57 protein-coding genes (2 of these 57 cut by a window edge) are annotated in these 56,409 nt (G+C 59.3%); 18 read left to right on the top strand and 39 right to left on the bottom strand.

The window, feature by feature from the left end:
* From AAY24_RS10240 to paaF, 8 genes are all read right to left on the bottom strand, one after another.
* On the bottom strand, positions 1–694 hold the 5' portion of the coding sequence (locus tag AAY24_RS10240; RefSeq protein WP_046859596.1) for a branched-chain amino acid ABC transporter permease. Its footprint begins 299 nt before the window's first position; the window shows 694 of its 993 coding nt (coding positions 1–694); the start codon lies at positions 692–694; the stop codon falls past the left edge of the window.
* A 2-nt stretch (positions 695–696) separates the two neighbouring features.
* Positions 697–1,578: a branched-chain amino acid ABC transporter permease gene (locus AAY24_RS10235; RefSeq protein WP_046859595.1), complete on the bottom strand. Its 882-nt coding sequence runs from the start codon at positions 1,576–1,578 to the stop codon at positions 697–699.
* A 161-nt stretch (positions 1,579–1,739) separates the two neighbouring features.
* Complete coding sequence (locus AAY24_RS10230) at positions 1,740–2,885, bottom strand: ABC transporter substrate-binding protein (protein WP_046859606.1); 1,146 nt, start codon at positions 2,883–2,885, stop codon at positions 1,740–1,742.
* A 115-nt stretch (positions 2,886–3,000) separates the two neighbouring features.
* On the bottom strand, positions 3,001–4,350 hold the full coding sequence (gene paaK, locus AAY24_RS10225; protein ID WP_046859605.1) for a phenylacetate--CoA ligase PaaK: 1,350 nt from the start codon (positions 4,348–4,350) through the stop codon (positions 3,001–3,003).
* 148 nt (positions 4,351–4,498) lie between these two features.
* Entirely contained in the window at positions 4,499–5,710 is a 1,212-nt protein-coding gene (gene pcaF / locus AAY24_RS10220; protein ID WP_046861196.1) for a 3-oxoadipyl-CoA thiolase, read from the bottom strand.
* Positions 5,711–5,747: 37 nt separating this feature from the next.
* Positions 5,748–7,265: a 3-hydroxyacyl-CoA dehydrogenase PaaH gene (paaH, locus tag AAY24_RS10215; protein ID WP_046859604.1), complete on the bottom strand. Its 1,518-nt coding sequence runs from the start codon at positions 7,263–7,265 to the stop codon at positions 5,748–5,750.
* A gap of 5 nt (positions 7,266–7,270) precedes the next feature.
* Positions 7,271–8,062, bottom strand: coding sequence for a 2-(1,2-epoxy-1,2-dihydrophenyl)acetyl-CoA isomerase PaaG (paaG, locus tag AAY24_RS10210; RefSeq protein ID WP_046859603.1), 792 nt, complete (start codon positions 8,060–8,062; stop codon positions 7,271–7,273).
* An 11-nt stretch (positions 8,063–8,073) separates the two neighbouring features.
* A complete protein-coding gene (gene paaF / locus AAY24_RS10205) occupies positions 8,074–8,853 on the bottom strand; it encodes a 2,3-dehydroadipyl-CoA hydratase PaaF (RefSeq protein WP_046859602.1) in 780 nt (259 codons plus the stop codon).
* A gap of 353 nt (positions 8,854–9,206) precedes the next feature.
* On the opposite strand from paaF, the gene paaZ reads away from it, so the two are divergent.
* The 3 genes from paaZ to AAY24_RS10190 all read left to right on the top strand — a co-directional run bounded on the left by paaZ (position 9,207) and on the right by AAY24_RS10190 (position 13,591).
* Positions 9,207–11,228 carry a phenylacetic acid degradation bifunctional protein PaaZ gene (paaZ, locus tag AAY24_RS10200; protein ID WP_046859601.1) on the top strand — a complete coding sequence of 674 codons (2,022 nt, stop codon included), beginning with the start codon at positions 9,207–9,209 and terminating at the stop codon, positions 11,226–11,228.
* A 230-nt stretch (positions 11,229–11,458) separates the two neighbouring features.
* Positions 11,459–12,484, top strand: coding sequence for a ferritin family protein (locus AAY24_RS10195; protein WP_046859600.1), 1,026 nt, complete (start codon positions 11,459–11,461; stop codon positions 12,482–12,484).
* 60 nt (positions 12,485–12,544) lie between these two features.
* On the top strand, positions 12,545–13,591 hold the full coding sequence (locus AAY24_RS10190; protein WP_046859599.1) for a 2Fe-2S iron-sulfur cluster-binding protein: 1,047 nt from the start codon (positions 12,545–12,547) through the stop codon (positions 13,589–13,591).
* A 108-nt stretch (positions 13,592–13,699) separates the two neighbouring features.
* On the opposite strand, the gene paaX is transcribed toward AAY24_RS10190, so the two are convergent.
* The 11 genes from paaX to ftsY all read right to left on the bottom strand — a co-directional run bounded on the left by paaX (position 13,700) and on the right by ftsY (position 24,248).
* Complete coding sequence (paaX, locus tag AAY24_RS10185) at positions 13,700–14,647, bottom strand: phenylacetic acid degradation operon negative regulatory protein PaaX (RefSeq protein WP_052761173.1); 948 nt, start codon at positions 14,645–14,647, stop codon at positions 13,700–13,702.
* 85 nt (positions 14,648–14,732) lie between these two features.
* Positions 14,733–15,440: a CBS domain-containing protein gene (locus AAY24_RS10180; RefSeq protein ID WP_052761172.1), complete on the bottom strand. Its 708-nt coding sequence runs from the start codon at positions 15,438–15,440 to the stop codon at positions 14,733–14,735.
* Positions 15,441–15,446: 6 nt separating this feature from the next.
* Positions 15,447–16,169 (bottom strand): ABC transporter ATP-binding protein, encoded by a 723-nt coding sequence (locus AAY24_RS10175; RefSeq protein ID WP_046859598.1) that lies wholly within the window; start codon positions 16,167–16,169, stop codon positions 15,447–15,449.
* Positions 16,159–16,932: an ABC transporter ATP-binding protein gene (locus AAY24_RS10170; RefSeq protein WP_046859597.1), complete on the bottom strand. Its 774-nt coding sequence runs from the start codon at positions 16,930–16,932 to the stop codon at positions 16,159–16,161. The genes AAY24_RS10175 and AAY24_RS10170 overlap by 11 nt, the downstream gene beginning before the upstream one ends.
* Positions 16,919–17,911, bottom strand: a complete 993-nt coding sequence (locus tag AAY24_RS10165; protein WP_046859596.1) for a branched-chain amino acid ABC transporter permease — start codon at positions 17,909–17,911, stop codon at positions 16,919–16,921. Before AAY24_RS10165 ends, AAY24_RS10170 begins: the two co-directional genes overlap by 14 nt.
* Before the next feature lie 2 nt (positions 17,912–17,913).
* Positions 17,914–18,795, bottom strand: a complete 882-nt coding sequence (locus tag AAY24_RS10160) for a branched-chain amino acid ABC transporter permease (RefSeq protein WP_046859595.1) — start codon at positions 18,793–18,795, stop codon at positions 17,914–17,916.
* Positions 18,796–18,956: 161 nt separating this feature from the next.
* Positions 18,957–20,102, bottom strand: a complete 1,146-nt coding sequence (locus tag AAY24_RS10155; protein ID WP_046859594.1) for an ABC transporter substrate-binding protein — start codon at positions 20,100–20,102, stop codon at positions 18,957–18,959.
* A gap of 497 nt (positions 20,103–20,599) precedes the next feature.
* Positions 20,600–21,448 carry an RNA polymerase sigma factor RpoH gene (gene rpoH / locus AAY24_RS10150; protein WP_046859593.1) on the bottom strand — a complete coding sequence of 283 codons (849 nt, stop codon included), beginning with the start codon at positions 21,446–21,448 and terminating at the stop codon, positions 20,600–20,602.
* Positions 21,449–21,583: 135 nt separating this feature from the next.
* Complete coding sequence (gene ftsX, locus AAY24_RS10145; protein WP_046859592.1) at positions 21,584–22,555, bottom strand: permease-like cell division protein FtsX; 972 nt, start codon at positions 22,553–22,555, stop codon at positions 21,584–21,586.
* Positions 22,555–23,232, bottom strand: a complete 678-nt coding sequence (gene ftsE, locus AAY24_RS10140) for a cell division ATP-binding protein FtsE (RefSeq protein WP_046859591.1) — start codon at positions 23,230–23,232, stop codon at positions 22,555–22,557. Before ftsE ends, ftsX begins: the two co-directional genes overlap by 1 nt.
* Positions 23,233–23,252: 20 nt before the next feature.
* A complete protein-coding gene (gene ftsY, locus AAY24_RS10135) occupies positions 23,253–24,248 on the bottom strand; it encodes a signal recognition particle-docking protein FtsY (RefSeq protein WP_046859590.1) in 996 nt (331 codons plus the stop codon).
* Positions 24,249–24,450: 202 nt separating this feature from the next.
* On the opposite strand from ftsY, the gene AAY24_RS10130 reads away from it, so the two are divergent.
* The 5 genes from AAY24_RS10130 (at position 24,451) to AAY24_RS10110 (ending at position 28,729) form a co-directional block, all read left to right on the top strand.
* The gene (locus tag AAY24_RS10130; protein WP_046859589.1) at positions 24,451–25,833 is read left to right on the top strand and encodes a M16 family metallopeptidase; all 1,383 of its coding nucleotides are present in this window, start codon (positions 24,451–24,453) and stop codon (positions 25,831–25,833) included.
* Positions 25,823–27,142, top strand: coding sequence for a M16 family metallopeptidase (locus AAY24_RS10125; RefSeq protein ID WP_046859588.1), 1,320 nt, complete (start codon positions 25,823–25,825; stop codon positions 27,140–27,142). The genes AAY24_RS10130 and AAY24_RS10125 overlap by 11 nt, the downstream gene beginning before the upstream one ends.
* Positions 27,143–27,147: 5 nt before the next feature.
* A complete protein-coding gene (gene rsmD / locus AAY24_RS10120; RefSeq protein WP_046859587.1) occupies positions 27,148–27,720 on the top strand; it encodes a 16S rRNA (guanine(966)-N(2))-methyltransferase RsmD in 573 nt (190 codons plus the stop codon).
* A gap of 239 nt (positions 27,721–27,959) precedes the next feature.
* Complete coding sequence (coaD, locus tag AAY24_RS10115; protein ID WP_046859586.1) at positions 27,960–28,439, top strand: pantetheine-phosphate adenylyltransferase; 480 nt, start codon at positions 27,960–27,962, stop codon at positions 28,437–28,439.
* A 44-nt stretch (positions 28,440–28,483) separates the two neighbouring features.
* Positions 28,484–28,729 (top strand): YfhL family 4Fe-4S dicluster ferredoxin, encoded by a 246-nt coding sequence (locus AAY24_RS10110; RefSeq protein WP_046859585.1) that lies wholly within the window; start codon positions 28,484–28,486, stop codon positions 28,727–28,729.
* 138 nt (positions 28,730–28,867) lie between these two features.
* Here the strand turns inward: AAY24_RS10110 and AAY24_RS10105 are convergent, their stop codons facing one another.
* Entirely contained in the window at positions 28,868–29,713 is an 846-nt protein-coding gene (locus AAY24_RS10105) for a 2-oxoacid:ferredoxin oxidoreductase subunit beta (RefSeq protein WP_046859584.1), read from the bottom strand.
* A 1-nt stretch (position 29,714) separates the two neighbouring features.
* A complete protein-coding gene (locus AAY24_RS10100) occupies positions 29,715–31,448 on the bottom strand; it encodes a 2-oxoacid:acceptor oxidoreductase subunit alpha (protein ID WP_046859583.1) in 1,734 nt (577 codons plus the stop codon).
* A gap of 251 nt (positions 31,449–31,699) precedes the next feature.
* Between AAY24_RS10100 and AAY24_RS10095 the strand changes: the two genes are divergently transcribed.
* The gene (locus AAY24_RS10095) at positions 31,700–32,512 is read left to right on the top strand and encodes a PhoH family protein (protein WP_046859582.1); all 813 of its coding nucleotides are present in this window, start codon (positions 31,700–31,702) and stop codon (positions 32,510–32,512) included.
* A gap of 60 nt (positions 32,513–32,572) precedes the next feature.
* On the opposite strand, the gene AAY24_RS10090 is transcribed toward AAY24_RS10095, so the two are convergent.
* On the bottom strand, positions 32,573–33,385 hold the full coding sequence (locus AAY24_RS10090; RefSeq protein WP_046859581.1) for an NAD-dependent protein deacetylase: 813 nt from the start codon (positions 33,383–33,385) through the stop codon (positions 32,573–32,575).
* A gap of 101 nt (positions 33,386–33,486) precedes the next feature.
* On the opposite strand from AAY24_RS10090, the gene AAY24_RS10085 reads away from it, so the two are divergent.
* The 4 genes from AAY24_RS10085 (at position 33,487) to AAY24_RS10070 (ending at position 35,879) form a co-directional block, all read left to right on the top strand.
* Complete coding sequence (locus AAY24_RS10085; RefSeq protein ID WP_046859580.1) at positions 33,487–34,182, top strand: hypothetical protein; 696 nt, start codon at positions 33,487–33,489, stop codon at positions 34,180–34,182.
* Between the two features lie 205 nt (positions 34,183–34,387).
* Complete coding sequence (locus AAY24_RS10080; protein ID WP_046859579.1) at positions 34,388–34,627, top strand: hypothetical protein; 240 nt, start codon at positions 34,388–34,390, stop codon at positions 34,625–34,627.
* A 27-nt stretch (positions 34,628–34,654) separates the two neighbouring features.
* Positions 34,655–34,894 carry a hypothetical protein gene (locus tag AAY24_RS19205; protein WP_046859578.1) on the top strand — a complete coding sequence of 80 codons (240 nt, stop codon included), beginning with the start codon at positions 34,655–34,657 and terminating at the stop codon, positions 34,892–34,894.
* A 91-nt stretch (positions 34,895–34,985) separates the two neighbouring features.
* On the top strand, positions 34,986–35,879 hold the full coding sequence (locus AAY24_RS10070) for a CPBP family intramembrane glutamic endopeptidase (RefSeq protein ID WP_046859577.1): 894 nt from the start codon (positions 34,986–34,988) through the stop codon (positions 35,877–35,879).
* Between the two features lie 45 nt (positions 35,880–35,924).
* Here AAY24_RS10070 and AAY24_RS18770 read toward each other — a convergent pair whose 3' ends face one another.
* From AAY24_RS18770 to AAY24_RS10050, 4 genes are all read right to left on the bottom strand, one after another.
* Positions 35,925–36,371 carry a c-type cytochrome gene (locus tag AAY24_RS18770; RefSeq protein ID WP_199930338.1) on the bottom strand — a complete coding sequence of 149 codons (447 nt, stop codon included), beginning with the start codon at positions 36,369–36,371 and terminating at the stop codon, positions 35,925–35,927.
* A gap of 193 nt (positions 36,372–36,564) precedes the next feature.
* Positions 36,565–37,917 (bottom strand): NADP-specific glutamate dehydrogenase, encoded by a 1,353-nt coding sequence (gdhA, locus tag AAY24_RS10060; RefSeq protein ID WP_046859576.1) that lies wholly within the window; start codon positions 37,915–37,917, stop codon positions 36,565–36,567.
* 441 nt (positions 37,918–38,358) lie between these two features.
* Positions 38,359–39,189, bottom strand: a complete 831-nt coding sequence (locus AAY24_RS10055; RefSeq protein WP_052761171.1) for an NF038132 family protein — start codon at positions 39,187–39,189, stop codon at positions 38,359–38,361.
* Between the two features lie 360 nt (positions 39,190–39,549).
* Positions 39,550–40,527 (bottom strand): alpha/beta hydrolase, encoded by a 978-nt coding sequence (locus AAY24_RS10050; protein WP_046859575.1) that lies wholly within the window; start codon positions 40,525–40,527, stop codon positions 39,550–39,552.
* Between the two features lie 357 nt (positions 40,528–40,884).
* Between AAY24_RS10050 and AAY24_RS18515 the strand changes: the two genes are divergently transcribed.
* Entirely contained in the window at positions 40,885–41,415 is a 531-nt protein-coding gene (locus AAY24_RS18515) for a DUF4405 domain-containing protein (RefSeq protein ID WP_052761170.1), read from the top strand.
* Positions 41,416–41,518: 103 nt separating this feature from the next.
* Here AAY24_RS18515 and argE read toward each other — a convergent pair whose 3' ends face one another.
* The 9 genes from argE to AAY24_RS10000 all read right to left on the bottom strand — a co-directional run bounded on the left by argE (position 41,519) and on the right by AAY24_RS10000 (position 49,638).
* Positions 41,519–42,670, bottom strand: a complete 1,152-nt coding sequence (gene argE / locus AAY24_RS10040; RefSeq protein ID WP_046859574.1) for an acetylornithine deacetylase — start codon at positions 42,668–42,670, stop codon at positions 41,519–41,521.
* A 226-nt stretch (positions 42,671–42,896) separates the two neighbouring features.
* Positions 42,897–43,304: a RidA family protein gene (locus AAY24_RS10035; protein WP_046859573.1), complete on the bottom strand. Its 408-nt coding sequence runs from the start codon at positions 43,302–43,304 to the stop codon at positions 42,897–42,899.
* A gap of 25 nt (positions 43,305–43,329) precedes the next feature.
* Positions 43,330–44,070, bottom strand: coding sequence for an amino acid ABC transporter ATP-binding protein (locus AAY24_RS10030; RefSeq protein ID WP_046859572.1), 741 nt, complete (start codon positions 44,068–44,070; stop codon positions 43,330–43,332).
* A complete protein-coding gene (locus AAY24_RS10025; RefSeq protein ID WP_046859571.1) occupies positions 44,067–44,723 on the bottom strand; it encodes an amino acid ABC transporter permease in 657 nt (218 codons plus the stop codon). The genes AAY24_RS10030 and AAY24_RS10025 overlap by 4 nt, the downstream gene beginning before the upstream one ends.
* A gap of 9 nt (positions 44,724–44,732) precedes the next feature.
* Positions 44,733–45,392 (bottom strand): amino acid ABC transporter permease, encoded by a 660-nt coding sequence (locus AAY24_RS10020; RefSeq protein WP_046859570.1) that lies wholly within the window; start codon positions 45,390–45,392, stop codon positions 44,733–44,735.
* Positions 45,382–46,752: an MmgE/PrpD family protein gene (locus AAY24_RS10015; RefSeq protein ID WP_046859569.1), complete on the bottom strand. Its 1,371-nt coding sequence runs from the start codon at positions 46,750–46,752 to the stop codon at positions 45,382–45,384. The genes AAY24_RS10020 and AAY24_RS10015 overlap by 11 nt, the downstream gene beginning before the upstream one ends.
* Before the next feature lie 168 nt (positions 46,753–46,920).
* Entirely contained in the window at positions 46,921–47,709 is a 789-nt protein-coding gene (locus tag AAY24_RS10010; protein ID WP_046859568.1) for a transporter substrate-binding domain-containing protein, read from the bottom strand.
* Between the two features lie 45 nt (positions 47,710–47,754).
* Positions 47,755–48,738 carry an agmatinase gene (locus AAY24_RS10005; protein WP_046859567.1) on the bottom strand — a complete coding sequence of 328 codons (984 nt, stop codon included), beginning with the start codon at positions 48,736–48,738 and terminating at the stop codon, positions 47,755–47,757.
* Positions 48,739–48,765: 27 nt separating this feature from the next.
* Positions 48,766–49,638, bottom strand: coding sequence for a MurR/RpiR family transcriptional regulator (locus AAY24_RS10000; protein WP_046859566.1), 873 nt, complete (start codon positions 49,636–49,638; stop codon positions 48,766–48,768).
* 563 nt (positions 49,639–50,201) lie between these two features.
* Here AAY24_RS10000 and AAY24_RS09995 point away from each other — a divergent pair.
* Positions 50,202–50,426, top strand: coding sequence for a hypothetical protein (locus tag AAY24_RS09995; RefSeq protein WP_046859565.1), 225 nt, complete (start codon positions 50,202–50,204; stop codon positions 50,424–50,426).
* A gap of 10 nt (positions 50,427–50,436) precedes the next feature.
* On the opposite strand, the gene AAY24_RS09990 is transcribed toward AAY24_RS09995, so the two are convergent.
* Together AAY24_RS09990 and AAY24_RS09985 are read right to left on the bottom strand one after the other, a co-directional pair.
* Positions 50,437–51,714, bottom strand: a complete 1,278-nt coding sequence (locus AAY24_RS09990) for a peptidoglycan-binding protein (RefSeq protein WP_046859564.1) — start codon at positions 51,712–51,714, stop codon at positions 50,437–50,439.
* A gap of 7 nt (positions 51,715–51,721) precedes the next feature.
* Positions 51,722–52,579 (bottom strand): flagellar motor protein MotA, encoded by an 858-nt coding sequence (locus AAY24_RS09985; protein WP_234422155.1) that lies wholly within the window; start codon positions 52,577–52,579, stop codon positions 51,722–51,724.
* Between the two features lie 207 nt (positions 52,580–52,786).
* Between AAY24_RS09985 and AAY24_RS09980 the strand changes: the two genes are divergently transcribed.
* Positions 52,787–53,974, top strand: a complete 1,188-nt coding sequence (locus AAY24_RS09980; RefSeq protein WP_046859563.1) for an acyl-CoA dehydrogenase — start codon at positions 52,787–52,789, stop codon at positions 53,972–53,974.
* 28 nt (positions 53,975–54,002) lie between these two features.
* Here the strand turns inward: AAY24_RS09980 and mobA are convergent, their stop codons facing one another.
* Entirely contained in the window at positions 54,003–54,611 is a 609-nt protein-coding gene (gene mobA / locus AAY24_RS09975; protein WP_046859562.1) for a molybdenum cofactor guanylyltransferase MobA, read from the bottom strand.
* The gene (locus AAY24_RS09970) at positions 54,608–55,480 is read right to left on the bottom strand and encodes a formate dehydrogenase accessory sulfurtransferase FdhD (RefSeq protein ID WP_046859561.1); all 873 of its coding nucleotides are present in this window, start codon (positions 55,478–55,480) and stop codon (positions 54,608–54,610) included. The genes mobA and AAY24_RS09970 overlap by 4 nt, the downstream gene beginning before the upstream one ends.
* 219 nt (positions 55,481–55,699) lie before the next feature.
* On the opposite strand from AAY24_RS09970, the gene AAY24_RS09965 reads away from it, so the two are divergent.
* The gene (locus tag AAY24_RS09965; protein ID WP_046859560.1) at positions 55,700–55,948 is read left to right on the top strand and encodes a YfhL family 4Fe-4S dicluster ferredoxin; all 249 of its coding nucleotides are present in this window, start codon (positions 55,700–55,702) and stop codon (positions 55,946–55,948) included.
* 113 nt (positions 55,949–56,061) lie between these two features.
* On the top strand, positions 56,062–56,409 hold the 5' portion of the coding sequence (locus AAY24_RS09960) for a hypothetical protein (RefSeq protein ID WP_046859559.1). It continues 93 nt past the right edge of the window; 348 of the gene's 441 nt are visible here — the first part of the coding sequence; it begins with the start codon at positions 56,062–56,064; the stop codon falls past the right edge of the window.

Here is a 56,409-nt window from a genome sequence, read left to right as displayed (position 1 = left end):
GACTGACAAAGGCCTGCTGGTGGGCGAACACGCTGCCGGCCAGGGCGGCGATCAGGGCGGCGAGCACGAACACGCCGGTCTTGGTGGCGGCGGTGTTGATACCCATCATCTCGGCCGCCACCTCGGAGCCGTGCAGGGCGCGCAGGGCGCGGCCGCTGCGGGAATCGATGATGTTCAGCGCCAGCCACACCACCAGCAGCAGCAACCCGCCAATCACCATATACCAGCGCTCGTCACTGTCCACCGTCCAGCCGAACAGGGAGAGGGTGGGGATACCCCCCAGGCCATCCGGCCCGCCGGTGAGCCAGCCGAGCTGGACAATAAAGATGTGCACGATAATGCCCAGGCCCAGGGTGGCCATGGCCAGGTAGTGGCCCTTGAGCTTGAGGATCGGGCGCGCCACGATGTAGGCCAGGGTGCCGGTGAAGGCGAGGCCGACCAGCAGGCTCGGCCAGGGGTTCCAGCCGTAGCGGGTGGTCAGAATGGCCGAGCTGTAGGCGCCGATGCCGAAGAAGGCGGCATGGCCCAGGGAGATCTGGCCGGCATAGCCCATCAGCAGGTTGAGGCTGACGGCGAGGATGGCGTGCAGCCCGGCCGAGACGCCGACCACGGTGACAAAATAGTTATCGGGAAAAATGATCGGCAGCACCACGATGGCCACCGCCAGAAGAAACAATCCGCTCAGGCGCTTCATGGTTATACCCGCTCCACGGACGCTTTGCCGAACAGGCCGCTGGGGCGGAAGAACAGCACCAGCAGCAGGATGATAAAGCCGATCGCATCCTTGTAACCGGACGAGATAAGGCCGGCGGAGAGGGACTCGATCAGGCCCAGCAGCAGGCCACCGGCGACCGCCCCCATGGGGTTGCCCATACCGCCGAGGATGGCGGCGGAGAAGCCCTTCAGGCCGAGCATGACACCGGTGTCATAGGAGGCGAAGGTGATCGGTGCCACCAGGATCCCGGCCATGGCGCCGAGGGCGGCGGAGAGGCCGTAGGCGACCAGCAGCATGATGCTGACGTTGATCCCCACCAGGTGGGCGGCGGTCTTGTTGCAGGAGCAGGCGAGGATCGCCTTGCCCAGGGTGGTGTGGGTGAAGAAGTGCTGGGCACCGAACACCAGCACGGCGGCACCGCCCATGACCCAGAGACTCTGGGGCAGCACGGTGGCGTTGCCGACCTGGATCGGTGCATCACCGGAGAACGGCGGCAGGGCGAACAGATCCTTGCCCCACACCAGCAGGGCCACGCCGCGCAGGAAGATGGAGGCGCCGATGGTGATGATGATGGTGGTGACCACCGAGGCGCCCCGGGCCGGGGCGATGGCGAAGCGCTGCAGCGCCATACCCACCAGGGTGGTGATCAGTACCGCACCGAGGGCGGCGGCCCACAGGGGCAGACCGCTGTCGCCGGCAGAGAGCGCCACCGCGCTCATGGCACCGATCATGACGAACTCCCCCTGGGAGAAGTTCACCACATCCGAGGCGTTATAGATAATGGCAAAACCGAGTCCCACCAGGGCATAGGTGGAGCCGACGGTGATGCCGGTAAGCAGAAACTGGAGGATCTGATCGAACATCCGAGAAATCCTGTGTCGGGGAAGCTGTCCAGCCGTACCGCTGCCGGTTGACAGGGCGGTGAGGTGGCGCTACTCCCGGGTTTTTGAACGGGTTGCGTGTCGGGCCCATCCGCCACGGGCGGACGGTGGACGGCCCGGTCACACCGGGCCGCCCGCCGGACTCAGTTGACGATGGTCCAGTCGCCGTTTTTGATCTCCAGCATCTGGAAGGCGTCCAGCCCCAGACCCAGGTGGTCGGTGGGACTCATGGTGAACACGCCGCCGGTGCCGGGGAAGTTGGTGGTCTTCTCGATCTCGTCACGCACCTTGGCCTTGTCGGTGGAGTCGGCGCGATCGATCGCCTCCAGGGCGATCATGAGGCCGTCATAGGCGTGGCCGCCGAAGGTGGAGACATCACCGTACTTGCCCTCGTAGAGGTTCTTGTAACCGAGCAGTACCGGCCGCTGGGGATCGCTCTGGGGCAGCTTCTCGGCCACCAGCAGTGCAGCGGCGGGCAGGCGTACGCCCTCGGCCGCGTCACCGGCCAGCTCGATGAACTTCTTGGAGGCGACGCCGTGGGACTGGTAGAGCGGCAGGGTGATGCCGAGCTGACGCACGTTCTTGGTGACAATCGCCGGACCGGAACCGAAGCCGAAGTTGAGGATCGCCTGGGCGTCGGTGTCGCGGATCTTGGTGAGCTGGGCGGTCATATCGGTATCCTTGGCGCCGTACTGCTCGTCGGCGACGATCTCGATATCATAGTTGGGTGCCATGGCCAGGCTCTGGGCACGGCCGGACTTGCCAAAACCGCCGTTGCCGCTGATCAGGGCCACCTTGGTGATGCCGCGCTTCTGCATATCCTCGTAGATCTTCTGGGCGGCCATGCGGTCGGTGTGGGGGGTCTTGAAGGTCCACTTCTGTACCGGGTCGATGATCTTGATGGAGCCGGCCAGGGAGATAAAGGGGATCTTGGCGCGCTCGACCAGCGGCATCACCGAGAGGCTGGAGCCGGAGGTGGAACCGCCCACGATGACATCCACCTTGTCCTTCTGGATCAGGCGCTTGGCGAAGTTGACCGCCTCCTTGGCATTACCGCCGGTGTCGTAGTGCACCAGCTCCACCGGGCGACCATCCACACCACCCTTGGCGTTGATGTTCTCGATATACATCTGCAGGGTCTTCAGCTCCGGATCGCCCAGAAACGATGCCGGCCCGGTCACCGACAGAAAAGTACCAATACGGATCGGCTCCGCCGCCGAAGCCTGCCCGGCCCCCAGGGTCAGTAGTGCGCCGATGGCCAGGGTGGATGCCAGTTTTGTTGATTTCATTATCCTCTCTCCTCGATTTCACTCGCTTTGCTGTGCACAGATTGCAGATACATGGTCTGCAACATTTATTAACCCCCGGCCGGTGGCCGCATCAAGCGGGAGGCCGGGGTCGGGTTCATGCGGCTCCGCTGGAGACCTTGTTGGCCGTCTCCATCAGAACGTCATCTTTGGGGCGATTATCAACCACCCGTTGTGCCTTGCCCTGTGAGCGGTCCACCTGGCCCGGTTCACAGACCGTGACCTGGGTACTGATGCCCACATAGGATTTGATTTTATGCCACAGGGTCTTGGCTAGCGTATCACGTTGTTGGCGATCCAGGCCCGCATCGGGCTTCTGCTCGACAAAAACTTTCAGCTTATCCAGGTGGCCGTCCCGATACAGTTCCAGCTGATAATGGGCGGTCAACTGCGGCATGGTGAGAATGATCTCCTCGATCTGGGTCGGGAACACATTCACCCCCCGGATGATCATCATGTCGTCAGAGCGGCCGGTGATCTTGTCCATGCGGCGCATGGTGCGGGCGGTGCCGGGCAGCAGCCGGGTCAGATCCCGGGTACGATAACGGATCATCGGCAGTGCCTCCTTGGTCAGGGAGGTGAATACCAGTTCGCCCGGTTCACCGTCCGGTAGCACTTCGCCGCTCTCCGGGTCGATAATCTCCGGGTAGAACAGGTCTTCCCAGATGGTCAGGCCATCCTTGGTCTCGGCGCACTCCTGGGCCACCCCGGGACCGATCACTTCGGAGAGGCCGTAGATATCCACCGCATCGATGCCCATACGCTCTTCCATCTCCTGGCGCATGGCGTTGGTCCAGGGCTCTGCGCCGAAGATGCCGATCTCCAGGGAGCTGGATTTCGGGTCGAGTCCCTGGCGCTCCATCTCGTCGATGATATTGAGGAAGTAGGAGGGGGTGACCATGATGATGCGGGGTTCAAAGTCACTGATCAGCTGCACCTGTTTCTCGGTCTGGCCACCGGACATGGGGATAACGGTACAGCCGAGCCGTTCGGCACCGTAATGGGCGCCCAGTCCACCGGTAAAGAGTCCGTAACCGTAGGCGATATGGCAGGTGTCACCGGGTCGGCCCCCGGCGGCGCGGATGGAGCGGGCCACCGCGTTGCCCCAGGTGTCGATATCATTCTGGGTATAGCCGACCACGGTCGCCTTGCCGGTGGTGCCGCTGGAGGCATGCACCCGCACTACCTTCTGTTTCGGTACCGCGAACATGTTGAACGGGTAGTTGTCCCGCAGGTCCTGCTTGTGGGTGAACGGAAAACGACTCAGGTCGGAGAGATTCTGCAGGTCATCCGGATGTACGCCGGCCTGATCAAAACGCGCCTTGTAAAAGGGCGAGTTGTCGTAGGCGTGCTTCAGGGACCACTTCAGTCGCTCCAGTTGGAGGCTTCGTAACTCATCCAGGCTGGCTTTTTCAATCGGTTCCAGTGCGGCCCGTGGGTCGTTCATAATCACACTCCTCTCATCTCTGTCATGACCGGGTGTTGTTGGTGTTATTCAGGTCGCTGGCGGCGCCTGCCCGGATAATGTTGTTTTTAAATCGGTCTGCTTTTGTTAAGGGTTTCGCCGCGTCGGCTGGCTGTCGCACTGCGTCGCTTCAGTCCTCAACCCGTTCAATGATCAGGGCGATGCCCTGGCCGACGCCGATACACATGGTGCAGAGGGCGTAACGTCCACCGGTCTGCTGCAGCTGGTACATCGCGGTGGTGACCAGCCGTGCCCCGCTCATGCCGAGGGGGTGTCCCAGAGCGATGGCACCGCCGTTCGGATTGACGTGAGGGGCGTCGTCCGCCACCCTCAGGTCCCGTAGCACCGCCAGTCCCTGGGCGGCGAACGCCTCGTTCAGTTCAATCACGTCCATCTGTTCAATGGTCAGACCGGTCATCTGCAGCAGCTTGCGGGTAGCGGGTGCCGGGCCGAAGCCCATGATGCGGGGTTCCACCCCCACCGCCGTGGCCGCCACCACCCGTGCCCTGGGCGTGAGGCCGAATCGCTCTGCCGCTTGCCTGGAGCCCAGTAACAGGGCGCAGGCGCCGTCATTGACACCGGAGGCGTTACCGGCGGTTACGGAGCCGCCCTGGCGGAACGGGGTGGGCAGACTGGCCAGTTTCTCCAGCCGGGTATCAGGACGCGGATGTTCGTCCTCGGTCACCACAATCGGGTCGCCTTTACGCTGTGGGATGGTGACCGGCACGATCTCCTGTGCCAGGCGGCCACTGGCTTGGGCGGCCCCGGTACGCTGCTGGCTGCGCAGGGCAAAGGCGTCCTGATCCTGGCGCGAAATATTGAACTGTTCGGCCACGTTTTCCGCGGTCTCCGGCATGGAGTCGATGCCGAACTGCTGTTTCATCAGCCGGTTGACGAAGCGCCAGCCGATCGTGGTGTCATAGATCTCCGCCTTGCGGGAGAAGGCACTGTCCGCCTTGGGCATGACGAACGGTGCCCGGGACATGGACTCGACACCGCCGGCAATCATCAGTTGCGCTTCGCCGGTCTTGATGGCGCGGGCCGCCATGCTCACCGCATCCATCCCGGAGCCGCACAGACGGTTGACCGTGGTGCCGGGCACGTTGACCGGCAGTCCCGCCAGCAGGGCGGACATGCGGGCCACATTGCGGTTGTCCTCACCCGCCTGGTTGGCGCAGCCGAAAATCACGTCCTCCACCTGGTTCCAGTCCACGGCAGGATTGCGCTCCATCAGTGCCCGCAGGGGGATGGCCCCCAGGTCGTCGGCACGCACGCTGGAGAGGGCGCCACCAAAGCGGCCGATGGGGGTACGGATGGCATCAAAGATATAGGCGTCGTTCATGTTCATTCTCTATGTCTGGTTTGTCGGTCAGTCCGCTTCAGGGATAGAAGGTGTTGCTACCTTCGACCTTGCGGCGCAACAGCTGTGAGACCCGGTAACGATCCAGGCCATAGGCCTGTTGCAGATTCTCCAACACCGCCAACACCTGGGGCAGGCCGATCCGTTCTGCCCAGGTCAGCGGGCCGAGCGGGTAGTTGACGCCGTTCTGCATGGCGCTGTCGGCACCGGCGGCGTCACACACCTGCTGGAACACCGCATCCGCCGCTTCGTTGGCGAGCATGCAGACGGTACGCATCACCACCATGCCGGGGATATCGGCCATTACCGAGACCGGGTTGCCCAGCGCCTGGAACAGCCCGGTGGCCTGTTGCAGGGCCTCGGCAGAGGCGTTGTCGGCCGGGGCCAGGGCGAAGCGTTTCGCCTGGGTGTAATCCAGTGCCAGGTCGAACAGGATGGTGTCCGGCAGATGATCGGTAGCGGCCCGGCGGGTGGCCGAGCGGCCATCGGTGAGGGCGATGCGGGTATGGCCGATACGGATCCAGCCGTTACCTTCGGTGCGCTTGATGCGGATGCCCGCCTGCTTCCAGCGTTCCACCAGTGGCTCAGCGATACCCAGTTTGCCGGTCACCTCGATGGTGGCGGGCATCGGTGCTGATGGTGCGTCACTCGGTGCTGCCGGTGCCGCTCCCTCCCGGTAGTCGTAGAAGCCCTGGCCGCTCTTGCGCCCGTAGAGGCCCCCGTCCACCAGCTCTTTCTGGATCAGGGAGGGGAGAAAACGGGGATCATAATAGAAGCCGGCGTAGACCGTGTTGGTGACGGCGTAGTTGACGTCATGACCGATCAGATCCATCAGTTCGAACGGTCCCATGCGGAATCCGCCCGCTTCGCGCATGATGGCATCCAGGGTAGCGACATCAGCGGCCCCCTCTTCCAGCAGACGCAGCCCTTCGGCATAAAAGGGCCGGGCCACCCGGTTGACGATGAAGCCGGGAGTGGATTTGGCAAACACCGGTCGCTTGCCCCATTGGGCGGCGGTGTCGAACACGGTCCGGGCCGCCGTCGGGCTGGTGGTTACGCCGGAGACCACCTCCACCAGTTTCATGACCGGAGCCGGATTGAAAAAGTGCATACCCACCAGGTTGCCGGGTCGTGCCAGCCCGGCGGCGATGGCGGTCACTGACAGCGACGAAGTATTGGTGGCGAGAATGGTCCGGGCATCGCACAGGGCTTCCAGCTGGGCGAACAGCTCCTGTTTGACCTGCAGATTTTCGACAATCGCCTCCACCACCAGGGCGGCGCCGGCCAGCTCCTCCAGGCGAGTGGCGGGTGTGATGTTGGCCAGCAGGGCACTGCGCCGGGCGTCGTCCATCTTGCCCCGGGCAACCCGTTTTTTCAGACCGGCGTCGATCTGCTCGATACCCCGCTCGACCGCCTGCGGGTTGGCATCAAACAGCAGCGTGGGGTGGCCGGCAGCCGCAGCGATCTGGGCGATGCCGGCGCCCATGGTGCCGGCACCGATGACGGCGATGGTCTGGTCGGGGGTGAGGGCGGTCATGGCTGTCACTCTCCCTTGAATTCCGGTTTGCGCTTGCCGACGAAGGCGGCGACCCCTTCCCGATAATCGTGGCTGCAGCCGGCGATGTATTGCAGGTCGCACTCCAGCTCCAGCTGCTGCTCCAGGCTGTTGCCGCCGGCCGCGTTGATGGCGCGCTTGGTCAGAGCCAGGCCCTTGGTGGGTTGGGTGGCCAGATGGGCGGCCAGGCTGTGGGCTTCGTCCATCAGTTGGTCATCATCCACCACCTGCCAGATCAGTCCCCACTGGGCCGCCTGCTCCGCCGTCAGCTTGTTACTCAGCATGGCCATGCCCATGGCCCGGGCCCGCCCCACCAGTCGGGGCAGGGTCCAGGTGCCGCCAGAATCGGGAATCAGGCCGATCTTGGAGAAGCCCTGGATGAAGTTGGCCGAGCGGGCCGCCAACACGATGTCACAAGCCAGGGCAATGTTGGCGCCAGCGCCGGCCGCCACGCCATTCACGGCGCAGACCACCGGTTTGTCCAGGCTCATCAGGCTGTGTACTAGCGGATTGTAGTTCTGTTTGATGGAGCGACTCAGATCCGGCATCGCCTCGCCCGGCGCCACGGCCCGGTCGTTGAGATCCTGGCCGGCGCAGAAGCCGCGTCCGGCGCCGGTCAGCAGCAGGCAGCGGATGGCCGGGTCCTGTCGGACCTGCTTGAGTGCATCCCGGATCTCCGCATGCATCTCGGTATTGAAGCTGTTGAGGCTCTCCGGACGGTTCAGGGTCAGGGTGGCGACACCGGCCTCAACCTGGAATAGTAGGGTGTGATAACTCATGGAACTCTCTGTTATTGGCCTTTGAATTGGGGGGGACGTTTCTCCAGAAAGGCGTTGATGCCCTCCTGGCGGTCTTCGGTGGCGGCCAGGAACAGGAACGCCTTGCGCTCCAGCTCCAGTCCCTGGCTCAGGGAGGTCTCAAAGCCGGCCAGAATGGCCTCTTTGGCCAGCCGTACTGCAACCGGTGATTTACTGGCGATGCTCTCCGCCAGGGCGATAGCCCGTTTCAGGGTCAGCTCCGGCTGGGTCACTTCCGCTACCAGGCCGGCGGTCAGCGCCTGCCGTGCCGGGATGAACTCGCCGCTGAGGACCAGTCTCATGGCCAGCGCCTTGCCGACCGTCCGTATCAACCGCTGGGTGCCGCCGGCGCCGGGGATGATGCCCAGGTTGATCTCGGGTTGGCCGAATTGGGCATCTTCGCCGGCAATGATGATGTCGGCGTGCATGGCCAGCTCCATGCCACCCCCGAGACAGTATCCGTTGACCGAGGCGATCAGGGGTTTGGGAAAAGTGCGGATAGCCTTCCAGTAGGTCGGACGGGGATCTTTCCAGAGTCCCACCGCATCCAGTGCCGCCATCTCCTTGATGTCCGCACCAGCGGCGAATACCTGATCCGATCCGGTAATGACCACGGCCCTGATCTGCTCATCCCGGGCCGCGTTTTGCAGCGCATCGGCCAGCTCACCCAACAGGGTATTGCGCAACGCATTACGGGCCTCGGGCCGATTCAGCCGTATCAGTTGGACGCCATTGTGGGGCGTATCCAGCAGGATGTCCGAATAGGCTGTCATGTCATCTCCTCTCCTCACCTGTGGATATCGCGTCGGATAATTTGTCCCTGTTTTTTAAGGTTTTTATCAGGGGTTACCCGTCTTGGGCGGGTATCCGGGCGATGATCCAATGATGGTTCCTGTTTTAACACAACTCCGTTTTAAAATGCTACAAAAAATAAAATAATTGATAATTTATTGTATCGTTTTAGATGACGGGCTACTATCCGGTCAGCCATCTGTAGCACTGCAAGCCGCTGTCGTCAGCATAGCCCCTTTCCCAGTCGGGGTGGTCGGAGCGGTCCGGCAGTCCATACTTTTAGCAAGTAACCAACAGCATGAAAGCAGGCCCTGGTGGGCCGGAGGAGCGAGCGATGCGTTTGAAGAGTTATGCCTGTGGCGCATGGGTAGAGGGGACGGGGCAGGGTACTGTGTTGCACAGCGCGGTGACCGGGGAGCCGGTGGCGGAGATCGACAGCCAGGGGGTGGATTTCCAGGCCATGCTGCGTTACGGCCGGGAAGTGGGTGGACCGGCGTTGCGGGCGCTGACCTTTCATGAACGCGCCTATAAACTGAAGGAGTTGGGTCTCTATCTGCAGGAGCGCAAGGAGGAGTTCTATGCACTCTCCCGGCACACCGGCGCAACCCGTTCCGACTCCTGGATCGATATCGAAGGCGGCACCGGCACCCTGTTTGCTTACTCCAGCAAGGGGCGGCGGGAGATGCCCAACAGCCACGTCTATATCGATGGTCAGCCGGAGATGCTGTCCCGCAAAGGTACCTTTGTCGGACAACATATCCATGTGCCGTTGGAAGGGGTGGCGATCCATATCAACGCCTTCAACTTCCCCTGCTGGGGTATGCTGGAGAAGCTGGCCCCCAGTTTCATCGCCGGCGTGCCCTGTATTATCAAGCCGGCCAGCCAGACCGCCTATCTGACCGAACTGATGGTCCGGCACATGATCGGATCAGGTATCCTGCCGGAGGGTTCGTTGCAACTGATCTGTGGCAGCGTGGGTGACCTGCTGGATCATGTCACCTGCCAGGATGCGGTCACCTTCACCGGCTCCGCCTCCACCGGCCAGATGTTGCGCCGCCACCCGGCTATCCTGGATAACTCGGTACGCTTCACCATGGAGGCCGATTCCCTCAACGCCTCTATTCTGGGGCCCGATGCCAAACCGGGCACGGAAGAGTTTGATCTCTACGTCAAAGAGGTGGTTCGGGAGATGACGGTGAAGTGCGGACAGAAGTGTACCGCCATCCGGCGCGCCCTGGTGCCACGCCAACTGGCCCCGGCGGTGATCGAGGCCCTGAAGGCACGTTTGGCCAAGGTGGTGGTGGGTGATCCGGATCAGGAGGGTGTCACCATGGGTGCCCTGGCCAGTGGTGACCAGTGCAATGAAGTACGGGGGCGCATCAGCGAGTTGGCCAAAAGCTGTGAGATCGTCTACGGCGATCCAAACGAGACGCCGGCCGGCGAGGGTGCCTTCATGAACCCGGTGCTACTCTATTGTGATCAGCCGCTGCAGCATCGTGAAGTGCACGACATCGAGGCGTTTGGCCCGGTCAGCACCGTGGTGCCCTACGACGGCGTGGATGAGGCGGTTGCCCTGGCCGGTATGGGGCAGGGCAGTCTGGTCAGTTCCGTGTTTACCTATGATGATGACTTCGCCCGGGCCATGGTGCTGGGGCTGGGTGCGTGGCATGGCCGCATGCTGATCGCCAACCGCGACTGTGCCCGGGAGTCCACCGGCCACGGCTCGCCGCTGCCGTACCTGATCCACGGCGGACCCGGGCGCGCCGGCGGTGGCCAGGAGATGGGCGGTATCCGGGGTGTACTACACTATATGCAGTGCGTGGCACTGCAGGGATCACCCAGTATTCTGACCGCCGTCACCGACAAGTGGATTCCCGGTGCCCGGCGCATCGAGGATTCGGTGCATCCGTTCCGCAAGAGCCTGGAGGAGCTGCGTATCGGTGAAAGTATCGTCTCTGATCAGCGCGTCATTACACTGGAAGATATTGAACATTTCGCCGATTTCAGCGGGGATCGTTTCTATGCCCACATGGACGAGGCGGCGGCCAAGGCGAACCCCTTCTTCGAGGGCCGGGTGGCACACGGCTATTTCATCGTTTCAGCGGCAGCCGGACTGTTTGTCGATCCCGCTCCGGGGCCGGTTCTGGCCAACTATGGTCTGGAACACCTGCGCTTTTTAACTCCACTCAATCCCGGTGATGCCATCCAGGTGACCTTTACCTGCAAGCAGAAAGTACCCCGGGTGAATGAGGCTTACGGGGAGGTGCGCTGGGACTGTCAGGTGCGCAATCAGAATGGGGATCTGGTGGCCACCTATGACGTACTGACCCTGGTGGCGAAACAGCAGATGGTATGACCCCTGGTGGGGCGGTCCGGTAACGTTGCGGCCGCCCCGCTGTCCCAGTAAATAGGGCATTTAACATGGCTTATGAAAATAAATTGATACAAAAATAAAAAAATAAAAAAAATATTTGTATCATTTAAAAATGCTTGGTATGTTTCCCCCATGCGCAGCAAGTCGCATGTGGTTTGTCTATCCAGGCGGCTCGATCCGCCTGGTTATCAGAGAGACGAGGAGCGATAAAAATGAGTGAAAAAGAGCGGTTAGCGGAGACCATGGAGTTTCCGCCGGAGACCCCCCAACCCAATATCTATCCCCTGAGCTGGGTGCGTGAAACCACCAAGATGCAGGAGGTCTGGGAAGCCGCCCAGCGCGAATACTGGGATCCGGAAAAACTCCCCTGGGACACCTTTGATCCGGATCAGTACAGCTGGGAGGAGCGGGAGTCGATCGCCTACTGGTGGACCCTGCTGTCGGTATTCGACGCCTCTGCGCCGCCGGTATTTGCCGAAGCCATGATCAAGACCTACGAAGATCACGAAGAGGATCCGGTACGACGCTGTTTCTTCTCGGTGACCCGGGATGAGCAGAACCATGAGCAGATGTGTGGCCTGGCCATCACCAAGCTGCTGGATCACCCCGATCCCATCACCTACACCCCGAAGACCGAGTTGGGCAGGAAGCTGCAACGCAATGCCAAGTGGCTCTACTTCAATGGCGGGCGGTACTGGAACGGCTACAAGAAGGCGGTACCCAAGTACAGCCTGGCGGTGCTGTTCAGCTCCTTCCTGATGGGCGAAATCGCCGCCGCCACCATTTTCCACCAGATGGCGAAAAGCTGCGAAGAGGAGGTGTTCCAGGAGGCGTTCCGCAATATCGGTCGTGACGAAGGTCGTCACATGGCCATCTGTATGGCCCTGATGGAGCGTGACTACCCGGGACTGCAGGAAGAGAACAAGTCCATCATCACCAAGCAGATCCGGGCCGGCTACCTGTTCCTTTCAGCGGTACTGTACGAACCCCCCATGGAGTTCTGGGATCTGCCGGATGATTTCATCGCCGTGCAGCGTCAGGCGGAGGAGACCGCCCGCAAGGCCGGTTTCGGCATTCCCGCCACCGAGGACAAACTGGAGAACTGGCGCAAGGCGATGCTGAACCTGAAAGGTGTGCTGGATCGCTACGATATCCCGTTCCCCGCCATCCCTGAAGTGGGAATCACCGGCGAAGAGATACTGGATGTTGATATGGATGAGATCATTCCGATATTCTGATTCTTTTCCCTGTTACCGGGAGGGTTTTGCCTCCCGGTTTTCTATCTCTATGGTTTGCCTATGAACAAGATCCGACTATATCCATCCGGCCATGAAGTGGAGTGCCAGCCGGGAGAGACCGTACTCTCGGCGCTGGAGAAGGCGGGATACGCACTGCCTAACAACTGCCGGGCCGGCGCCTGTGGCGAATGCAAGATCAAGGTCCGGGCGGGGGAGTTCGATCAGGGTATGGTGCTGGATATGGCCCTGGCCCCGGAAGAGCGGGAGCAGGGGTTCGGCCTGATGTGTATGGCCAAGCCGCTGTCGGAACTGCTGGAGATCGAATGGGGTACCGAGGATGCCCAGCCCAAGCTGTTCCCACCCCGGGAGAATGTCTCCTTCGTGGTGGTCGAGCGCATCGAGCGCACCCATCGTATTGTGGAGCTGCGGCTACGGCCGGTGGGCAAACCCCTGCGTTACTGGCCCGGCCAGTATGTACAGCTGCACCATCCGGAAAACCGGGTTCCGGCCCGGGCCTACTCCATCGCCAACGCCTCCCGGCCGGATGGCGAGATCACCCTGCAGATCGCCCGGGTGGAGGGCGGCGCTATCAGTAACTGGGTGCACGGCAGCCTGAAAGTGGGCGACCGGGTCAAACTGTCCGGGCCCTACGGTACCTTTATCGGCGATCCGGCAGCCGAGACACCGGTACTCTGCCTGGCGGCCGGCACCGGGCTGGCACCTATCATGGCGCTGGCCGAAGCGGCCCTGAGCCGGGGTTACCGGCAACCGGTGACGGTGCTGTTTTCGGCCCCCACCGATGCGGATCTCTATGACACCGGCCGCCTCGCCCTGTGGCAGGCGAAGCACCGCAATTTCAAGTTTGTGCGTACCCTGACCCGGGAACAGGGTGAGGGGCTGGTGGGCCGGATACCGGCGATTCTGCCGGAGATGTTCCAGGATCTTTCCGATTACAGTGTCTATGCGGCCGGCAGTCCCGAGTTTGTGGAGGCCTGTATCGCTGCCGCCAAGGCCCTGGGGGCGAAGGAGAGCAAGATCCACACGGAGGGCTTTTTCGAGCAGCAGGTGGCCCCCGAGACCCCGTCGGCAGATCGCCTGCTCTCCTGACCGGTTTGGCAGGGTCGCGTGCTACACGGGCCGGGCCTTATGGTCCCGGCCTTTTCCTGTCACCAGGGAGCGCTGTTTCGGTGCGGACGAGAGGTTTCCCTGAGACTGCTAGTCCCAGGCGGCGAAACGCTGGCTGAAACTGGATGAGATCTGCCGGAACGGTCCCGCCTGATTCTCACACAATGCGAGAATGTGCTGCTCCGAGATCGGTTCCAGTGGACGGTAGATGGCGGCGCAGAGATCCTGGGCCTGCTTGCCGAGCCAGTTGTCCGGCAATAGCTCTGGTGGCAGCTTGGGATCCTTCAGCAGGATGCGCCGGTAGTGGTGGATCAGCATGATGCGCAGTATGAAACAGTGTTCCGGTTGCGCCTGTTCGATATGCCGGGGGTTCTGCATGGCCCGGGCCAGGGCCCGGTAGTGTTTGATGAAGGCACTGTACTGCTTCTCCAGCTCCTCCAGCTTGAAACACTGGCGTACCATCCCCTTGGTGCCCAGTCCGTACATCGGATCATAGTTGCGTGCCCGCATTACCACCACTTCACTGGTCACGCCGATTCTGGCCAGCATCGCCTGGGTCTGGCTGATGGGCGCAGTGGGGTGGCCGTAGACATTGGGCGCGATAATGCCATAGCCGAGCCAGGTCAGCTCTTTACGCAGCCTGGCCCGCTGCTTGGCCTTGATGCCCTGGGTACCGGTAAACACCAGAATCCAGTCCCCATCCCAGCGTTTCTCTGAGGGGTAGTAGATCAGCCGGTCATAGGCGCCCACTTTTTTACGGGCACTGTCGGTCAGGCGGTAGTAGCTGCGGCGTCCGACTTTGGTACTCTCCACAAAGTCGTCTTTGGCCAGGCGATAGATGGCGGTGCGCACCAGGCGTTCATTGACGCCAAGGGGTTCCAGCAGGGCGGTGATACTGCCCAGCCAGATCTCCCGGTCGTGGGACTCCACCACGTCACCAAACAGGGTGGCGACCAGAGATGGTGTGCGACTGGGGGGCTCATTGCGAAACCCATCCAGGATGGATTTGAGCTGTCGTTGAAATGGATTGCTGGCCACGGTTTCTCATTGCAGGGTTTGGCGTGGCTGCATTTTAGCAGTCCGCCAAACCGGCGTCATAACGAATCTGCCAGATAGTGACTGACTAATCGCTGTGGGGGAGTATCTCGTTGATCAGCTCGTAACCCTGCTGACGCAGAGTCTCATCGACCTGCTGCGGCTGTTCAGCGGTATAGCGCACGATGGCGACCCGTTTGGGGCTGCTCATCTGGGAGACAGGTGACACCACGGTGGCGATATAGCCGCCGGCGTCGTTGATCTCATGCAGCAGGCTGCCGAGGGCGCGGGCCTTGTTGGGCAGGCTGACCGCGATGCGGGTGGCGTTGTCCATCCCGCAGCCCATCACATCCAGGAAGAAGTCCAGGATATCGGTCTCACTGACCACCCCGACCAGCTCGCCGTTGTCGATCACCGGCAGATTGCCGATGCGCCGGTCCCGGATCAGCCGGCCCGCATCCTCCACCAGGGTATCGGGGGCGCAGGTGATCACCTCCCGCACCATCAGCTCACCGACCGTGATCTTGGCAGTCAGATAGTTCACCTCGCCCACCGACAGGGTGGTGATGGCGGAGGGCTCGGCCCGATCCAGCTCCTTCTGGCTGAACAGCCCCACCAGGTGGTTCTTGTCATCCACCACCGGCAGATAACGCCGGCTCTTCTCCCGCATCACCTGGGCCGCATGGCTGAGCTTCATATCGGCCGTCACGGTATCCACGGCGCGGGTCATGATCTGTTCCACATACATAGCGTCTTCAACCTCGGTCTCGTTAATCACCCGGCTGGCCCGGGCCATCGTTTATCAGTGGCCCAGGTAGGCCTTCTGCACCGCCTCATCGGCCAGCAGTTCGTCGGCAGCGGCACTCAGTACCACCCGGCCGGTCTCCAGCACATAGCCGCGATCGGCGATGCCGAGCGCCGCCTTGGCGTTCTGCTCCACCAGCAGGATGGTCACGCCCTGCTCGTTGAGCTCGCGCACCACCCGGAAGATCTCCGCCACCAGCAGCGGCGCCAGCCCCATGGAGGGCTCATCGAGCAACAGCAGCTTGGGCCGGCCCAGCAGCGCCCGGCCCATGGCCAGCATCTGCTGCTGCCCCCCCGACAGGGTACCGGCCGCCTGGCGGCGCTTCTCCTGCAGGATCGGGAACAGCTGGTAGATCCGCTCCAGCTCTTCGGCCACCCAGGCCTTCTCCTTGCGCCGGGTAAAACTGCCCAGCAGCAGGTTATCCTCCACACTCAGCGGCGCGAACACCTGACGCCCCTCGGGGATATGACAGATACCGGCCTGGACGATCTTGTGCGGCGCGGTGCGGGTGATCTCCTGCCCATCAAAGATCACGCTGCCACCACTCGCCTTGTGCACGTTGGAGAGGGTGTGCAGCAGGGTGGTCTTGCCGGCACCGTTGGCGCCCACCATGGCCACCAGCTCACCCGGCTTCACCTCCAGGGAGATGCCGTGCAGGGCCTGGATCGGTCCATAATGGGCGGTCAGTTCGGTTACCTGTAACAGGGCCTCAGACGGCATACTGCACCTCCCCACCCAGATAGGCCTCGATCACCTTCGGGTTGTTCTGTATCTCCTGCGGCAGCCCCTCGGCCAGGCGACTGCCATAATCGATCACCAGGATGCGGTCGGAGACCTGCATCACCAGCCCCATGTTGTGCTCCACCAGCAGCACGCTGACCCCGGTCTGGCTGATGCGGCGGATCAGCTCGCGCATCTCCACCGTCTCGGTATCGTTGAGCCCGGCGGCCGGCTCGTCCATCAGCAGCAGCCTGGGCCGGGCGGCCAGGGCGCGGGCGATCTCGACCCGCTTCAACACCCCGTAGGAGAGGGCATCGGCAGGCTGGTCGATATAGGCCTCCAGGCCGCAGAACACCAGCGCCTCCCGGGCCCACTCCTCGGCCTGGCGCTCCTCGCGGCGGATGTTGGGCAGGCGCAGGGCGGCACTCCAGAGCCGGCTGTGGGTGCGCAGATGACAGCCCACCTTGACGTTATCCAGCACACTCATGTTGAAGAACATCTGCAGGTTCTGGAAGGTACGGGAGATACCCATCCGGGCCACCTGGTGGGGCCGGCGCCCGACGATCTCCTGGCCCTGGAAACGGATACTCCCCTCGTTGGGCCGGTAGATGCCGGAGAGCATGTTGAACAGGGTGGTCTTGCCGGCCCCGTTGGGACCGATCACCGCATAGACCTGGCTCTCCGGGACCTCGAAGTGGAGATCGGCAATGGCGGTCACACCGCCAAAGGAGATGGTCAGATCCTGGACCTCAAGCAGCGCCATGGGGATCCTCCTTCTGTGGAGTAGAGAGGTTGGCCGGCCGGGAGCGACGGATGAGCTTGCGCAACAGCTCCAGCAGGCCGACGAACAGGCCCTGGGGCAGGAAGATCATCATGCCCATCAGGATGGCGCCGAAGATCATCACCTCGTAATCCTCGAACACCACCAGCAGCTCGGGCAGGAAGGTGAGGATAATGGCGCCGAGCACGGCGCCGTAGGTGGAGGCCATGCCGCCCAGTACCACCATGGTGACCAGCTCGATGGAGAAGGCAAAGCTGAACGAGTCGGGACTGACAAAGGCCTGCTGGTGGGCGAACACGCTGCCGGCCAGGGCGGCGATCAGGGCGGCGAGCACGAACACGCCGGTCTTGGTGGCGGCGGTGTTGATACCCATCATCTCGGCCGCCACCTCGGAGCCGTGCAGGGCGCGCAGGGCGCGGCCGCTGCGGGAATCGATGATGTTCAGCGCCAGCCACACCACCAGCAGCAGCAACCCGCCAATCACCATATACCAGCGCTCGTCACTGTCCACCGTCCAGCCGAACAGGGAGAGGGTGGGGATACCCCCCAGGCCATCCGGCCCGCCGGTGAGCCAGCCGAGCTGGACAATAAAGATGTGCACGATAATGCCCAGGCCCAGGGTGGCCATGGCCAGGTAGTGGCCCTTGAGCTTGAGGATCGGGCGCGCCACGATGTAGGCCAGGGTGCCGGTGAAGGCGAGGCCGACCAGCAGGCTCGGCCAGGGGTTCCAGCCGTAGCGGGTGGTCAGAATGGCCGAGCTGTAGGCGCCGATGCCGAAGAAGGCGGCATGGCCCAGGGAGATCTGGCCGGCATAGCCCATCAGCAGGTTGAGGCTGACGGCGAGGATGGCGTGCAGCCCGGCCGAGACGCCGACCACGGTGACAAAATAGTTATCGGGAAAAATGATCGGCAGCACCACGATGGCCACCGCCAGAAGAAACAATCCGCTCAGGCGCTTCATGGTTATACCCGCTCCACGGACGCTTTGCCGAACAGGCCGCTGGGGCGGAAGAACAGCACCAGCAGCAGGATGATAAAGCCGATCGCATCCTTGTAACCGGACGAGATAAGGCCGGCGGAGAGGGACTCGATCAGGCCCAGCAGCAGGCCACCGGCGACCGCCCCCATGGGGTTGCCCATACCGCCGAGGATGGCGGCGGAGAAGCCCTTCAGGCCGAGCATGACACCGGTGTCATAGGAGGCGAAGGTGATCGGTGCCACCAGGATCCCGGCCATGGCGCCGAGGGCGGCGGAGAGGCCGTAGGCGACCAGCAGCATGATGCTGACGTTGATCCCCACCAGGTGGGCGGCGGTCTTGTTGCAGGAGCAGGCGAGGATCGCCTTGCCCAGGGTGGTGTGGGTGAAGAAGTGCTGGGCACCGAACACCAGCACGGCGGCACCGCCCATGACCCAGAGACTCTGGGGCAGCACGGTGGCGTTGCCGACCTGGATCGGTGCATCACCGGAGAACGGCGGCAGGGCGAACAGATCCTTGCCCCACACCAGCAGGGCCACGCCGCGCAGGAAGATGGAGGCGCCGATGGTGATGATGATGGTGGTGACCACCGAGGCGCCCCGGGCCGGGGCGATGGCGAAGCGCTGCAGCGCCATACCCACCAGGGTGGTGATCAGTACCGCACCGAGGGCGGCGGCCCACAGGGGCAGACCGCTGTCGCCGGCAGAGAGCGCCACCGCGCTCATGGCACCGATCATGACGAACTCCCCCTGGGAGAAGTTCACCACATCCGAGGCGTTATAGATAATGGCAAAACCGAGTCCCACCAGGGCATAGGTGGAGCCGACGGTGATGCCGGTAAGCAGAAACTGGAGGATCTGATCGAACATCCGAGAAATCCTGTGTCGGGGAAGCTGTCCAGCCGTACCGCTGCCGGTTGACAGGGCGGTGAGGTGGCGCTACTCCCGGGTTTTTGAACGGGTTGCGTGTCGGGCCCATCCGCCACGGGCGGACGGTGGACGGCCCGGTCACACCGGGCCGCCCGCCGGACTCAGTTGACGATGGTCCAGTCGCCGTTTTTGATCTCCAGCATCTGGAAGGCGTCCAGCCCCAGACCCAGGTGGTCGGTGGGACTCATGGTGAACACGCCGCCGGTGCCGGGGAAGTTGGTGGTCTTCTCGATCTCGTCACGCACCTTGGCCTTGTCGGTGGAGTCGGCGCGATCGATCGCCTCCAGGGCGATCATGAGGCCGTCATAGGCGTGGCCGCCGAAGGTGGAGACATCACCGTACTTGCCCTCGTAGAGGTTCTTGTAACCGAGCAGTACCGGCCGCTGGGGATCGCTCTGGGGCAGCTTCTCGGCCACCAGCAGTGCAGCGGCGGGCAGGCGTACGCCCTCGGCCGCGTCACCGGCCAGCTCGATGAACTTCTTGGAGGCGACGCCGTGGGACTGGTAGAGCGGCAGGGTGATGCCGAGCTGACGCACGTTCTTGGTGACAATCGCCGGACCGGAACCGAAGCCGAAGTTGAGGATCGCCTGGGCGTCGGTGTCGCGGATCTTGGTGAGCTGGGCGGTCATATCGGTATCCTTGGCGCCGTACTGCTCGTCGGCGACGATCTCGATATCATAGTTGGGTGCCATGGCCAGGCTCTGGGCACGGCCGGACTTGCCAAAACCGCCGTTGCCGCTGATCAGGGCCACCTTGGTGATGCCGCGCTTCTGCATATCCTCGTAGATCTTCTGGGCGGCCATGCGGTCGGTGTGGGGGGTCTTGAAGGTCCACTTCTGTACCGGGTCGATGATCTTGATGGAGCCGGCCAGGGAGATAAAGGGGATCTTGGCGCGCTCGACCAGCGGCATCACCGAGAGGCTGGAGCCGGAGGTGGAACCGCCCACGATGACATCCACCTTGTCCTTCTGGATCAGGCGCTTGGCGAAGTTGACCGCCTCCTTGGCATTACCGCCGGTGTCGTAGTGCACCAGCTCCACCGGGCGACCATCCACACCACCCTTGGCGTTGATGTTCTCGATATACATCTGCAGGGTCTTCAGCTCCGGATCGCCCAGAAACGATGCCGGCCCGGTCACCGACAGAAAAGTACCAATACGGATCGGCTCCGCCGCCGAAGCCTGCCCGGCCCCCAGGGTCAGTAGTGCGCCGATGGCCAGGGTGGATACGCTTTTTTTGATATTCATTTTACTAAGATCACTCCTCAATCCACTGTGTTTTAAGTTCTTACGGTGATGCGATTGTCGGGACTGTCGCGCAGTGCACGGCCAACGCAGTCGACAACTATACCTTTTTGTTATAACAGTGCGAATACTGTGGTAACTACTGCCCGATCAATTCCTAATCAGGAGATAGGAATAGTGATCCTGTGAGTTGCGAAATCGCCGGTTCGACAGGTTGCCAACCTGTCGGATAAAAACCCTGCTGATTACTGAGCAATAGGCATTCGAGGGGTGAGCATAACGGCAACGGAGTACGGTGGTCAACCGCGTGCGGGAAGTGGAACCACTATTTTTAAAAAATTTAAAAAATCACTTAACTTTATGTGATTGTGGATAAAAAAATAGTTGCAAATGAAAGCGGGTGGTTTGTGGCAGGTTGTGGCGGAGGGGGGTGTCAGTTCTCTGTGAGGATATTGGGGAGTCGGAAGAACATGAAAATCGTTCATGTTCTTCCGGCTGCTTCAGGCGACCAGATGGGCCTTCAATTTCCCCATGGCGGCTTTTTCGATCTGCCGAATGCGTTCGGCCGAAACGCCGAACTTGTCTGCCAGTTCATGCAGCGTCATCTTCTTCTCGGACAGCCAGCGGGCTTCCAGAATCTCTTTGCTGCGTTCGTCGAGTCCGTCAAGCGCCAGATAGAGCTGTCGCTTGTCGTTCTCTTCCGTATCGGCGCTCTCCAGTTGGCGTGATGGCTCCATACGCATGTCGGCCACGTAGGCAGACGGTGCCGGCGCCTGGTCATCATCGCCGTGGTCAATACCGTCGAAGGCCAGGTCGTGGTTGTTCAGGCGGCTTTCCATCTCCAGTACCGTCTCCGGTTTGACGCCAAGATCCTTGGCGACCCCTTCGACCTCTTCCTGGGAGAACCAGCCGAGACGCTTCTTGGAGCTGCGCAGGTTGAAGAACAGCTTGCGCTGCGCCTTGGTGGTGGCCACCTTGACGATGCGCCAGTTACGCAGCACGTATTCATGGATCTCCGCCTTGATCCAGTGGACCGCGAACGAAACCAGACGGACACCGTGATCCGGATCGAAACGGCGTACCGCTTTCATCAATCCCACGGTCCCTTCCTGGATCAGATCCGGAAGAGCCAGACCATAACCGGCATAACCCCTGGCGATGCGGATAACGAACCGAAGATGAGACATGACTAGGGCGCGGGCCGCCTCGAGATCACCTTCATCCCGCAGTCTCACCGCCAGGTTGTGCTCCTCTTCAGCGCTTAACATCGGCAGTTGGTAGGCCGCGCTGATATAAGCATCAATACTGCCTGTGGGCAGTGTATTTGCGATAGCGAGTTGTTTGCTCATCTGGGAATACCCTAGTTCTTTTGTCTGGTATTATATTAGCACTATTGAATATGAAGTGCTATTACATATTAGCACTCGCAGTATAGGAGTGCTAACAGCGGGATAAGTTCCGGCAGGTGGTGCAAATCACCCTAATCAGGAAGGTTCGATCTGGTGCAGATGTCTGCCGACCGCAATCCATGAGCCTGCCAGTCCCAGCAGTGTACTGCCGCCAAGCAGCATCAACAGGGTGGTAAAGCCGATGCCACGCAATTCAAAGCTGCTCTGGTAGAGTCCTGCCAGCTGTTCCACGGGGTTGTCCAGCAGCAGCAATGAGATGCTCACCATCAGCCAGGCGGAGATACCACCAAACAGGCCGTACCAGGCCCCGTTATACAGGAACGGGCGTCGGATGAAGGCGTTGGTGCCGCCGATCAGTTTGGTGATTTCGATCTCTGCATGGCGGTTCTGGATCTCCAGGCGGATGGTGTTACCGACAATCAACAGCACCGACAGTCCGAGCAGGGAGGCGAGGATGACCACGCCGCGCTGGGCAATCCGGGTAATGGCGTGGAAACGCTTCACCCACTGCAGGTCGAGCTGGGCAAACTCCACTTCGCTGTGCTGTTTCATCCTGGCCAGCAGGGCCTCGGCCGGGACCGGGTCCGCATGCTGCGCTGTTGGCTCCACCACCAGCAGGGCGGGCAGCGGGTTTTCGTCCAGACTGTCGAGAACCCCGGCAAAGCCGCTGAGTTGCCGGAACTCCTCCAGCGCCTCACTGCGACTGATCAACTGCACCTGGGCGATAGCGGGGTCTTCCCGCAACCGATTGGCCAGTTGTTGAGCCTGTTGGTTGCTGGTCTCCTGCTTGAGGAAGAGGGAGATGCTGGCGGCCCCATCCCAACTGCCGCTGAGCGTTTCGGCATTGTTCAACAGCAGGTAGAGTCCGGTCGGCAGCGCCAGTGCAATGCCGATCACCAGGGTGGTCATCAGGGTGGAGAGGGGGTTTCTGATCAGGCGTCCCAGACTGGCCAACGCCACCTGCAGATGGCGCAGCAACCAGACATCGACCCGCAGGACGCTGCGGGGACTGATACGTGCTGAACGTCTCCTGCGGGGCTTGCGCATCAGAGCGGCCCTCCGGCGGCGGTATCCCTGGCCAGGTGACTCTTCTCCAGTACCAGAATACGTCGGTTCATGCGTGAAATCAGTTCCAGGTCATGGGTGGCGATCAGCAGGGTGACGCCGACATCGTTGAACTGTTCAAACAGGCTCATAATCTCCCGGGAGAGATCGGGATCCAGGTTGCCGGTGGGTTCGTCAGCCAGGACCACCGGTGGTTTGCTTACCACGGCACGGGCAATGCCGACCCGTTGCTGCTCCCCGCCGGACAGGGTGATCGGCAGGTTTTTCTCTTTCGAGAGCAGGCCCACTTTGTCCAGCGCGGCGCGCACCCGGCGACCGATTTCTATATGGCCCAGGCCGGCCACCACCAGTGGCATGGCGACATTATCGAACACGGTGCGGTCATACAGCAGGCGATGGTCCTGAAAGATCATGCCCACTTCGCGGCGGTGATAGGGGATCTGGCTGCGGCTGAGTCGGGTCAGGTTGCGTCCGGCGACCCGTACCTGGCCGCGGGTGCTCCTCTCCAGCAGGCCGATCAGTTTCAGCAGGGTACTTTTGCCGGCTCCCGAATGGCCGGTCAGAAACACCATTTCGCCCGGGTTGATGTGAAAGCTGACATTACTCAGCCCCTCATGTCCTCCCGGGTAGCGCTTGGTAACGTTATCAAAGTGGATCATCTGGGGTGACCGGTACGGGGTTATTCTGCAAACAGGGCGTTGACGAACTCGGTGCCGTCAAAGTGTCGCAGATCCTCAATCGCTTCACCGACGCCGATAAAGCGGATCGGTAGACCCAGTTTCTCGGCAATGGCGAACACGATGCCGCCCTTCGCCGTGCCATCCAGTTTGGTCAGGGTGATGCCGGTGATTCCCAGAGTCTGGTTGAACTGCACCGCCTGGTTGAGGGCGTTCTGTCCGGTGGTGGCGTCCAGTACCAGCATCACTTCATGGGGGGCTTCAGGGTCGATTTTCTTCATCACCCGGGCGATCTTGGCCAGCTCCTCCATCAGATTGCTCTTGGTGTGCAGGCGCCCGGCGGTATCGGCGATCAGCACATCGATACCGCGGGACGTGGCCGCTTGCAGGGCGTCAAAGATGACCGACGCGGAGTCGGCACCGGTGTGCTGGGCCACGACCGGGATCTGGTTGCGTTCACCCCAGGTCTGCAGCTGCTCCACGGCGGCGGCCCGGAAGGTGTCGCCGGCGGCCAGCATGACGCTCTGCCCCTCGTCCTGCAGACGCTTGGCCAGTTTGCCGATGGTGGTGGTCTTGCCGGCGCCGTTGATGCCCACCATCAGGATTACCTGGGGCTTGCCCGGTTGCGGCTGACGCACCGGCTTGTCGCAGCCGTTCAGTATCTGCTCCAGATGCCCTTTCAGTGCCGCGGTCAGGCGTTCCGGGTCCGATAGCTCCTTACGTTTAACCTGACCGGTCAGGTCGTCGATGATGCGGGTGGTGGCATCCACGCCCACGTCCGCCATCAGTAGCAGGGTCTCCAGCTCCTCCAGCAACTCCGCATCGATACTCTTGCGTCCCAGTACCAGGTTGGCGAGCCCATCGGTAAAGTTACTGCGGGTCTTGACCAGACGGTTTTTCAACCGTTTGAACAAGCCCTCTTTTGCTTCCGGCTCAGGTGTTGTGCCGGCCTCTTCGGGGACGGCCTGGGTCGATTTTTTCTTTCCGAATCCGAACATGCTGGTTTATCCGGTATGCCGTTGAACTGATGGCATTATGTCTTGTCTCTTTAAAGGAAATCCGGACCTGGACTTTATGCGATACGTTGAAAATAATCTGCAGGCCGGTTTTTAAGTGTTAAAGTCGGATCGTAACATTTTGCGGGGAATCAACCTATCCCTGTCGTTCCTCCGCGAGGCAAACAGGGCCACGGAATAAATTATGAGACTACTCCTTAGTGCGGCAATTGTAATGCTCTCTTGCCCGATATGGGTCAATGCGTCGGTGCTGCCTGAAAAACAGGTGCATGAAACGGTACTCGACAACGGAATGAAGGTTATTGTGAAGGAGGATCACCGGGCACCGATCATGGTCTCCCAGGTCTGGTACAAGGTGGGCTCTTCCTACGAGCCGGATGGGATTACCGGTGTCTCCCATGTCCTTGAGCACATGATGTTCAAAGGGACTACCTCCCACCCCCCCGGTGAGTTCTCCCGTATTATTGCTGCCAATGGCGGTACCGAGAACGCCTTCACCGGGCGGGACTACACCGCCTACTTCCAGACCATGGCCAGTGATCGTATGGAGATCTCCTTTGAACTGGAGGCAGACCGCATGCGCAACCTGCTTCTGCTCCCGGAAGAGTTTGCCAAGGAGCTGGAGGTGGTGAAGGAGGAGCGGCGTCTGCGTACCGAGGACAAACCGACTGGCCAGCTTTACGAGCAGTTCCTGGCTGTGGCCTATCGCAGTCTGCCCTACGCCAATCCGGTGATCGGCTGGATGAATGATCTGAACCATATGCAGGTAGACGACCTGGCGAAGTGGTACCGGCGCTGGTATGCCCCGAACAATGCCACCCTGGTGGTGGTGGGTGATGTGGTGCCTGAAGAGGTTTTCAAACTGGCGAAACACTATTTCGGACCACTCAAACGGGAACAACTTCCTGAATTGAAGCCGCTGCGTGAGCCGGAGCAGAAGGGTGAAGTTCGTTCCGTGGTGCGGGTCCCCGCCAACGAGCCCCATCTGATCATGGGCTACAAGACACCCGTGATCACCACCGCCGAGACCGCCTGGGAACCCTATGCCCTGGAGATGCTGGTAGCCATACTGGATGGTGGTAACAGTGCCCGCTTCAGTAGAGATCTGATCCGTGGCAGTGAAGTGGCGGTTTCGGCCAGTGCGGATTACAACGCCTTCTCCCGCCTGCCGGGCATGCTGATGCTGGATGGCACACCCGCCCGGGGACAGGATATCGATCAGTTGGAACAGGCGTTACGGGACCAGATTGCCCGGTTGCGTACCGAACTGGTAACGGAGGAGGAGCTGGAGCGGGTACGCAACCAGGTGATTGCCTCCAAGGTGTATGAACTCGATTCGGTCTTCTATCAGGCCATGGAGATCGGCATGCTGGAGACCATCGGGCTCGACTGGCGGCTGGCCGATCGCTATGTGGATGAACTTAAAAAGATTACGCCGGAACAGGTGCGCGAAGTGGCGCAACGTTACCTGCGGGATGACAATCTGACCCTAACCCGGCTGGATCCGCTGCCGATGGATAATACCAAGCCCCGGCAGGCAGCAGCAGGGGGGCGTCATGGAGGTTAAGTTAATGGGTTACCGGGTATTTCTACTGTTGTTGGTACTGTTTTCCGGCCAGCTGTTGGCCGGGCCGGCGATCCAGAGCTGGACCACGGAAAAAGGTGCCCGGGTGCTGTTCGTGCCGGCGCCGGAGCTGCCGATGCTGGATCTGCGGGTGGTGTTCGACGGCGGCAGTGCCCGTGACACTATTCCCGGTGTGGCTGCCCTGACCAGCGCCCTGCTGGAGGAGGGGGCAGGGGATTGGGATGCCAACGAGATAGCCCGGCGCCTGGATAGCGTTGGCGCCAACATGTCGGTGGATTCCCAGCGTGACATGGCCTGGTTGACAGTACGCACCCTGACGGAAAAGCGGGCGTTGACCGAAACCATGGATACGGTCGCCCAGGTGTTGGGGGCGCCCCGGTTTGATATGGACGCCTTCGAACGGAATCGCAAGGCGATGCTGGTGTCGCTGAATCACGATGAGCAGTCGCCCGGTGCGGTGGCACAGAAGCGCTTCATGAACACCCTGTTTGGTGATCACCCCTACGCCTCCCAGGTGGAGGGGACCAAGGAGTCATTGGCGCGCATCACCCGGGAGGATGTGCTGGCCCATTATAAAAAGTACTACGTGGCGAAGAACGCACTGATCGCTATAGTCGGTGCAGTGGATCGTGCCCAGGCGGAACAGCTGGCCGAGCTGGTGACTGCCGGTCTGGAACCGGGGGAGCCCGCTCCCGAGCTGCCACCGGTTGCCGATCTGGACGGCCCGCAGACGCTGAACATACCGTTTCCCTCCAGCCAGTCCCACATACTGATGGGCCAGCCCGGTATGCATCGGGGTGACCCGGACTACTTCGTCCTCTATGTCGGTAATCATATCCTGGGCGGCAGCGGGCTGGTCTCCCAGTTGAGTGAAGAGGTGCGGGAGAAGCGTGGGCTCTCCTACAGTGTCTACAGCTATTTCTCACCCATGCGCCGAAACGGACCATTCCTGATCGGTGCCCAGACCCAGAATGCCAAGGCCGCTGAAGCGCTGGATGTGATTCGCCAGACTCTGGCCCGGTTTATCGAACAGGGTCCGAGCGAGGCGGAGCTGACCGCCGCCAAGCAGAATATCACCGGTGGATTCCCACTGCGTATCGCCAGTAACAGCAAGATTCTCGGTTATCTCGCCATGCTCGGTTTCTATGACCTGCCGCTGGATTATCTCGATACTTTTGTCGATAAGGTCAATGCGGTAACCACCGAACAGATCCGCGAGACCTTCAAACGCCGCGTCAAGCCGGATCAACTGCTCACCGTGGTGGTGGGCCGAGAGCCATCGGCCCGGTAGGGATTATGGGCAAACGGCCTCACACGGGTCCGGGTAACCGGATCCGTATCATCGGCGGCGAACATCGGGGTCGGCGGCTGGCGTTTCCGGACAGTCCCGGATTACGCCCCACTGCCGACCGCACCCGTGAGACCCTGTTCAACTGGCTCCAGTCACGGCTGCCGGGTGCCCGATGCCTGGATCTGTTTGCCGGCAGTGGAGCGCTGGGATTTGAAGCAGCCTCCCGTGGGGCCGGTCAGGTCACCCTGTTGGAGCGTGATGGCCGGGTGGCCGGGCAGTTGGAGGCCAACCGGGCGCTGTTGGGCATCTCTTCGATGCAGGTTTGCCAGGCCGATGCCCTGGGTTGGCTTGACCAGCCGGCCAGTCCGTTCGATATCGTATTCCTGGATCCACCGTTTGCCGATCATCTGCTCAGCGAATGCTGCCGGAAGCTGGATAGGGGCGGCTGGTTGAGACCCGACCCCCGTATCTACCTGGAGTGGGACCTGCATGGGCCGGCGCCCGAAGTGCCGGAACAGTGGGTCAATCTGAAACAGAAAAAGGCCGGCCAGGTGGCCTATGGGCTTTATACCCGATAGGGCGTGTGGTTGATAAATTCCTGAAAAAATGAGATTTGTCATTTGACATTGTCTCATCCGATACTATTATCTCGCTCCCTGAGGAATAAACGGGCTCGCTATGCCGGACAGGAACTGGCGCGGCGCCGCAGGATGGTGGAAGTGATTCAAACGCCGGCGATACCGTTTTTTCGTGTTGTCCGGCAGATGCCGTTGACACCAGCACCGATTCAGGCAATCGAAGAACAAGGATATCCAGTATGGCTGTTGCACTCTACCCGGGTACGTTTGATCCCATTACCAACGGTCATACCGACCTGATACAGCGGGCAGCGAAACTGTTCGATAAAGTCATCGTCGGCGTGGCCGCCAGCAGTGGCAAAGGACCCCGTTTTTCACTCGAGGAACGGGTCGACCTGGCCAACCAGGTGCTGGCGTCGGTCAAGAAGGTGGAGATCATGCAGTTTGACACCCTGCTGGTGGATTTTACCCGGCAGTGCAAGGCGGATGTGATTCTGCGTGGCTTGCGTGCGGTGTCAGACTTTGAGTATGAGTTTCAGTTGGCCGGAATGAACCGGCGATTGGCGCCGGAAGTGGAGACCATGTTTCTCACTCCGGCCGAACAGTTCGCCTATATTTCCTCAAGTCTGGTAAAGGAAATTGCAGCCCTGGGGGGGAATGTGTCAGAGTTCGTCCATCCCCTTGTTGTCGAAGCGCTGAACGGCAAGCAACCGGATTAACCTAAAAGATATGAGGTGAAGGACCTCGTTCAGGAGTATGTGTTATGGCATTAATGATTACTGATGAGTGCATCAACTGCGATGTGTGCGAGCCGGAGTGCCCGAACGGGGCCATATCCCAGGGTGATGAAATCTATGAGATCGATCCGGATCTCTGTACCGAATGTGTTGGACACTACGACGAACCCCAGTGTGTCGAGGTTTGCCCGGTCGACTGTATCCCCAAGGACCCGGAGCATGAGGAGACCCATGAGGAACTGCTGGCCAAGTATGAGCGGCTGTGTGGCTGAATCCGCTCAAACCTGCTGACTGAGTTCACAAGGCCCTCGCTATGAGGGTCTTTTTTGTTTCCGGCCCGAGCCGAACCCCTATCTGATCGCCGCAGTTGTGGTCAGCTGTTGCAGATGGCTGATCCTGCCGTGCACATCTCAGCCGCTTAAAAACTGCTCCCGCATCTGTGTCAGTGTGGCCGCTTGATCGGCGACATCGGGCCTACTGATAACGCTGGCCGGTGTCCGGAAGATCAGCCCGGTGGTCATGGGGTCACCTTGCAGCATACGTTGTGCCGCGACCAGCGGGTCGTCGGTGGTGGATTCGGTCTGCTGGTGTACGCGCTGTTTCCACGCCTTCTGTTCGGGCTGGAAGGTGACGCAGGGGCTCAGTACATGAACAAAAGCCAGGCCGGGATACTGGATCGCCTCCACCAGCAGCTGGGCCAGCCCGGTGGGGTCACCGGAAAAGCCGCGTGCGATGAACCCGGCGCCCGCCGCCAGTGCGATGGCAGCCGGGTTAAATCTCGGCAGGCCGGTACCATGGGGCGTCAGCTTGCTCTGGGTCCAGTCCGGCGCGGTGGTGGGTGAGGCCTGTCCCTTGGTCATGCCGTACACCTGGTTGTCCATCACGATATAGGTCAGGTCAGGGTTGCGGCGACAGGCGTGTATGAAGTGATTACCGCCAATGGAGAAGCCGTCACCATCTCCGCCGGTTACCAGCACAGTGAGATCCGGGCGTGCCGTCTTCAGCCCTGTCGCCACCGGCAGGGCGCGGCCGTGCACGCCGTGGAAGCCGTACACATGGGTGTAGGCCGGCAGTCGGGACGAACAGCCGATGCCGGAGACCAGGGCGATCTGCTCCGGGGGCAGTGCCAACTGGGCCAGCGCCTTGGTGATGGCGCTCAGTACGGCGAAGTGGCCGCATCCGGGGCACCAGATCGGTTTCACGTCCGATTTGTAGTCTTTTGCTTTCCGGGGGGGTTGGGGGGCTGGATCGGGCATTTCACAATCCTTGCATGATGCGGTTGACGATCTCCTGGGGCCGCAACGGTAGCGGACCGGGGCGGGCGAGGGAGTCCGTGTCCGATGGCAATACCTTGCAGCTGTTCAGATAACGGTAGAACTGTCCGCCGTGATTCTGTTCCACCACCAGCAGACGGGTGGCGCCCGCTATGGCTGCGCTGAACCGTTCGGTCGGCAGTGGCGCCAGCAGCCGTACCGCGATACAACGGGCGGGATGGCCCGCACGGCTGAGCCGCTCGGCGGCCTCCCGGGTGGCGCCGCTGGCGGAACCCCAGCTGATCAGGCAGATCTCCCCAGCGCCACTGAGCTCGGCCCAGTCATCACCATAATCGAAATCGGTCAGCTTGCGCAGTCGCTTGTCCAGTTGCCGTTGATGATCGCTGGCGGCGGCCGAGGGCGTGCCGCGCTGATTGTGTTCCAGTCCGTCGGCGGTGTACATACACTCGGCTTCGCCCGGAATCGCCATGGGTGAAATGCCGTCATCGGTCACTGCATAACGCTGGTATGGCGCATCGCAGGTGGGCTGTTTGCGTCTCCCTTCCAGGGCCGGGGAACTGGGTGGATCGATCACTGCCCGGGCCTGGCCCTGGGACTGGTCGGTCAGCACAATGGCGACGCTTTGCAGAGTCTCGGCCAGTTTTACCGCCCATTCGGTGGTGAAGGTGCAGTCCCGGATCGAAAGTGCCGAGAGCACCAGGTGGGGGGCGTCGCCATGCAGGCCGTACAGGGCGATATTAAGATCCGACTGTTCCGATTTGGTCGGGATGCCGGTGGAGGGACCGCCCCGCATCACGTTATTGACCACCACCGGGGTCTCGCTGGCCACCGCCAGGCCGAGCCCCTCCATCATCAGGCTGAGGCCGGGGCCGGAGGTGGCGGTGAGGGAAGGGACACCCCCAAAAGAGGCGCCGATGGCCATGTTGATGGAGGCCAGTTCATCCTCCGCCTGAACCAGTGCACCACCCAGCTGCTCCAGATTGGGAGCGAGCCACTCCAGCAGACCGCTGGCGGGGGTGATGGGATAGGCGGCCACAAAGCGTACGCCACCCTGTACAGCGCCGAGTCCGCTGGCTTCGTTGCCACTGATATTCCAGCGTCTGGAGACGGCAGCGGGCGGGGTCAACGGAGCGATCGGTTTTTCTGTCGGCACCTGTGCAAAACCCAGCTCGATACAGCCCAGGCTTGCCATCACCACCGCTTCTCCTTTTGTCTTCAGCATATCCCGGGTAGCGCGCTTGACTGTCTCCTGGGGCAGTCCCATCAGCTGTGCCAGCAGACCCAATGCCACCATATTGGCGCGCCCATGTTCGATATCGGCGGCCAGTTTGGCGAATGGGAAGGCGAGCTGTCGTTCAGCGGCAAGATTGAAAGCGGCAGGTACCTCCTCGTTCTTGCTGTTGTCATGCAGAATAAGTGACGTCGGGTCGATGGGCAGTTCGTCGGTGAAGCGATCCACATGCTGCCAGTCCAGAGCCAGCAGCAGGTCGAACCGGTCATCCAGGTTATCCACCGGATGGTCGGCTACCCTGAGCATGATGGCGGACTCCCCGCCGCGGATTTGCGGACCCGATGAACGGGTCATCAGGGCATACAGACCAAACCGGGCGATGCTCTCCAGCAGTATGGTTCCGGTGGTGACCACGCCGCTGCCACCAGACCCTACAATGGCCAGTGAGAGGCTTTCTGTATCAGTAACTCCGGATTTCCTGTCCATGATCGCTAGCCTTGCCTGATAGCCCGCTTGGGTTTTCCAACGGGTGATGCCTAATCCAATTGTCAGTACTTATAATCGCACCTGGTTCACTGTAGAGAAATGATAATGGTCATCTGTCACGTTGATTGTCTGATTGACCCGCTGGCTACGGCGGGCGCGCTGGTTCTGCGGGAGCGATTCATCCTGTTGTCATTTTCAGCCTGTATACCGGATCTCAATTCGAGTTTTTCAGCGAAGGAGAGACCGCAACGATGGCGAAAAAATCCCATGCAAGACGATCGGCCTATAACCAGAAACAGACAGCATCGAAACGGGACAGAGAGTCCCGCAACAGACCGACAAAACGACGCCAGCCACAGGATGGGAATATTGTCGAATTGAACGTGCCCTTCCACCATCTGGAAACCCATTACTCCCCTCAACGAGTCCGCGAACCCTTCAAGGCACGCACCGAATCCCAGCAGCAGTACATCAATGCCATCAAGCGCAACTGTCTTACCTTCGGTATCGGTCCGGCCGGCACCGGCAAGAGCTACTGCGCCGGCGCCCTGGCGGCAGAGGCGCTGGAGTCCGGTCGTATCGAGCGGATTATCCTGACCCGACCGGCCGTGGAGGCGGGGGAGAGTCTCGGTTTCTTACCCGGCGATCTGGATGAGAAATTTTCCGTCTACATCGACGGGTTTCGGGATATTCTGGTGGAGCGGCTCGGTTCCGGAGCGGTGGATTACGCCCTGCGTCATGGCCGCATCGTGGCGGCGCCGCTGGCCTTCATGCGGGGCAAGACATTGGGTCGCAACACCTTCGTGATACTGGATGAGGCGCAGAATACCAGCCCGGCACAGATGAAAATGTTCCTCACCCGGATTGGTGAAGGGTGCAAGGTGGTGATCAACGGTGATGTGGAACAGAGCGATATCCGGGGTCCCAATGGCCTGGCGGATGGGATCTCTCGGGTGGCCGACCTGCCGCAAGTGCATGTCCACCGTTTCGAACGTCAGGATATTGTCCGCAGTGGCCTGGTGCGGGCCCTGATTGACCGTTACGAGCTGAGTGACGTGAACTGATGCAACCGACCGCCGGATCGGTTGATCCGGCGGTGATTCTATCGGACGGGACAGTCTTGTTCATTCCGGCAGGTTGGTGACCAGATTGCTCAGGGTTGCGCCGGCAGGCTGTTCAATTTTCAACTGAAACAGATGATCAGCCCGGGTCTTGCCCTGGTTGATGGCGGCAATGGGCTTGCCCAGCCGGGCCGCTTCCCGCATGAACTGAAACGCCGAGAACACCATCAGGGAGGTGCCGGCCACCAGCAGTGCATCGGCCTGGTGCAGGGCATCATAAACCGCCGCGATACGACTACGCGGTACCTGTTCACCGTAGAACACCACGTCCGGCTTGAGAATGCCGCCGCAGATCGGGCAGCCGGGTACGACCATGGGGCTGAAGTCGGTCTCCAGGTCAGTATCCCCATCCGGGGCGGTGGCGGCGTTCAGGGTATCAAGCCAGGGATTGAGTGAAACCAGCTTCTCCTGCATCCAGTGGCGGGACTCCGGTTCGCCACAGGATTGGCAACGCAGCTGTTCCAGTCGACCGTGCAGGTCGATCACCTGCTGGCTGCCGGCCTTCTGGTGCAGACCGTCCACATTCTGGGTGACCAGTTGGCCGATCCGACCCCGGGACTCCAGTTGGGCCAGGGCGTGGTGGGATGGATTGGGCCTGGCCTGACTGAATGGCAGCCAACCCAGGTAGCTGCGAGCCCAGTAGCGTTGGCGTACCGACTCGCTGGTCATGAACTCCTGGTAGAGGATCGGTTTACGCCGTTTCCAGCGACCTTCGCCATCCCGGTAGTCAGGAATACCGGAGTCGGTGCTGCAGCCGGCGCCGGTCAGTACCAGCAGTTTCCGGTGTCGGGTGACGAATTGCTGAAGTGCCTGCATCGGAATGGTGGTCCTCCCCCCGGGTGTGTGGATATAGTGTATCGTAGTAGCGCGCCGGCTGGGCAGCCGGTTAGCCGGACAATGTCACCCCAGGGAGCACCATGACCAAAATCGCCATACTCATCATCATTGCGCTGATTATTGCAGCCGGTGTCTATACCGAACTGCAGCGGGGCAATAACCTGGCCCAGACCGCCAAGCGCCTCGGACTGGATTTCACAGCCGGTCTGCAGCCGATACCGCCTGAACTTGAGTCACCAGGGTTCGATCTGCTGGTGCAGGGTAATAGTGAGATCGGCAACCGGATGTCCGGCACGCGACAGGGTTATGGGCTGGATATTTTCGACTACAGCTATGATGCCAGTTCAGCAGGGGACGGGTTTGCCTCTCATCCGGCGGCCGATGACCAGATGGGTATGGAGCGGCGCAACCAGACCGTGATCCACCTGCGCTCTACGCTACTGTTTCCCGATTTTGATGTCAGCCCGAGCCGGGGCCACCAGCGCCAGGTCGCTGCCCGGTTCGGTTTTTCCCCGCTGGTGTTGGAAGAGGATCGTCCGTTCAACCAGGACTACCGACTGTTAACCCGGGACAGTCAACGCTGCCGGGCTCTGTTTACTGCCGAAGTACGGACATTTCTGCTGAACCATCCCGGCCTGGTGGTGGAGGGGCGTGGCCAGGATCTGCTGTTTTATCGTTTCAGTCAGCGCCTGAAGGCGAAACAGCTGCAGTCGTTTCTGCAGGAGGTGGAGGAGCTGGCGGGGCTGCTTGAATCCGCACTGGCGACTGCCCAATAGCCGCCTCTTCCCTTCGCTCCACTCCGGCGGCCATTCCCATTTTCGGCGCATTGATCAGCACAGATTAAGCCGGTTTGTCCGGTAAAATCTCGATTCTGATCTGTCCTGAAGCAACCTAACACCGCAGGATACAGACAGTGGAGCGATCGCATCAGCTCATTGACCAGGTCTATACGGCGGCACTGGATAGTGCCGGCTGCCACGGGTGCAGGAGAATCTGGAGCAGCTGTTCGATTGTATCGCTTCCGGTATTAACACCGTGCGCCCGGCGCAGGGTAAAACATCCCTGGTGAAGTTTCCTGCTATCGATGCGGCGCTGCTGGAGTGTTATATCGAACGCTTTTTATACAACACTCCCTGGCTCGATATCCCCGCACTGCAACGGCAAGGCTATCTGCGCACCGACAGGGCACTTGCCAGCCACTACAGAAAACCGGGCTATTAGCACAAGACTGCGCTCTATAACGAATGGATGAAGCCCCAGGATTTCATCTATACCCTGGGTGTGAATCTGTATGTCGATGAACAGGCGCAGACAAAATTACTCCTCTATCGACCCCGGCAGGCGCTGGTCAATCCGGTCGGTATTGGACTCGCATCCTATGTGGCCCAGTTATTCAGCGCCACATCTATAGTCAATGGCGAATGGAGTGCTATTGTTGCCGGCCTGCCCGGGACGTGGGAGGCGGTGCGCAGCCTGGTTGCCCGTTGAGCGTGTCGTCAGGGGCTGGATTGGGGTAGAATGCGGCTCTGAACACTATCCGCTAATCGAATCCCTAGAGCTGTTTTCGAAACCTCAATCCATGCGTGCCTTCGCCTATTTTCTCCTGTTGTTGCTGGTATCCCTGCTGCTCAGTGCCCTGGTCAACTATCCGCTCTACAGCCTGCTGCAGGGGGGTATGGACCATGGCCCCAACAAGTTGATCAATACGGTGGCAAAACTGATCGCCATACCGGGGTTCATTCTGATTCTGCAGCGCTATGCCATCGACAACCGGGTTGGCCTCGGTTATGGCTTACCCAGAGCGTCATTTCTGCGTGAACTGTTAAGCGGCTGGCACAGTGGTCTGTGGATACTGCTGCTGCTAAGTGGGTCGCTTTTGCTGTTCGGGGTACGTGACATCACACCTCTGCCGGCAGAGTGGTTGCCGCTGTTGTTGAAAACCACCCTGGTCGCCCTGGTCGGTGGCTTGCTGGTGGGTTTTATCGAGGAGACCTTTTTTCGGGGCGGCCTGTATGGAGCCATTCGCCGGGATCACGGGTTTGTTCTGGCCCTGCTACTCTCCAGTCTGTTTTATGCGGCCCTCCATTTCATCAGTCCGCCCCCGCTTCCGGATAGTGAGCCGGTCACCTGGACCAGTGGGTTATTGATACTCTCCGGCGCCTTCGGGCAGTTCAGTCAGTGGCAGATTCTGGACTCATTTCTCGCCCTGTTTGTGCTGGGTATCTTTTTCGCGGTAATCCGGGAGCGTACCGGCAACATCGCCTACTGTATTGGGCTGCATGCGGGGTTTGTATTTGTTATCAAGATCGTGCGGGAATTCACCCAGGTTAATCCGAGCAGCGATTTCAGCTTTATGGTGGGCAGCTACGACGGCATGATCGGTTATCTGTCCGCTGTTGGCTTGTTGATCTACACCCTGTTTATCCACCACTTCTGGCGCCGCCCGAAAATGGGCCGGATGGTAACGGAATAACGGTATTCCCGGGTGGCGGGTCACCACGTCAGAATGCGCTGGCACCTAGTCAGACAGAGCGGGGGGGTTATCATTGAACTGGAGCAGGAAGGCGATCAGATTAGCGCGCTCCTGGTCCCGACGGATGCCGCGAAACTCCATCAGTCTGCCCGGTACCGCACGCTCCGTATTGGTGAGGTAGTAGTTGAGGGTATTGATGGTCCAGGTGTGGCCACTGTCCCGCATGGCCGCAGAGAATTTGAAACCGTCAATGCTGCCCGCTTTACGGTTGAACAGATTCCACAGGTGGGGCCCCTTGCCGTGCCCCCCCTGTTTTTTATGGTCGTGGCAGGCGGAGCATTTGCGCATGAAGGTGCGTTCTCCAGCGGCCAGGTCGGCTTCCCTGAGTTGTTGTCTGAACGACTCGCTCAGCTGGGGTTGATACTGGCTCAGTGGACCGCTGTTGTCATCGGCAACCAGGATGCCGGAGAACAGCAGCAAGATTGTGGTCATAAGGAGTCGGTCGGTTCCCGGAATCATGGTAGGTCCAGTTGCTGTTGAGAAAAGATATAACACCGGCCGGGTCGGTTGTACCCCGCCATACTATTAACCTGTAGCACGCTCAGGCTGGTAATACCATCTTCTATCCGCTTTCTGGCCGCAGGGCGAGTTTGGCTGACGCAGGTTCCGGCGAGATATTCCCGCCTCAAACCACTCCCTGCTCAATCATGGCATCCGCCACTCGCCTGAACCCGGCAATATTGGCGCCCAACACCAGGTTGTGGGGTTCGCCAAACTCTTTTGCTGTCTCACTGGTATTTCGGTAGATGCGGGCCATGATCTCCTTCAGTCGCCTGTCCACTTCATCAAAACTCCAGTACTGCATGCTGGCGTTTTGTGCCATCTCCAGTTGACTGACCGATACGCCACCGGCATTGGCCGCCTTGCCCGGGCCAAAACAGATCTTGGCGTCCAGGAACAGATCGGCCGCCTCCTGGGTTGTGGGCATGTTGGCTCCTTCGGCCACGCCAATGCAGCCATTGCCAAGCAGCGTCTCCGCGTCGGCCGCACTCAGTTCATTCTGTGTGGCGCAGGGGAATGCCAGATCCCCTGGAATACGCCATACAGCATGGCCATCCTCAGGATATTCGCTGGCCGGAATGAATTTGGCGTCCGGGTGGGAATCCAGGTAGATGTTCAGCCGTGCCTTGCGTACCTCTTTTACATTTTTCAGGGTATCCAGGTTGATACCGTCGGCGTGGTAGAGCGTGCCGCTGGAATCAGAGCAGGTAATTGGTAGGGCTCCCAGCTGATAGAGCTTTTCGATAGCGTAGATCGCCACATTGCCAGCGCCGGAAACCAGGCAGCGTTTTCCAGCCAGGCTGTCACCTTTTGCTTCCAGCATATACTGGGCAAAATAGGCGCAACCGTAACCGGTGGCCTCTCTGCGCGCCAGGGATCCACCCCAGAGCAGGCTCTTGCCGGTGAGCACGCCGTCATAGCGACCGCTCAAGCGTTTATATTGCCCGAACAGATAACCGATTTCCCGCGCCCCCACGCCGATATCGCCGGCCGGTACATCGATGGTGGGACCCAGGTGGCGGTACATCTCGTTCATGAAGGATTGGCAGAAACGCATGATTTCGGCATCCGATTTACCCTTCGGATCGAAGTTGGCGCCCCCTTTCCCAGCCCCCAGGGGCAGGCCGGTCAGGGCGTTTTTGAATACCTGCTCAAAGCCCAGGAACTTGATAATGCTGGCGTTTACGCTGGGATGAAAACGGAGCCCGCCCTTGTAAGGGCCGAGGGCGGAGTTGAACTCGATGCGATAACCCTTGTTGACCTGGATCTCGCCGGCATCATTCACCCAGGGTACACGGAACATGATCTGGCGTTCCGGTTCCACAAGCCGTTCAATGATGGCCTGATGGCGGTAGATTTCGTCGTTTTCCAGAATCGGGCGCAGGGAGTCCAGGACCTCTTCAACCGCTTGATAAAACTCCGTCTGTGCCGGACTGCTGTGTTCCAGCTTGAGGATGGTTTGATGAATATAAGTCATGACCTGCTCTGTTTTTATTGTGTAGATAAAAGCTATCTGGTGTTGAGTGGCGTCTGCCTGCTTCCAGTTTTCTGGAGTCGACCGACCCATTCTACCTACCGTTCAGGATCAGCCACAAGGCGGGAATAAAATTAATTAATGGTTTTGGGGAGCGTGGCTGTTTTGGGAACGGGGTTTGAGTTGATCTCTACGCGGGTTCGGGAAAAGGGGGGCTGGTGATCCTTGCGACGGGGAGCGGCGGGCTCTGCCGTTTGACCAAGTCACCTGTCTGACGGAACCAGTGCTTGGCTTCTTGTCGGTTAATAATGTGCGGGTACGGCATCGGCGCGGGGCTTTTGCCTTGCACTGGCCAGGTTTCGTGGAAAGGGTAAAAAATATTGACAATCACTAACAGAAAAACCCCGCCGAAGCGGGGTTCTATAGGTCGATATGGGCGTCTGATTATACGTTGTGACGCCGATACCCCAGGCCGAGCAAGCCGATGGCGAACAGTGCCAGAGTAGCGGGGGCAGGTACGGTACCGTCGCCGCTGGGATCTTCGATAGAGGTTCCGGCAATGGTGATACCATCGAACGCCATACCGGTGTTGTAGGCGGTATCACCCCAGTTGATGACGCCGAACTCCAGAATATAGTTGCCGGCATTGGGGATGGTGTAGAGGGATTGCACCCAGCCGCTGTAGCCGCAGCCATCTCCATAGCATTCGCCGGAATCGTCACCCAACGGTGACCATGTGGGGGCTGCGCCGGAAATATTTACAACTGCGGGATCGATGGTTGCCTCGATTGGTGGCAGGTCAAAACCGGGCACGGCTGATCCGACTGGATTTGTGCGCGCGGTAAACAGCAGGGCTACCGGGTTCAGTGCTGCGTCAAGCAGTCGTGCCCAGCCGTACTCTACATATGACTCTGTGCCGTCTGAGGTGACATAGTTAAAGTAAAATTCCAGGTCATCGCCAGCGTTGGCGGAGAACACACCGGAGCGCAACAGAGAGCCGTTGGTCTCTTCGCCGATGTTCAGATCGTCGTTGCCCAAGCTAGAGGCGCCGTTATCAGTGGATACCCAGCCGTAATCACCACCTTCCGGTGAAGTGGTGACGTCCCCATCGGCGCCCAGGGTGCCGCAGTTCCCGGTACAGGTCCAGGAGGCGGGTATACCACCGTCAAAAGCGGTGGCCATGGCCGATTGTGGAAGAAGCAGGGCTGCGGCTGCAAGTGTCACTGCCCCAAAGATTGCCGGCAGGCGGGCTTGGCTGTTCCGTTCCTTAAACATAGTTCATAACTCCGGTTTATAGTCTAATTGCAATACTCCCTGTTTAGATAAGCAACATGTATGCCTGTAGATATTGGCAAGAAAAAACAATCAGTTGCCGATGACTTGTTAATCTCTTGTAAAAAATATTGACAGTTTATGAGGGGTGGTGATGCCAATTTATCGGGGAAGCCGTACCCCAACCAGACATCTGCAGAGACTGGCGGGCAGGCATATAGTGCTGGATCAATGGTATGCAGTCAGTGTGATTTGACTGACCGAAGAGATACAAAACGGCAGAGCCTGTTTGGGGGGATAGAACAACCCTGTCGCCTCGGGAAAGATGAGTCGGCAGGGTTGTCTCCATGGCTTGATAGTGCTTCACTCCTCCCGAATGATCGTGGTGCGGCGGAACTCATCTTCGGGAAAGACCCGGCCGGAGAGCAGGGTTTCGAAAATGTGTTCGAAAACCAGTCCGGGTTGGCCCTGTTTTCTGCCGGACCTGAAGTAGGAGTGACCCTTGGGATGGTCGTAGATATTATTGACGTCGTCGCAATCCACGGTATAGACGTTGGCCGGGGTCAGACGCATATCTTCCGGGCCGGTGTGACCCAGGCGTCGGGAGGCGATCTTATTCTTCAGATTGGAGGCTTTGCTGGCCCGCAACGCCAGGTCGTCGGAGGCGAAGTAGACCACCACATTGCGTGAGGCGTGGCAGATCAGCTCGCCCCTGTTGCCCTCCTGCAGGGATTCGTTGACGATGTCGGCCGCAACCAGAAAAGTGTTTCTGAAGATAAGGGGCACTCCGTCCGCCAAATCGTAACGGTTCCATGCCGCCAGGGTTTCCCGTAATACCCGGTTGCCCATGGAGTGGGCAAGTATGTTGATCCGCTTGAAGCAGGGATCGGTGTGCGGGTTGTAGGCTTCGGAGTTACGCCAGTAGAGAAACTTCTCCATTACCCGGGCAAACGAGTAGGCGCTTGAGTCGGCCGCTTTCTGATCATCCCAGTAATCCTGCACGATGCCAAAATCGTTGTCACAGGGCCAGATCAGCGGGACAACCAGAACCTCCTTTTTCTTCTTTTTGTCGCACAGTGCCTGAAACTCCTCCGCCCCTTTGAACACATCTTCCGGCAGGTTGGAAAAGCCATGAATGTAGATCAGTATCTGGCGGTAGGAGGCGGTTTTGAGCCTGGAAAGAAATTCGACACTGCCTATCTCGGTGTAGGCCTGGTCGCCGGTCTTCTCACAGAAAAAAACCGAGTTGCTGGGTGCATTGTCATTCAGGTCGAAATCGAATTTACGGCCGATTCGGGTGCGAATGCTCTGCTTCGGGAAGCGATTGGTGATGAATAACATCCGTATGTTTCTCCTTTCCTGTTTCGTCCATCCGGGGCTGGATCTGATCTGCTCGCCCCTCATTCACGCCTTTTTTATCGGTCGGCCTGTTCATTGGAACAGGCGGTCTGCCACTCCCGGGCGAGGGTCCCACGATCGGGCTGTGGCAGGGAGAACGGTTCCCCGTGTTGAGTGAGGCGATGTCGATCATAGCCAAGGTTAGCAGAGAACAGGACGGGATTGCATATTTAGACCCGGTCACGGGTGATCCGACAGGTCGTTGCTGAAGGCGGTTGGTTACAATTTGTTACAGACTAAACATAGGCCGGAAAAGTACCCCAGGTATTCTGTCACCGTTAATCACACAGGGGGAACAACATGGCAAGTCAAATACACAAGCGCGTGGTTGAGCTGTTTCCGCGCAAACTGATTACACCGGTCACGGGAGCACTGGCGCTGGTCATCGGCATTAGTGGCGGGATGCTCTTTTTCCATTTCGGTGAGGGGCTGGTCAAGTCGGCCCATGAGTGGCTGGGGATGCTGTTTGTGGTGTTCATGCTGATCCACATTCTCTCCAACTGGAATGCCATTACTCAACACTTCAGACAGCGCGTGGCCCGAAACGCGGCCCTATCGATTGTGCTGGTTACCGGGCTTTTCCTGGGCAGTGGAGCTGTCAGCCAGACGAAGGATCCCAACCTGGTATCCGGGGCCCTGGAAGAGGCGCCTATCAGTTTGCTGGCGGTGCTGTTCAAGGTGGATGAAGCGGCGTTGATCGATGAACTCGGCAAGCGGGGACTGGTGATAGCAAATGATGGGCAGACCATACAGGAAGCAGCCAAACGCGCCGGTGTGGATGGGCACCACGTTATCAAGCAGTTGGTCAGTAGTGTGGCGGTTCTCCGGTGAATCGGTCGCGACTCTTCAGCGAGGTCTGCGAAACTGTGGCCAATGGGGGTTAATTTAGTCATCACAGGCTAATAACCTGACCCCATAGTTTTCCGGATTTCGGTTATGCACGCAGAGTCAAGGTAAGGTGTTCCAGCATCCTGTCACAATCTGCGAGTTGTTGGATGCTGATGTACTCATCGGGTTTATGGGCCTGTTCGATACTGCCGGGACCACAGATCAGTGTTGGAATTCCGATAGCATCATACAGGCCACCCTCGGTACCGAAGGCTACGGTGGTGAAATCATCAGACTGACAGATCTGAGCAATCAACTGAGCAGCGACGCTGCGGGTATCCGTCAGGAGCCCAGGGTAGGATGAGAGCTCGGAAAAATTGATGCTGCTAGCGGCATTCACGGCACGCATATTCGGTAATAACCGCTGTTCGGCATACTGTTCCAGTTGCTGATTGATCTCTCGGGGGTCCTGTGTGGGCAGGGCGCGTATTTCATAATCGAAGTAGCAGTCGGCTGGCACGATGTTGATAGCTTCTCCTCCATGAACGATACCGGTCTGCACGGTGGAAAATGGTGGGTCGAATCGGGCGTCACATAATCGAGCGTCCCGCAGGTCCCTGGCAATACGGCCCAGTTGAGTGATCAGGTCAGCGGCATATTCGATCGCATTGACCCCCTCAGGTGCGTAGGCAGAATGGCAGGCAGCGCCATGCACATCACAGCGCATGGAGAGTTTACCCTTGTGTCCCACCACCGGTTGTAACGTGGTAGGCTCACCGATGAGACAGAGCTGCGGTTTGGGAGTACGTTTCTCCAGTTCATTTATTAAGCTGCGTACGCCCAGACACCCGATCTCTTCATCGTAGGAGAGAGCGATATGGATAGGCATACGCAGCGGGGCCGCCAAAAAACCGGGTACTGCGGCCAATACGCAGGCTATATAGCCCTTCATGTCCGCCGTACCTCTGCCGTACAGTCTGCCTTCTTTTTCTGTAAGTTGAAAAGGGTCCGTCGACCAGTGCTGGCCATCCACAGGTACCACATCCGTGTGTCCGGAGAGAACAATACCCTGACAGTCAGACGGCCCCAGGGTTGCAAAGAGGTTGGCTTTACTCTTCTCGTCATTGAATATCAATTCGTAGGGGACTTTGAACTGAGTAAGGTAGTCAGTTACAAACTCGATCAACTTCAGGTTTGATTCCCGACTGGTTGTGTCAAAACTGATTAACGATGCCAGTAGCTCTCTGCTGCGGCTCATGAATTGTCTCCGGATAGGTTATAAATATACATCTGGTACTGGTTGAGCATACCCCGACGTTACCCTGTCTTTTTACATCTGATCACAGCCACATGTTTTTGCCCCGCGCCGGGGGAACCCGGATTGCGGCAGTAATGTGTGTCTGATTATCTTTATCGGTGGAAGATTGAGGTCTTTTCTCTCTGTTTGAAATGCTCTTCCCTGTCATCAGGGAAGAGCTGGTGGGTTATACCTTTACTGCAATAACATCAATCTCAACATCCCACTCGGGTCGGGCGAGATGGGCGATCATGAGTCCGGTGGAAACCGGGAACACACCCTTCAGCCAGCGCCCCATGATCTGGTAAACCGTTTCGCGGTAGCGTACATCGGTGAGATAGACTGTTATTTTGCAGATCTCCTCCAGGTTGCTACCGCACTCTTCCAGCAGCATTTTGATATTGGCCATGGCCTGTTCGGTCTGTGCCGCTATGTCTCCGATGCCGATCGATTCGCGGGTATCCAGATCCTGCCCGATCTGACCCCTTAGAAAGACCATGTTTCCCGCGACTACAGCCTGACAGAGATCGTTATTCAAGTTCTGTTCAGGGTAGGTATCTTTGGTGTTGAAAGGACGAATACGTGTGTGAACCATGTTTATCTCCTGGTTGCTGTGTGGATTACGCCAGGAACTGGCGAAGCTCCGCGGTTTGTGGATTGGTGAAAAGCGTCTCTGGTGTACCTGCTTCATGGACTTTTCCCTGGTGCATAAATATCACCCGATCACTGACCTTTCGGGCAAAATTCATTTCATGGGTCACCATGATGATCGTCATGCCCTCCTGGGCGAGCGACTCAATTACCTGCAGCACTTCACCCACCAATTCAGGATCCAGTGCTGATGTGATTTCGTCGCAGAGTAGTATTTCCGGATTCATGGCCAGTGACCGGGCAATGGCAACACGCTGCTGCTGCCCGCCTGACAGGCTGTCTGGCCAGCTGTCGAATTTGTCGGCCAGTCCGACACGTTCAAGTAGATGTCGAGCCCGCCGTTCAGCCTGGCTATTGCCGAGCTTCTTCACCAGCATGGGCGCGAGCATGACATTTTTTCCGACAGTAAGATGGGGAAACAGGTTGAAGCTCTGAAATATCATTCCAACGTTCTGACGCAGTTCCCGCAGGGCGTTGGGGTTATCCGGCTCGGCGGGTTTGCCGTCTACCCGTATATCCCCTTCCTGAAATGACTCCAGTCCGTTAATACAGCGCAATAACGTACTTTTGCCTGAACCACTTTTGCCGATAATACAGACCACTTCCTGTCGTTTGATCTGAAGATTGATTCCTTTCAGTACTTCGTTTTCACCAAACCGTTTATGTAAGTCCTGAATATCGACCAGGGAAAAATCTGCTGTATCTGTCATGTATGGGCTCTCCTGGACAGTCGCTGTTCAAGGTGCCGACTCCACATGGAAAGTGGAAAGCACAGAAAGAAATAGAACAAGGCCACGCTGCCATAAACCAGAAATGGCGAAAAAGTGGCATTGGAAATTATCTGCCCGGACCGGGTTAACTCGACAAAACCGATCACCGATGCGAGGGCGGTATTTTTAATCGCCTGGACCAGGAAGCCGACCGTGGGGGCAATGGCAATACGTAAGGCCTGTGGCAGAATGATGTGGCGTAACTGCTCCCGGAAATTGAGCGCGAGGCTCTGCGCCGCCTCCCATTGCTGGCGGGGAATCGACTCCACGCTGCCGCGCCAGATTTCGGTCAGATAGGCACTGGCATACAGGGTCAGACAGAGACAGGCGGTTAACAGCGGTGAAGTATCAATACCGATCATCGGAAGCCCGAAATAGACAAGGAACAGTTGCAGCAGCAGGGGAGTGCCCTGAAAAAGTTGCACATAGGTGCGAACAAAAAAGTTGGCCACTCGCGAACTGGAGAGGCGGAGAATCAACAGGATGCCGCCCACCACACCACCACCGATAAAGGCGATTGCAGACAGGCCTATCGTCCAGCGCAGTGCCAGCAGTAGGTTGCGATAGATATCCCACAGTGAAAAATCAATCATAAGAGTTCCTCAACGACGTCGGAAAATGAGGCGCGGACCTGCCCAATTGAGGATCTGGCGCACAGCGATGGCCAGCACCAGGTAAACCAGGGCGGCGATGGTGTAGGCTTCAAAGTTGCGAAATGAGCGACTGGCGATCAGATTGGCACTGTACGATAGTTCCTCGGTGGAAATCTGACTGCATACGGCAGAGCCGAGCATGATAATGATCACCTGGCTGACTAACGCCGGCCAGACCCGTCCCAGGGCAGGAGGCAGTATTATGCGTGTGAATATCTGCCAACGATTCAGTGCCAGGCTCTCCGCGGCTTCTATCTGACTGCGGGGTGTGCTGTCAATCCCGGCCCGGGTAATTTCACTGGCATAGGCTCCAAGATTGAGGATCAGAGACAGCACGCTGGCGGTCAGGGCAGAGAGCTGAACACCGACAGCGGGCAGTCCAAAGAAGATGAAGAACAACTGGATGATATAGGGGGTGTTGCGCACCAGCTCGACATAGGAGGCAATCAACCAACGCACCGGGCGTGGCCCGTGACTTCGACCCCAACCGCAGGCAATGCCCAGGGCAATACCGAACAACGTCGCTGCCAATGTCATGCTTAATGTTATTGCGATCCCTTTCAATAACATCGGCCATTGGCTTAACACCGCCAGAAAATCAAAGCTCATGGTTTGGAATCTCCAGTGTCGAATTAAGTTCTAAAACAGATGGGAGGGAGTCCACAGCGCGTAACTCTTTCAGCAAACGTCTGCTCTGGAGCGGTGAGAGTGCCGCCTGTGCACAGGCCAGAAACTTCTCATCCAACTCTGTGTCGCTAAGTGGCAGGGAGGCACTGCCTCTGGCCCGGTCAACCTGCTTAGAGAACTGTTGGCCATCTTTTAAGTAGATGGTGACATCTGCCCCCTCGGGTGCGGATTTGAGACGTTCAGGCTGCTCCCACTGCGAACTGGTCACCATGGATACCTTTGCCATCAAGCCCTGGAGTGGTCCTGGTATCAGGGGTTCCCGTGTTAACTGGGACAGCGTCAGCTCACCGTAGTACAGTGCCGCTGCGACGGCGTACTGGAGGCTGAACCTGGCCTCCTGCGCTGTGCAGGGGCTGGTATAGATCAGATTGGCGGCGACTACGGGCGGAATATCGCAGCGGATCATTTCAATCTCATCCAGTGTGATCTCATGTTTATGAACAAGTGCCACGGCAGCATCCACGGCCGCATGGGATGACAGGCAGACCGGGAGTCGTTTGATATCCAGGCCGGGTGACAGTAGGCGCCAGCCAGATGCGTCAAGGCGTTCTGGTTGCCAGTCAGAACCGTTCATCAACCTGGGGAGACCGTATCGATGCTCCAGCGTGTTCAGCGGTCCCGTGATACCGGCTTGCGCCATGAAGGCGGTGAGCACGCCACGCTCCGCCGCTAACCCGGCCATCACCGGCTTGGCATCGCTGCCGAAAGCGCTTTTATTGCCCCCGGTGGCTGACAGGGCGATGGCAATGGCATGGGCTGTTCGGGAGACATCCAAGCCAAGCAGGTGCGAAGCAGCCACCGCAGCACCCATGACACCCAATACACCGGTCGTCCACCAGCCACGGTCGTAGAGTGTTCGTCCCAGGGCTTCACCGAGACGGTACTGGCATTCGCTCCCGGCAACGATAGAGGCCAGCAGAGTCTCTCCATCGCAATGGCACTGCTGGGCAACCGCCAGAGCCGCAGGAACAATCACTGCCGAGCCATGTACAAATCCGGCGTAGCAGTTATCATCGAAATCCAGGGCGTGGGCTGCACATCCGTTTACACGGGCCGCTTCAAGGGCGCTGACTTGTTGCTGATATCCCAGGATGCCAGCCTTACCTTCGGTCATCGGTATGGCGACCAGTTGCCGGACAACCGGCGTCTGGCTACCCGCAAGGGCTACTCCGAACGTATCGATCAACGCCCGGCAAGCGGTCTGCCGGACTGGGTCCGGTATACCTGACAGTGAAACTGCCGTGGCCTGTTCTGCCAGAATATGGGTTGCGAGGCGGGACATTGTTACTCCGGACTACTACGCTTGTGGTCAGCAATGGTAAAGGTGGTTAGTGGGCTTCTGTCGTGTTGTGATGCCTGTTGCGGCAAGCCGGTGATTTGTCAGAACCTGCCATGGATTGCCGAGGAGACCATGGAGCGTTCCACAGGCTCCCCGGCTGTCCATTCATGATCAGGATTCAGGAAGATCTCCAGCGGGAGCGCCCAGCCATTTCTGTGAAATTGCATCGATGGTGCCGTCCGCTTTCGCCTCGCGCAGGATTTCGTTCACCTTCGCCACCAGCTTGGGATTGCCCTTGGGCAGGCCGACATAACAGGGGGCATTTGACAGGATCAGTTTCAGGTTGATATCCAGGTCCGGATCCTTTTTCTTAAGTGCCGCCGTCACCGTTGTACCGATGGCGACCAACTCGGTCTGGCCGGAAAGGTAGGAAGAGATGGTGCTGTTGTTATCCTCGAAACGGCGAATCACCGCATTCGGTGCGAATTGACTCAACTCATCATCCTGCATTGAACCGCGGGTCACGGCGACAGTTTTACCTGCCAGCTCTTCGCCGGTACTGACATCCAGATCGGCTTTACCGAACACGGCGTCGAAGAACGGTGCATAGGCGATGCTGTAATCGATCACTTTGGCCCGCTCTTCGGTTTTACCTAACGACGATATGGTCATGTCGGCCTTACCGCTCTGCAGATAAGGTACGCGGTTCGGGCCGGTCACCGGGATTAACTGCAGTCTTACGTTAAGCTTGTCGGCAATCAATCTGGCGGTATCGATATCGATACCCTGTGGCTGCATGTCGCTGCCGACAGAGCCGTATGGTGGATAGTCCTGGGGTACAGCAATTCTGACAACCTTGTTTTGCATAATCGTATCCAGCAAATCGGCAGCGTTAGCGGACAGGCTGGAGAGCGAGGCGGTGATTCCCAAAATAGCAGCGAGTACAAATTGTTTTTTCATCTCATATACCTATTCAGTTGATGTGATTGCGGGTGGAAAGAGGTTTCATTTCAGGTCTTTCTTTCTGTTGAAATAACCGGCACGTACGGCGGTGCCAATCAGATTTACGAAGAAGCGGCAGGCTGTGACAGCAGTGATCTGATTCAGGTCTTTCTTGGGCGTAATCTCGACGATATCCATACCGACCACCTTTCCTTTCCGGACCAGGCCTTGAATCAGTTTGCGCATCTGATCATAGGTAACGCCCCCAAGGGCAGGGCCATTGACTGCGGGCATGATGGTGGGGTCGACGCCATCGGCGTCGCAGGTAATATAGTAATGTCCGTTATCCGGGATTCTTTCCAGCAGGCTCTCTATCCCTTCATCATGCAATTGGTGAGCGGGGACCAGGTTGGCGCCATAGGCGAGCGCCGCATCCACCTCTTCCTGGCGTGCCGAGCCATTGGCACGTAGACCGATTTGCCAGATTTCTCCAACATGGGACATTTCCGCGGCACGGCGAATTGGGCTTGAATAACCATCGGTCACACCATTGACCTCCTCACGCCAGTCAAGATGAGCATCGATATGGATCAATGTAATGGTCTCCCCCAACTCGTCTAACGCCTGTATGACGGGGATGGGCACACCATGGTCGCCACCGATCACCAGGGGCATGCCACCGAGTTGTAGAATTTTGCGGACGACCGCTTCGGCTGCTTTATAGTGCTGTCCGAGTGCGCGGGCATCGCCGGCGATGTCGCCACAATCGATCATACGAATATCCTGACCCGCCATCAGGGGACCACCCAGGTCAAAGTCGTAACGTTCGATGCTGCGCACCGCACGATCAGTGGCCTGACGTACAGCGGTCGGTGCATTGGTTTGATCGTTAGTCACTTCGTCAATTGTGTAGGGGGAGCCGTAGGGGATGCCCAATACAGCAATATCCACCCTATCCAGAGTATTCAGATCGCTGACGTACTCGGAATAAAAGAGACTTTTGTGACCGTGTTTAGGGGCGGTTAACAGTTCAGGTTTATAGTTCATGGTTACTCTGCTTCTCACAGTTGTTGGTTAATCCAGGCTCCACCACTCTCCGACTTCCCATAACTGCTCTTCGGTTTTTTTTACGGCCGAATGGATATCGATCCGTGCGTTGGCAGCAAACAGGGCGATCAGAAGTTCCGTGACCAGAAATGCCGGGGTCAGGGAGTCAAAAAATGAGGTGGTGGTTTTTTTTACCAGGATGCTTTCATTGGCCAGTCGGGCGAAAGGCGAGCTGGCGTTATCTGTAATGGCGACAATACGTATTTTTTTCTGGGCAAGATGACGGCATAGGGTAACCGTGCGACGTGCATGGGGTTCCAGACTGACAACCAGCAACACGTCTTTGGGTCCCAGGTCATGCATAAGGGACATGATGCCGGTCTCACCGGCACCATCTATCAGCTGGACATTATTGGTAAACCAGGAGCTGACATGGTGAAAATGGAATACGACGGGAAAAGATGAACGCATCCCCAGGCAGTATATGGTGCGTGCATCACCCAGTAACTTGCTGGCCCGGGTAATACTTTCAAATATTTCCTGCTGGTAGAGAGATTCCGTGTTAGAAAGCGCGCTTGCGATCAGGTCACGCAGAAGCGAGTCTTCCCCTTGCTGATTCTTTGCCACCAGGCCAGGCACACGGGATTCGTATACATTGCCTTTTGCCCTGATGGTATCGATAAATGCTTCCCGCAAGGCGTCATAACCACTTAAACCGATCCGCTTTGCAAGGCGGGTCATGGTGGAAGGTGGAACGCCCGCCAGTCGGGACTGCTCACGCATCGACATCACCGCCACTTCTCGCGGATATTCCAGAACAAAGCTGGCTGCCAGACGTTCTTGACGTGGCAGCTCCTCGTATATCGCTTTGAGTTGGGCAGTGACTTCGGCTTGGTTCATTTTCGGTCCCTTGTTGGGTTGACAGAACCGATATTGCAATAGGTGTGCCACTGGAAATTGATAATGATTCAAATGAATCATTACCGGCGCGGTGGGACAGGGATCATTATCCGCAGCAGGTGGACCAGGTCGGTCGGAAATGGTTGGGTTGATTCAAAACTGATTGAAAAATTGCGGTGACGCTGCCGGGCGGCTTCCGCCCCGCAGCTTCCGGTCTGCTGTTTGTTGCTTTTTTATGGTGCGGGGAGCCCTTAAATGGCGCATTGCGACGTACATGGGGATTGCCAAAAGGGCGTCATAGCGGAGATCGGTTTTGTATTCACCGAATAGGGTATCAATTCATGGAATTTTAACTGTGTGGGAGACAACTGTTCCAGTTGCTGCACAGATCAACAGCACCCTGTCGGCTTGGTTCGGTGCAAGTTCCCTATGGGTTTCTGAAATGGGCGTCTAAGCTCTTCCTATAGATCAGCATAGAGCAGACCGGTGACGCGCTGTTTCTATTGTTGATCCGGTAACGGGTGGTGACGAAATGCCTTTGGGTTGATATCACAGGTGATGCCATGACAAAAACGACCCCGTTGGATTGGTATGCGGAGGCGATACCTTTTGATGAGTTGCTGCAGATCGCCCGCTCGCACATCGATCAGTGTAATGCCCGGTCCCGCCCGGAAGTTTATCAATGTGCGTTGCAGGTAGTACGGCAGAAACTGTGTCCCTGTGCAGCGTCCGAGGCGCAGCTTGTCAACGCCCTGGTGGATGAGTTTCTGCGCACCGGCCAGCGCTGAACCGGTGGAGCTAGCGGGCGGTCAGCTTGATCTCTATCCGGCGGTTCTGGCGATAAGCCGCCTCGGTATGGGCCGGGTTCAGCGGATGGAACTCGGCGAAACCGGTGGCTGCCATGCGCTGCTCGGAGATACCCCGCGCCGCCAGGTGGCGCAATACGGACACAGCCCGGGCGGTGGAGAGCTCCCAGTTGGAGGCGAACAGGGCGCTCTTGATCGGTACCCGGTCAGTGTGCCCGTCGATGCGCAGAATCCAGTCGATCTGTTCGGGGATGATCTTGATCACATCCCGCAGTACCCGGGCCAGTTCGTCCAGCTGGCGTTGACCCGCCTCGCCCAGCTGGGCCGATCCCGAATCAAACAGAAGCTCGGACTGGAACAGGAACCGGTCACCCTTGACCTGGATGTAGGGATTGGATTTCAGCAGGCTGCTTAACTGGCCGAAAAAATCCGACCGATAGCGCTCCAGCTCGTTGACCCGCCGCGCCAGCTCCACGTTCAGTCGTTTGCCCAGATCGGTGATCTCGGCCGCCTGTTCCCGCTTCTGCCGTTCCGCCAGCGCCAGTGCCTGGCCGATCTCCTCCAGTTGGGAACGGAGTCCGTCGATGCGCTGTTTGAGCAGGGCGATCTCGGCCTGGGCGTCGGCAGAGAGGCGACGCTGCTCTTTCAGCGCCTCGGACTGCTCCCCCACCAGGGCGCTGAGGGCCTGGATACGAATCTTGCGCTCCTCGATCTCCACCTGGGCCAGGTGGGTGCGTTCGTTGGCCTCGGCCAGGCGTGCCTCCAGCGCCTTGTTCCGATCGCGCAGTTGGGTCGCCTCGTCGCTCTGTTGCCGGAGATTGGCGCTCAGTTTGCCAATTTCCCCCTCCAGCTGGTCACGCAGTTGCCGCAGCCGGTCGATGTCCTGTTGCAGGCTGGCGATATTGAGCAGCTGCTGTTCGATCTGTTGGCGATCGGTCGCCTGGCTCTCTTTCAGTTGGTCGATCTGGCTGGTCAGGTCGAAACGCTGCTCGGTGAGCTCGCTGATCATACCGGAGAGATTTTCCACGTTGCTGGTGAGGGCACGGTTCTTCTGCTGCTCCAGGCCGAGCTCGATGGTGAGCTGGTTGAGCCGCTGTTCCAGATCACCCAGCTCGCTCTCCTGGGTGGCGAGGATCTGGGACAGCATGAACTGGGCAAAGGTGAACACCAGCAGGACGAAAATCACCAGCATCAGCAGGGCGGCCAGGGCGTCCACATAGCCTGGCCAGACGTTAATGCTCTGCCGGGAGCGGCGTGAGTAGGCGGACATGGTCTCCTCAGCCGTCGTCTTTGTCGGGTTGATCGATAGCCATCCGGTCAGGCGCCGGCGGCGCTTCCCGGTCTGATCGGTTGCGCTGTTCCATCTTCTCCCGCAACTGCTGGTTGAGGCGTAGCTCCAGGTTGTCGGCATCTTCGGTGGGTGGGTGGCTGCCGGGCTCGTCGATCAGCTGGGTGAGGCCGGAGAGCCACTCCTCCAGGTCATTGAAGAAACGGTTCTGGGCATGGCCGGCCAGGATGTCGAGGAAGCCGAGCACCAGGGAGCCGCCGAGTCCGAACAGGGAGGAGCTGAAGGCGGTACCCATACCCTGCAGAGGCTGCTGCAACCCGGCTTTCAGTTGCTGAAAGACGGCGCCAAAATCCCGGTTGCCCACGTCCAGCCCGTCGATCACGCTGCTCACCGAGGCGATGGTGCCAAGCAGACCCCAGAAGGTGCCCAGCAGGCCGAGGAACACCAGCAGGCCGATCATGTAGCGGGAGATCTCCCGGGACTCGTCGAGGCGGGCGCGAATCCCGTCCAGCACGGTGCGTAGCGACAGGGCGGAGAGTCTGAATCTATCTTTGCGGCGTCCGTGCAGATGACGCGCCAGGGGCTTCATCAGACGCGGGCTTTCGGCCAGGGAGATTCCCGCCTCCCCGGAACGGAACAGGGTGACCCAGCGGATCTCCGGCTCCAGCACAATGACATGGCGGATGTTGATGATCATACCGATCAACAGGGCGCCCATGATCACCGAGTTGAATCCCGGATTGGCCATGAAAGCGGCCTGCAGGGGGACGAACAGCAGCAGACAGACGCCGGTGACCAGCGCCAGGTAGATTCCCATCCAGAACAGGGATTGACGTGGATTACTCATAACAGGGGGAAGCCTCCCAAAAATGCAGCTGTCACCATACTCCGGGATGGGCCGGGGTTCAACGGACCGGGACACAGATTAAACCGTCTCGGCGGACTTGACCGGGGAGCGTATGATTGGTCTGATCAGAAGCGCCTCACCAGCACCGGATGGCAGCGGTGCCCGCCGGGGTCAAATCGCTAATTCAATTCACTGAAGAAGATCGCTATGAACTCAAAGACTAGAGCGCCGTTCAAATGGGAAGACCCGTTACTCCTGGATCAACAGCTCAGCGAGGAGGAGCGGATGGTGCGGGACAGTGCCCACAAATACTGTCAGGAGCGGTTGATGCCTCGGGTGCTGGAGGCTAACCGCCATGAGCATTTCGATCGTGACATCATGAACGAGATGGGGGAGTTGGGTCTGCTCGGCGCCACGATTGAGGGTTACGGCTGCGCCGGGCTCAATTATGTCTGCTATGGCCTGATTGCCCGGGAAGTGGAGCGGGTCGACTCCGGTTACCGTTCCGCCATGAGTGTGCAGTCCAGCCTGGTGATGTATCCCATTCACGCCTATGGTACCGAACAGCAGCGCCGCAAATACCTGCCGGGACTGGCCAGGGGTGAGCTGGTGGGCTGTTTCGGCCTGACCGAGCCGGATCACGGTTCCGATCCGGCCGGCATGAAAACCCGTGCCCGCAAGGTGGAGGGTGGTTACGCCCTGTCCGGCGCCAAGATGTGGATCACCAACTCACCGATTGCCGACCTGTTCGTGGTCTGGGCCAAGGATGACGCCGGGGTGATTCGCGGTTTTATCCTGGAGAAGGGAATGCCGGGACTGTCCGCACCCAAGATCGAGGGCAAGTTCTCCCTGCGCGCCTCCATCACCGGCGAGATCGTCATGGACCAGGTGTTGGTGCCGGAGGAGAACTTGCTGCCCAATGTGCAGGGATTGGCGGGGCCGTTCGGCTGTCTCAACCGCGCCCGCTACGGTATCGCCTGGGGGGTACTGGGGGCGGCGGAGGAGTGCTGGCACCGGGCGCGCAACTACACCCTGGATCGCCAACAGTTTGGCCGACCGCTGGCGGCCAACCAGCTCATTCAGCTGAAACTGGCCAATATGCAGACCGAGATCACCCTGGGACTGCAAGGCTGCCTGCAACTGGGGCGACTGTTCGATAGCGGTCAGGCGGCACCGGAGGCGATCTCCCTGATGAAGCGTAACAACGCCGGCAAGGCACTGGATATTGCCCGTATGGCCCGGGACATGCACGGCGGTAACGGGATCTCCGACGAGTTCCATGTGATCCGGCACGCCATGAACCTGGAGGCGGTCAATACCTACGAAGGCACCCATGATGTGCATGCCCTGATCCTGGGCCGTGCCCAGACCGGCATTCAGGCGTTCGCGCCCTGATCGGACGCCGGGAGGGCCCCTTCCCCGCTCAACCCGGTTGGCCGGCCTCCCTGAACCGGTCCCGCTCTTCCAGGGTGTTGATATTCAGGAAGGTGTCCGGGATATCGGAGAAGTCGGCGGTGACCGTGTTGTGCTTCCGGTACCACCAGTCGATCTTCCGTTCCCCGGCGGCCAGGAACTCTTCCAGGCTCGGTTGCAGGCGGGTGGAGATGAGGGCGTAGACCGGCTGCATGCGGTTGCCGTCATGGGCCACCGCGATCTCCGCCCCAGCCGCCTGCTGGGCGTGGTAGAGGCGGTTGACCAGATCTGCCGGCAGGCAGGGGCCGTCACAGGGGAGCGTGACGATAAAGTCGCTCTCCACCTGCTGCATGGCGGCCAGAAAGCCGGCCAGGGGGCCCTGGAAATCGCTCAGGGTGTCGCTGACCACCGGGTGGCCGTAGCGGGCATACTGTTCAGTATTGCGGTTGGCGTTGATCAGGATCTGGTTCACCTGGGGTGCGATACGGGCGATCACATGTTCGATCAGGGGCTGGCCGGCCAGCTCCACCAGGCCCTTGTCCTGTCCGCCCATGCGGCGGGCCTTGCCGCCAGCCAGGATAACCGCGGTAATGGAGCCGCGGGAGGGGTGGTCACTCATGCTTTTTTACCTGTCGGTCTGATTCTGCGGGGTGGCTGGTCGAACAGGAACTGCTCGATACCGTGATAGAGTAGGAAATGTTCGCCTTTGGCACGGGCCACCAGGGTGACGCCGAGGCGCTGGGCCAGCTCCAGTCCCATCTGGGTGACACCGGAACGGGAGAGCAGAATCGGTATACCCATCTGCGCTACCTTGATCACCATCTCCGAGGTGAGTCTGCCGGTGGTGTAGAAGATTTTGTCGTGGCCGGGGGTCTGGTTCATCCACATGTGGCCGGCGATGGTGTCCACGGCGTTGTGGCGACCCACCTCCTCGACGAAATGGAGAATCTCGGTGCCCTGACAGAGGGCGCAACCATGCACGGCGCCGGCCCGCCGGTAGATCTGGTTGTGCTCATCCAGGGCATTCAGCAGGCCGTAGATCAGGGATTGCCGGAGCTCACGCTTTGGCAGGGAGATCCGGTCCAGGTCATCCATCAGATCGCCGAACACGGTGCCCTGGCCGCAACCGGTGGTCACGGTCTTGCGACTGAGGCGCTGCTCCAGATCGGGAATCTCCTCCCGGGTCTGGATGGCGGCGGCACCGGTCTCCCAGTCCACCTGAATCACGGCGACCTGCTCAACCCGTTGCACCAGGCGCTGGTTGCGCAGCCAGCCCAGTACCAGCATTTCCGGTTGTGATCCCAGGGTCATCAGGGTGACCAGTTCACGCTTGTTCAGATAGAGGGTCAGGGCCCGCTCCGCCGCCACATGACCGTCACGGGGACTGCCATACTCATCCAGCGAGGTGACGGCCAGGGTGGAGTCCAGCCCGGCGTCACTCAGCAGCAGGCCGGGGGGCGCGGTGGAGGGTGTTGAATCGGCAGTCATGATGTATGGAATCCTTGATCTGACGCTATCCCCGGACCGGGCCCGGCGCAGGAACGGTAAATGGCCTGGCCACTCGACCTGGTGCGGCATTATGCCATGGAACCGGCTGTCGACAGTCCCGATAGTTACAACGATTGATTGCTATTATCAGTTAATTCTGCCACAACGGGTAGAAGATATAATCCCTGGCAAGAAGCCAATTATAGCTGGAGTTTGAACATGGCCCTGATCATTACCGATGAGTGTATCAACTGTGACGTCTGTGAACCCGAGTGTCCCAACGGCGCCATCAGCCAGGGGGATGAGATCTACGAGATCGATCCCGATCTCTGTACCGAATGCGTGGGTCACTATGATGAACCCCAATGCGTTGAGGTCTGCCCGGTGGACTGTATCCCCAAGGACCCCGATCGGGAAGAGACCAAAGAGGAGTTGCTGGAGAAATACAACCGGATCTCCAGCACCTGAGCCAGCCGCATCCGGCTGACCGATTCCCGGCTGCCAGACAGGGTCGACTTGATTAATCGGACTTATCTGGTTTCAATGTGCCTGCCTTCAGTAGCTGCCGGGAAGAGTCGAGTTTGAGGAAATCTGTCTTTATCTGCCTGCTGGTGCTGCTCCCCGGTCTGGTTGTGGCCGGGAAATACCGTCAGGCGGCCTATATTACCAATCTCTATTTTGCTGACCGGATTGTATCCGATAACCATTCGGTGCAGCCGGAGCAGGTGATCACCCGACTGAAAGCAGGGGATCCGCAAGTGGCCGTCTATCTGGTCATCAACCTGTTGCTGGATCGGGGTGAGCACCGGCTGGAAGTGGATATCATGGACAGCGAAGGGACGCTGTTCGACAAGCTGAAGTTTGACAAGGTGCTGGCCAACCAGGATGACTGGCGCTATGCCGCCACCGGTCGGTTCGGAGGGGAACTG

This window comes from Sedimenticola thiotaurini (assembly GCF_001007875.1).
Lineage (GTDB): Bacteria > Pseudomonadota > Gammaproteobacteria > Chromatiales > Chromatiaceae > Sedimenticola > Sedimenticola thiotaurini.
The sequence above is the reverse complement of the archived record's forward strand: the minus strand, read 5'-3'. Positions and strand labels throughout refer to the sequence as shown.

Coding starts and splice junctions, on each gene's coding strand:
- AAY24_RS10180 (WP_052761172.1), bottom strand. CDS start 15,440: ATGGCCCGGGCCAGCCGGGTGATTAACGAGACCGAGGTTGAAGACGCT.
- AAY24_RS10020 (WP_046859570.1), bottom strand. CDS start 45,392: ATGAGCTTTGATTTTCTGGCGGTGTTAAGCCAATGGCCGATGTTATTG.
- ftsY (WP_046859590.1), bottom strand. CDS start 24,248: ATGTTCGGATTCGGAAAGAAAAAATCGACCCAGGCCGTCCCCGAAGAG.
- paaF (WP_046859602.1), bottom strand. CDS start 8,853: ATGACAGCCTATTCGGACATCCTGCTGGATACGCCCCACAATGGCGTC.
- gdhA (WP_046859576.1), bottom strand. CDS start 37,917: ATGACTTATATTCATCAAACCATCCTCAAGCTGGAACACAGCAGTCCG.
- AAY24_RS10090 (WP_046859581.1), bottom strand. CDS start 33,385: ATGCAGGCACTTCAGCAATTCGTCACCCGACACCGGAAACTGCTGGTA.
- mobA (WP_046859562.1), bottom strand. CDS start 54,611: ATGAGTGACCACCCCTCCCGCGGCTCCATTACCGCGGTTATCCTGGCT.
- ftsX (WP_046859592.1), bottom strand. CDS start 22,555: ATGCGCAAGCCCCGCAGGAGACGTTCAGCACGTATCAGTCCCCGCAGC.
- paaZ (WP_046859601.1), top strand. CDS start 9,207: ATGCGTTTGAAGAGTTATGCCTGTGGCGCATGGGTAGAGGGGACGGGG.
- AAY24_RS10130 (WP_046859589.1), top strand. CDS start 24,451: ATGAGACTACTCCTTAGTGCGGCAATTGTAATGCTCTCTTGCCCGATA.
- AAY24_RS09990 (WP_046859564.1), bottom strand. CDS start 51,714: ATGTCCGCCTACTCACGCCGCTCCCGGCAGAGCATTAACGTCTGGCCA.
- rsmD (WP_046859587.1), top strand. CDS start 27,148: ATGGGCAAACGGCCTCACACGGGTCCGGGTAACCGGATCCGTATCATC.
- AAY24_RS10160 (WP_046859595.1), bottom strand. CDS start 18,795: ATGTTCGATCAGATCCTCCAGTTTCTGCTTACCGGCATCACCGTCGGC.
- AAY24_RS10030 (WP_046859572.1), bottom strand. CDS start 44,070: ATGACAGATACAGCAGATTTTTCCCTGGTCGATATTCAGGACTTACAT.
- ftsE (WP_046859591.1), bottom strand. CDS start 23,232: ATGATCCACTTTGATAACGTTACCAAGCGCTACCCGGGAGGACATGAG.
- AAY24_RS18770 (WP_199930338.1), bottom strand. CDS start 36,371: ATGACCACAATCTTGCTGCTGTTCTCCGGCATCCTGGTTGCCGATGAC.
- AAY24_RS10085 (WP_046859580.1), top strand. CDS start 33,487: ATGACCAAAATCGCCATACTCATCATCATTGCGCTGATTATTGCAGCC.
- AAY24_RS10125 (WP_046859588.1), top strand. CDS start 25,823: ATGGAGGTTAAGTTAATGGGTTACCGGGTATTTCTACTGTTGTTGGTA.
- AAY24_RS10050 (WP_046859575.1), bottom strand. CDS start 40,527: ATGTTATTCATCACCAATCGCTTCCCGAAGCAGAGCATTCGCACCCGA.
- AAY24_RS10010 (WP_046859568.1), bottom strand. CDS start 47,709: ATGAAAAAACAATTTGTACTCGCTGCTATTTTGGGAATCACCGCCTCG.
- AAY24_RS09995 (WP_046859565.1), top strand. CDS start 50,202: ATGACAAAAACGACCCCGTTGGATTGGTATGCGGAGGCGATACCTTTT.
- paaH (WP_046859604.1), bottom strand. CDS start 7,265: ATGACCGCCCTCACCCCCGACCAGACCATCGCCGTCATCGGTGCCGGC.
- AAY24_RS09980 (WP_046859563.1), top strand. CDS start 52,787: ATGAACTCAAAGACTAGAGCGCCGTTCAAATGGGAAGACCCGTTACTC.
- AAY24_RS10005 (WP_046859567.1), bottom strand. CDS start 48,738: ATGAACTATAAACCTGAACTGTTAACCGCCCCTAAACACGGTCACAAA.
- AAY24_RS10170 (WP_046859597.1), bottom strand. CDS start 16,932: ATGGCGCTGCTTGAGGTCCAGGATCTGACCATCTCCTTTGGCGGTGTG.
- AAY24_RS10055 (WP_052761171.1), bottom strand. CDS start 39,189: ATGTTTAAGGAACGGAACAGCCAAGCCCGCCTGCCGGCAATCTTTGGG.
- AAY24_RS10230 (WP_046859606.1), bottom strand. CDS start 2,885: ATGAAATCAACAAAACTGGCATCCACCCTGGCCATCGGCGCACTACTG.
- AAY24_RS10190 (WP_046859599.1), top strand. CDS start 12,545: ATGAACAAGATCCGACTATATCCATCCGGCCATGAAGTGGAGTGCCAG.
- AAY24_RS10155 (WP_046859594.1), bottom strand. CDS start 20,102: ATGAATATCAAAAAAAGCGTATCCACCCTGGCCATCGGCGCACTACTG.
- rpoH (WP_046859593.1), bottom strand. CDS start 21,448: ATGAGCAAACAACTCGCTATCGCAAATACACTGCCCACAGGCAGTATT.
- AAY24_RS10235 (WP_046859595.1), bottom strand. CDS start 1,578: ATGTTCGATCAGATCCTCCAGTTTCTGCTTACCGGCATCACCGTCGGC.
- AAY24_RS18515 (WP_052761170.1), top strand. CDS start 40,885: ATGGCAAGTCAAATACACAAGCGCGTGGTTGAGCTGTTTCCGCGCAAA.
- AAY24_RS10195 (WP_046859600.1), top strand. CDS start 11,459: ATGAGTGAAAAAGAGCGGTTAGCGGAGACCATGGAGTTTCCGCCGGAG.
- AAY24_RS19205 (WP_046859578.1), top strand. CDS start 34,655: ATGAAGCCCCAGGATTTCATCTATACCCTGGGTGTGAATCTGTATGTC.
- paaG (WP_046859603.1), bottom strand. CDS start 8,062: ATGAGTTATCACACCCTACTATTCCAGGTTGAGGCCGGTGTCGCCACC.
- AAY24_RS10000 (WP_046859566.1), bottom strand. CDS start 49,638: ATGAACCAAGCCGAAGTCACTGCCCAACTCAAAGCGATATACGAGGAG.
- AAY24_RS09970 (WP_046859561.1), bottom strand. CDS start 55,480: ATGACTGCCGATTCAACACCCTCCACCGCGCCCCCCGGCCTGCTGCTG.
- AAY24_RS10025 (WP_046859571.1), bottom strand. CDS start 44,723: ATGATTGATTTTTCACTGTGGGATATCTATCGCAACCTACTGCTGGCA.
- AAY24_RS10015 (WP_046859569.1), bottom strand. CDS start 46,752: ATGTCCCGCCTCGCAACCCATATTCTGGCAGAACAGGCCACGGCAGTT.
- AAY24_RS10110 (WP_046859585.1), top strand. CDS start 28,484: ATGGCATTAATGATTACTGATGAGTGCATCAACTGCGATGTGTGCGAG.
- AAY24_RS10105 (WP_046859584.1), bottom strand. CDS start 29,713: ATGCCCGATCCAGCCCCCCAACCCCCCCGGAAAGCAAAAGACTACAAA.
- argE (WP_046859574.1), bottom strand. CDS start 42,670: ATGAGCCGCAGCAGAGAGCTACTGGCATCGTTAATCAGTTTTGACACA.
- AAY24_RS09965 (WP_046859560.1), top strand. CDS start 55,700: ATGGCCCTGATCATTACCGATGAGTGTATCAACTGTGACGTCTGTGAA.
- AAY24_RS10165 (WP_046859596.1), bottom strand. CDS start 17,911: ATGAAGCGCCTGAGCGGATTGTTTCTTCTGGCGGTGGCCATCGTGGTG.
- AAY24_RS10070 (WP_046859577.1), top strand. CDS start 34,986: ATGCGTGCCTTCGCCTATTTTCTCCTGTTGTTGCTGGTATCCCTGCTG.
- AAY24_RS09985 (WP_234422155.1), bottom strand. CDS start 52,579: ATGAGTAATCCACGTCAATCCCTGTTCTGGATGGGAATCTACCTGGCG.
- AAY24_RS10035 (WP_046859573.1), bottom strand. CDS start 43,304: ATGGTTCACACACGTATTCGTCCTTTCAACACCAAAGATACCTACCCT.
- AAY24_RS10100 (WP_046859583.1), bottom strand. CDS start 31,448: ATGGACAGGAAATCCGGAGTTACTGATACAGAAAGCCTCTCACTGGCC.
- coaD (WP_046859586.1), top strand. CDS start 27,960: ATGGCTGTTGCACTCTACCCGGGTACGTTTGATCCCATTACCAACGGT.
- pcaF (WP_046861196.1), bottom strand. CDS start 5,710: ATGAACGACGCCTATATCTTTGATGCCATCCGTACCCCCATCGGCCGC.
- paaK (WP_046859605.1), bottom strand. CDS start 4,350: ATGAACGACCCACGGGCCGCACTGGAACCGATTGAAAAAGCCAGCCTG.
- AAY24_RS10095 (WP_046859582.1), top strand. CDS start 31,700: ATGGCGAAAAAATCCCATGCAAGACGATCGGCCTATAACCAGAAACAG.
- AAY24_RS10175 (WP_046859598.1), bottom strand. CDS start 16,169: ATGCCGTCTGAGGCCCTGTTACAGGTAACCGAACTGACCGCCCATTAT.